Source organism: Stenotrophomonas sp. 1L-E-5-B-C3 (assembly GCF_057292075.1).
On record NZ_JBXAWS010000006.1, the window covers coordinates 225,172 to 282,842 of the forward strand.

Annotated in this window: 47 protein-coding genes and 1 tRNA gene (1 of these 48 running past the window's edge); 16 read left to right on the forward strand and 32 right to left on the reverse strand. The window is 65.6% G+C overall.

The window, feature by feature from the left end; all coding sequences use genetic code 11:
- The 8 genes from AC0Z6F_RS10450 to AC0Z6F_RS10485 all read right to left on the reverse strand — a co-directional run.
- Positions 1–616 carry the 5' end (the start) of an NADH-quinone oxidoreductase subunit D gene (locus AC0Z6F_RS10450; RefSeq protein WP_100435050.1) on the reverse strand. The gene continues 692 nt to the left of window position 1, outside the view, so the window shows 616 of its 1,308 coding nt (coding positions 1–616); it begins with the start codon at positions 614–616; its stop codon lies beyond the left edge, outside the window.
- Positions 613–1,362, reverse strand: a complete 750-nt coding sequence (locus tag AC0Z6F_RS10455; RefSeq protein ID WP_005410462.1) for an NADH-quinone oxidoreductase subunit C — start codon at positions 1,360–1,362, stop codon at positions 613–615. The genes AC0Z6F_RS10450 and AC0Z6F_RS10455 overlap by 4 nt, the downstream gene beginning before the upstream one ends.
- Before the next feature lie 33 nt (positions 1,363–1,395).
- Positions 1,396–1,950 (reverse strand): NuoB/complex I 20 kDa subunit family protein, encoded by a 555-nt coding sequence (locus tag AC0Z6F_RS10460; RefSeq protein WP_005410463.1) that lies wholly within the window; start codon positions 1,948–1,950, stop codon positions 1,396–1,398.
- A complete protein-coding gene (locus AC0Z6F_RS10465; RefSeq protein WP_008265012.1) occupies positions 1,941–2,297 on the reverse strand; it encodes an NADH-quinone oxidoreductase subunit A in 357 nt (118 codons plus the stop codon). Before AC0Z6F_RS10465 ends, AC0Z6F_RS10460 begins: the two co-directional genes overlap by 10 nt.
- A gap of 111 nt (positions 2,298–2,408) precedes the next feature.
- Positions 2,409–2,493 (reverse strand) — tRNA-Leu (locus tag AC0Z6F_RS10470).
- A 51-nt stretch (positions 2,494–2,544) separates the two neighbouring features.
- Positions 2,545–2,982 carry a preprotein translocase subunit SecG gene (gene secG / locus AC0Z6F_RS10475; protein ID WP_485617142.1) on the reverse strand — a complete coding sequence of 146 codons (438 nt, stop codon included), beginning with the start codon at positions 2,980–2,982 and terminating at the stop codon, positions 2,545–2,547.
- A gap of 31 nt (positions 2,983–3,013) precedes the next feature.
- On the reverse strand, positions 3,014–3,769 hold the full coding sequence (gene tpiA / locus AC0Z6F_RS10480) for a triose-phosphate isomerase (protein ID WP_485617141.1): 756 nt from the start codon (positions 3,767–3,769) through the stop codon (positions 3,014–3,016).
- A 712-nt stretch (positions 3,770–4,481) separates the two neighbouring features.
- Positions 4,482–5,417, reverse strand: a complete 936-nt coding sequence (locus AC0Z6F_RS10485; RefSeq protein WP_012511713.1) for an isopenicillin N synthase family dioxygenase — start codon at positions 5,415–5,417, stop codon at positions 4,482–4,484.
- Positions 5,418–5,619: 202 nt separating this feature from the next.
- On the opposite strand from AC0Z6F_RS10485, the gene AC0Z6F_RS10490 reads away from it, so the two are divergent.
- From AC0Z6F_RS10490 to galE, 4 genes are all read left to right on the forward strand, one after another.
- Positions 5,620–7,497 (forward strand): DUF3413 domain-containing protein, encoded by a 1,878-nt coding sequence (locus AC0Z6F_RS10490; RefSeq protein WP_012511714.1) that lies wholly within the window; start codon positions 5,620–5,622, stop codon positions 7,495–7,497.
- An 18-nt stretch (positions 7,498–7,515) separates the two neighbouring features.
- A complete protein-coding gene (locus AC0Z6F_RS10495) occupies positions 7,516–8,661 on the forward strand; it encodes a glycosyltransferase family 4 protein (protein WP_012511715.1) in 1,146 nt (381 codons plus the stop codon).
- Positions 8,654–9,511, forward strand: coding sequence for a polysaccharide deacetylase family protein (locus AC0Z6F_RS10500; protein ID WP_006381146.1), 858 nt, complete (start codon positions 8,654–8,656; stop codon positions 9,509–9,511). Before AC0Z6F_RS10495 ends, AC0Z6F_RS10500 begins: the two co-directional genes overlap by 8 nt.
- Positions 9,512–9,579: 68 nt before the next feature.
- On the forward strand, positions 9,580–10,602 hold the full coding sequence (gene galE / locus AC0Z6F_RS10505) for a UDP-glucose 4-epimerase GalE (RefSeq protein ID WP_485617140.1): 1,023 nt from the start codon (positions 9,580–9,582) through the stop codon (positions 10,600–10,602).
- 220 nt (positions 10,603–10,822) lie between these two features.
- Here the strand turns inward: galE and glmM are convergent, their stop codons facing one another.
- From glmM to trpB, 5 genes are all read right to left on the reverse strand, one after another.
- Positions 10,823–12,184 carry a phosphoglucosamine mutase gene (gene glmM, locus AC0Z6F_RS10510; RefSeq protein ID WP_485617139.1) on the reverse strand — a complete coding sequence of 454 codons (1,362 nt, stop codon included), beginning with the start codon at positions 12,182–12,184 and terminating at the stop codon, positions 10,823–10,825.
- On the reverse strand, positions 12,184–13,059 hold the full coding sequence (gene accD / locus AC0Z6F_RS10515; RefSeq protein ID WP_006381208.1) for an acetyl-CoA carboxylase, carboxyltransferase subunit beta: 876 nt from the start codon (positions 13,057–13,059) through the stop codon (positions 12,184–12,186). Before accD ends, glmM begins: the two co-directional genes overlap by 1 nt.
- 219 nt (positions 13,060–13,278) lie before the next feature.
- Positions 13,279–14,088: a tryptophan synthase subunit alpha gene (gene trpA, locus AC0Z6F_RS10520; protein ID WP_065724336.1), complete on the reverse strand. Its 810-nt coding sequence runs from the start codon at positions 14,086–14,088 to the stop codon at positions 13,279–13,281.
- A gap of 1 nt (position 14,089) precedes the next feature.
- On the reverse strand, positions 14,090–14,770 hold the full coding sequence (locus tag AC0Z6F_RS10525; protein WP_012511718.1) for a hypothetical protein: 681 nt from the start codon (positions 14,768–14,770) through the stop codon (positions 14,090–14,092).
- Entirely contained in the window at positions 14,767–15,984 is a 1,218-nt protein-coding gene (trpB, locus tag AC0Z6F_RS10530; protein ID WP_012511719.1) for a tryptophan synthase subunit beta, read from the reverse strand. The genes AC0Z6F_RS10525 and trpB overlap by 4 nt, the downstream gene beginning before the upstream one ends.
- A 97-nt stretch (positions 15,985–16,081) precedes the next feature.
- On the opposite strand from trpB, the gene AC0Z6F_RS10535 reads away from it, so the two are divergent.
- Positions 16,082–16,969 carry a LysR family transcriptional regulator gene (locus tag AC0Z6F_RS10535; protein WP_012511720.1) on the forward strand — a complete coding sequence of 296 codons (888 nt, stop codon included), beginning with the start codon at positions 16,082–16,084 and terminating at the stop codon, positions 16,967–16,969.
- Between the two features lie 77 nt (positions 16,970–17,046).
- Here the strand turns inward: AC0Z6F_RS10535 and AC0Z6F_RS10540 are convergent, their stop codons facing one another.
- From AC0Z6F_RS10540 to prmB, 13 genes are all read right to left on the reverse strand, one after another.
- The gene (locus tag AC0Z6F_RS10540; RefSeq protein WP_485617138.1) at positions 17,047–18,156 is read right to left on the reverse strand and encodes a toxic anion resistance protein; all 1,110 of its coding nucleotides are present in this window, start codon (positions 18,154–18,156) and stop codon (positions 17,047–17,049) included.
- A gap of 43 nt (positions 18,157–18,199) precedes the next feature.
- Entirely contained in the window at positions 18,200–18,907 is a 708-nt protein-coding gene (locus AC0Z6F_RS10545) for a hypothetical protein (protein WP_006381261.1), read from the reverse strand.
- Positions 18,904–24,276 (reverse strand): DNA repair ATPase, encoded by a 5,373-nt coding sequence (locus AC0Z6F_RS10550; RefSeq protein WP_485617137.1) that lies wholly within the window; start codon positions 24,274–24,276, stop codon positions 18,904–18,906. The genes AC0Z6F_RS10545 and AC0Z6F_RS10550 overlap by 4 nt, the downstream gene beginning before the upstream one ends.
- Positions 24,277–24,361: 85 nt before the next feature.
- On the reverse strand, positions 24,362–26,380 hold the full coding sequence (locus tag AC0Z6F_RS10555; RefSeq protein ID WP_485617136.1) for a flotillin family protein: 2,019 nt from the start codon (positions 26,378–26,380) through the stop codon (positions 24,362–24,364).
- Positions 26,377–27,051, reverse strand: a complete 675-nt coding sequence (locus tag AC0Z6F_RS10560) for a hypothetical protein (protein WP_485617135.1) — start codon at positions 27,049–27,051, stop codon at positions 26,377–26,379. Before AC0Z6F_RS10560 ends, AC0Z6F_RS10555 begins: the two co-directional genes overlap by 4 nt.
- Positions 27,052–27,218: 167 nt before the next feature.
- Positions 27,219–27,875: a phosphoribosylanthranilate isomerase gene (locus AC0Z6F_RS10565; RefSeq protein ID WP_006381350.1), complete on the reverse strand. Its 657-nt coding sequence runs from the start codon at positions 27,873–27,875 to the stop codon at positions 27,219–27,221.
- Positions 27,872–28,642, reverse strand: a complete 771-nt coding sequence (gene truA, locus AC0Z6F_RS10570; protein ID WP_006381351.1) for a tRNA pseudouridine(38-40) synthase TruA — start codon at positions 28,640–28,642, stop codon at positions 27,872–27,874. The genes AC0Z6F_RS10565 and truA overlap by 4 nt, the downstream gene beginning before the upstream one ends.
- A gap of 32 nt (positions 28,643–28,674) precedes the next feature.
- Positions 28,675–29,037 carry a VOC family protein gene (locus tag AC0Z6F_RS10575; protein WP_006381353.1) on the reverse strand — a complete coding sequence of 121 codons (363 nt, stop codon included), beginning with the start codon at positions 29,035–29,037 and terminating at the stop codon, positions 28,675–28,677.
- A 26-nt stretch (positions 29,038–29,063) separates the two neighbouring features.
- Complete coding sequence (locus AC0Z6F_RS10580; RefSeq protein WP_485617134.1) at positions 29,064–31,103, reverse strand: FimV/HubP family polar landmark protein; 2,040 nt, start codon at positions 31,101–31,103, stop codon at positions 29,064–29,066.
- A gap of 172 nt (positions 31,104–31,275) precedes the next feature.
- Positions 31,276–32,304, reverse strand: a complete 1,029-nt coding sequence (locus tag AC0Z6F_RS10585; RefSeq protein ID WP_012511725.1) for an aspartate-semialdehyde dehydrogenase — start codon at positions 32,302–32,304, stop codon at positions 31,276–31,278.
- 92 nt (positions 32,305–32,396) lie between these two features.
- Positions 32,397–33,434: a 2-hydroxyacid dehydrogenase gene (locus AC0Z6F_RS10590; RefSeq protein WP_485617133.1), complete on the reverse strand. Its 1,038-nt coding sequence runs from the start codon at positions 33,432–33,434 to the stop codon at positions 32,397–32,399.
- Complete coding sequence (gene aroC / locus AC0Z6F_RS10595; protein ID WP_485617132.1) at positions 33,427–34,530, reverse strand: chorismate synthase; 1,104 nt, start codon at positions 34,528–34,530, stop codon at positions 33,427–33,429. The genes AC0Z6F_RS10590 and aroC overlap by 8 nt, the downstream gene beginning before the upstream one ends.
- Positions 34,527–35,456: a 50S ribosomal protein L3 N(5)-glutamine methyltransferase gene (prmB, locus tag AC0Z6F_RS10600; RefSeq protein ID WP_032971849.1), complete on the reverse strand. Its 930-nt coding sequence runs from the start codon at positions 35,454–35,456 to the stop codon at positions 34,527–34,529. Before prmB ends, aroC begins: the two co-directional genes overlap by 4 nt.
- A gap of 122 nt (positions 35,457–35,578) precedes the next feature.
- Here prmB and AC0Z6F_RS10605 point away from each other — a divergent pair, with 122 nt between their 5' ends.
- Together AC0Z6F_RS10605 and asd are read left to right on the forward strand one after the other, a co-directional pair.
- On the forward strand, positions 35,579–36,229 hold the full coding sequence (locus tag AC0Z6F_RS10605) for an SCO family protein (protein ID WP_012511729.1): 651 nt from the start codon (positions 35,579–35,581) through the stop codon (positions 36,227–36,229).
- Positions 36,226–37,068 (forward strand): archaetidylserine decarboxylase, encoded by an 843-nt coding sequence (asd, locus tag AC0Z6F_RS10610; RefSeq protein WP_485617131.1) that lies wholly within the window; start codon positions 36,226–36,228, stop codon positions 37,066–37,068. Before AC0Z6F_RS10605 ends, asd begins: the two co-directional genes overlap by 4 nt.
- A 111-nt stretch (positions 37,069–37,179) precedes the next feature.
- On the opposite strand, the gene AC0Z6F_RS10615 is transcribed toward asd, so the two are convergent.
- Together AC0Z6F_RS10615 and AC0Z6F_RS10620 are read right to left on the reverse strand one after the other, a co-directional pair.
- Positions 37,180–37,527 (reverse strand): ribonuclease E inhibitor RraB, encoded by a 348-nt coding sequence (locus AC0Z6F_RS10615; protein ID WP_006381474.1) that lies wholly within the window; start codon positions 37,525–37,527, stop codon positions 37,180–37,182.
- A 24-nt stretch (positions 37,528–37,551) separates the two neighbouring features.
- On the reverse strand, positions 37,552–39,156 hold the full coding sequence (locus tag AC0Z6F_RS10620) for a transglycosylase SLT domain-containing protein (RefSeq protein WP_485617130.1): 1,605 nt from the start codon (positions 39,154–39,156) through the stop codon (positions 37,552–37,554).
- A gap of 122 nt (positions 39,157–39,278) precedes the next feature.
- On the opposite strand from AC0Z6F_RS10620, the gene AC0Z6F_RS10625 reads away from it, so the two are divergent.
- Together AC0Z6F_RS10625 and greB are read left to right on the forward strand one after the other, a co-directional pair.
- Positions 39,279–40,784, forward strand: coding sequence for a helicase HerA-like domain-containing protein (locus AC0Z6F_RS10625; RefSeq protein WP_006381478.1), 1,506 nt, complete (start codon positions 39,279–39,281; stop codon positions 40,782–40,784).
- Positions 40,785–40,875: 91 nt separating this feature from the next.
- Entirely contained in the window at positions 40,876–41,382 is a 507-nt protein-coding gene (gene greB, locus AC0Z6F_RS10630; protein WP_485617129.1) for a transcription elongation factor GreB, read from the forward strand.
- 67 nt (positions 41,383–41,449) lie between these two features.
- Here the strand turns inward: greB and AC0Z6F_RS10635 are convergent, their stop codons facing one another.
- Both AC0Z6F_RS10635 and rimO read right to left on the reverse strand, forming a co-directional pair.
- Positions 41,450–42,292 (reverse strand): DUF3025 domain-containing protein, encoded by an 843-nt coding sequence (locus AC0Z6F_RS10635; RefSeq protein WP_065724344.1) that lies wholly within the window; start codon positions 42,290–42,292, stop codon positions 41,450–41,452.
- Entirely contained in the window at positions 42,289–43,650 is a 1,362-nt protein-coding gene (rimO, locus tag AC0Z6F_RS10640; protein ID WP_012511733.1) for a 30S ribosomal protein S12 methylthiotransferase RimO, read from the reverse strand. The genes AC0Z6F_RS10635 and rimO overlap by 4 nt, the downstream gene beginning before the upstream one ends.
- A gap of 203 nt (positions 43,651–43,853) precedes the next feature.
- Here rimO and AC0Z6F_RS10645 point away from each other — a divergent pair, with 203 nt between their 5' ends.
- Genes AC0Z6F_RS10645 through AC0Z6F_RS10655 form a run of 3 tightly spaced genes read left to right on the forward strand, consistent with a single transcriptional unit; the run spans position 43,854 to position 45,126 of the window.
- Positions 43,854–44,525 (forward strand): dienelactone hydrolase family protein, encoded by a 672-nt coding sequence (locus AC0Z6F_RS10645; protein ID WP_006381640.1) that lies wholly within the window; start codon positions 43,854–43,856, stop codon positions 44,523–44,525.
- A complete protein-coding gene (locus AC0Z6F_RS10650; protein ID WP_006381641.1) occupies positions 44,522–44,944 on the forward strand; it encodes an HIT domain-containing protein in 423 nt (140 codons plus the stop codon). The genes AC0Z6F_RS10645 and AC0Z6F_RS10650 overlap by 4 nt, the downstream gene beginning before the upstream one ends.
- Before the next feature lie 14 nt (positions 44,945–44,958).
- On the forward strand, positions 44,959–45,126 hold the full coding sequence (locus AC0Z6F_RS10655) for a LiaI-LiaF-like domain-containing protein (protein ID WP_046983580.1): 168 nt from the start codon (positions 44,959–44,961) through the stop codon (positions 45,124–45,126).
- Between the two features lie 98 nt (positions 45,127–45,224).
- Here the strand turns inward: AC0Z6F_RS10655 and dcd are convergent, their stop codons facing one another.
- Both dcd and apbC read right to left on the reverse strand, forming a co-directional pair.
- A complete protein-coding gene (gene dcd / locus AC0Z6F_RS10660; RefSeq protein ID WP_012511735.1) occupies positions 45,225–45,797 on the reverse strand; it encodes a dCTP deaminase in 573 nt (190 codons plus the stop codon).
- 78 nt (positions 45,798–45,875) lie between these two features.
- The gene (gene apbC / locus AC0Z6F_RS10665) at positions 45,876–46,730 is read right to left on the reverse strand and encodes an iron-sulfur cluster carrier protein ApbC (RefSeq protein WP_485617128.1); all 855 of its coding nucleotides are present in this window, start codon (positions 46,728–46,730) and stop codon (positions 45,876–45,878) included.
- A gap of 213 nt (positions 46,731–46,943) precedes the next feature.
- Here apbC and AC0Z6F_RS10670 point away from each other — a divergent pair, with 213 nt between their 5' ends.
- From AC0Z6F_RS10670 to AC0Z6F_RS10685, 4 genes are all read left to right on the forward strand, one after another.
- Entirely contained in the window at positions 46,944–49,751 is a 2,808-nt protein-coding gene (locus AC0Z6F_RS10670) for a TonB-dependent receptor plug domain-containing protein (RefSeq protein WP_032971866.1), read from the forward strand.
- 393 nt (positions 49,752–50,144) lie between these two features.
- Positions 50,145–53,093 carry a TonB-dependent receptor plug domain-containing protein gene (locus tag AC0Z6F_RS10675; protein WP_012511737.1) on the forward strand — a complete coding sequence of 983 codons (2,949 nt, stop codon included), beginning with the start codon at positions 50,145–50,147 and terminating at the stop codon, positions 53,091–53,093.
- Between the two features lie 96 nt (positions 53,094–53,189).
- Positions 53,190–55,223, forward strand: a complete 2,034-nt coding sequence (locus AC0Z6F_RS10680; RefSeq protein WP_485617127.1) for an alpha/beta hydrolase family protein — start codon at positions 53,190–53,192, stop codon at positions 55,221–55,223.
- A gap of 170 nt (positions 55,224–55,393) precedes the next feature.
- Positions 55,394–57,496, forward strand: coding sequence for a M13 family metallopeptidase (locus AC0Z6F_RS10685; RefSeq protein ID WP_032971876.1), 2,103 nt, complete (start codon positions 55,394–55,396; stop codon positions 57,494–57,496).
- The last annotated feature ends 175 nt before the right edge of the window (positions 57,497–57,671 follow it).

Below are 57,671 nucleotides of genomic sequence, written 5' to 3' on the forward strand. Positions count from 1 at the left end.
GCGCGGCGTTGAGGTTCTTCAGGGCCTTGCCCTTGTGCCAGCGCGATTCCTTGTACTTCGGCATGTGGTCCGGCAGGTCGCGGTAGACACCGCCCGGACGGTAGTACGCCGCGTGCATGCGCGCGCCGGAGACCGCTTCATAGCAGTCCATCAGCTCTTCGCGCTCGCGGAAGGCGTACAGCATCACCGCCATCGCACCCAGATCGAGGGCGTTGGAACCCAGCCACATCAGGTGGTTGAGGATGCGGGTGATTTCATCGAACAGGGTGCGGATGTACTGCGCACGCTCCGGCGCCTCGATACCCATCAGGGTCTCGATCGAGCGCACGTAGGCGTGCTCGTTGCACATCATCGACACGTAATCCAGGCGATCCATGTAGCCGATCGACTGGTTGAAGGGCTTGGACTCGGCCAGCTTTTCGGTACCACGGTGCAGCAGACCCACGTGCGGGTCGGCGCGCATGATGGTTTCGCCGTCCATTTCCAGGATCAGGCGCAACACACCGTGAGCGGCCGGATGCTGCGGGCCGAAGTTCATGGTGTAGTTGCGGATTTCCTGCCGGCTCTCGGCCGGGCTGCTGGCGAATGCTTCGCCGGCCTGGTGTACGTGGCTCACTTCACTGCCTCCTGCGCGCGCTCACCTTCTGCGGTCTGCAGGCGGGCGTCGTCGCGGATCACGCGCGGCACGCCGACACGCGGCTCCACCGAGGTGACCGGTTCGTAGATCACGCGCTTCTTTTCTTCGTCGTAGCGGACTTCGACATTGCCGATCAGCGGGAAGTCCTTGCGGAACGGATGACCGACGAAACCGTAGTCGGTCAGGATCCGGCGCAGGTCCGGGTGGCCTTCGAAGATCACGCCGTACAGGTCGAACGCTTCGCGCTCGAACCAGTTCAGGCCCGGCCAGATGCCGGTCAGCGAGGACACCACCGGCAGCGCTTCGTCAGGGGCGAAGCAGCGCAGGTGCATCATCAGGTTGTGCTGGTACGAACGCAGCTGGGCGACCACGGCGAACCGCTGGGTCGGCATGTGCTGCGGGCGGGCGCCGTCGGCACCGTTTTCCTCGGTGGGGAACTCGCCCCACGCGAAACGGCCCTGGGCCTTGCCTTCGACACCACGGCTGAAGCCCTGCGAGGACACATCGGCGGTGTCCCACTCGTCGGAGCCATAACCGAGATAGTCGACGCCGCAGAGATCCACGGCCTGTTCGAAACCAAACTCGTCACGCAGCGCCAGGGCGGTGGCGTGCCACTCGGCGGCAGGCACTTCCAGCGTCACTTCGCCGCGGGGTTCGACCACGATGACCTTCGCACCTGCGAAACGTGCGGAGAGTCGGTCGATGAAGGATGCTTGCTCTGCCATGGGGGCTTGGCGCGCTCTTGTCAGGTGAAGGGGTCAGCGGGCGATGGTCTGTGTACGCCAGATCTTCTTCTGCAGCTGCAGGATCCCGTACACCAGCGCCTCGGCGGTCGGCGGGCAGCCTGGGACATAGACGTCCACCGGCACCACGCGATCACAGCCGCGCACCACAGAATAGGAATAGTGGTAGTAACCACCGCCGTTGGCGCAGCTGCCCATCGAGATGACCCACTTCGGGTCCGGCATCTGGTCATAGACCTTGCGCAGCGCCGGGGCCATCTTGTTGACCAGGGTACCGGCCACGATCATCACGTCGGACTGACGCGGCGACGGGCGGAACACCACGCCGTAGCGGTCAAGGTCCAGGCGCGCGGCACCGGCATGCATCATCTCGACCGCGCAGCAGGCCAGGCCGAAGGTCATCGGCCACATCGAGCCGGTACGCGCCCAGTTCAGCAGTGCGTCGACGCTGGTGGTGACGAAGCCCTTTTCCAGCAGCGGGTTGTCGCCTTCCGGCCGCAGGATGTCATCAACCCGGCCTTCCGGCGTCGGATTGTTCATGAGGCCATCGAGAGTCTGAATCACTCCCATTCCAGCGCTCCCTTCTTCCAGACGTAAATGAAACCGAGGAACAGCATGCCGACAAACAGGCCCATGGTGATGAGCGAACGCGCGCCCAGCTCCATGAAGACCTGGGTCCACGGCACGATGAAGATGATTTCCAGGTCGAAGACGATGAACTGGATCGCGATCAGGTAGTAGCGCACGTCGAACTTCATGCGCGCGTCTTCGAAGGCTTCGAAGCCGCACTCGTACGGCGACAGCTTTTCCAGATCGGGGCGGCGGGGACCGAGGAATCGGCCAACCAGCATCAGCGTAATGCCGATACCGGTGGCAACGATCAGAAACAGCAGAGACGGCAAATATTCGGCCAGCACAGCGATTCTCTCTTGCCTCTGCCGCTGCGCCTGCAGGCGCTTTGGCATGGGGGAGTGGACGGGAATCTGCCTGGCGCCTTGCGCGCCAGACGAACCCGCTTTACTTACAAATGGTGCCCAAGAGGGGACTCGAACCCCTACGACCTAAGTCGCTACCACCTCAAGGTAGTGCGTCTACCAATTCCGCCACCTGGGCAAACGATCACATCAGACTATCTTCCCGATGCGCCGCGTATTGTAACCGGCTTCAGTGTTTCTGGGAGCCTTCCGAAGGCTTTTCTTCACCAGAAACCGAAGATTCCGCCTGAGCCGGCACAGTTGCGGCCGGAACCGGGGCGACCGGGACCGCATCGGCCTTCGGAACGGCCGGCAATTCGCCCGCCGGGGCCGCCGGAGCGGTCACCGCCGGGGCGGACATCAGGCCCAGATCCTGCTCGGCCGCCGGGCGGGTGCCGTGACCGGCATACCAGGCCATGAAGAGGCTGATGCCGAAGAACACGACTGCCAGCCACTTGGTCGACTTGGACAGGAAGTTCGAAGCGCCGCGCGCACCGAACACCGTACCCGAGGCACCGGCGCCAAAGCCCGAACCCGCCGCCGCACCCGAACCACGCTGCATCAGGATCAGCGCGATCATGGCCACAGCGACCAGCACGTAGACGACATTGAGGATCAACATCAGCATTGAAAACCGCCCTCGGACAATACTTCTAGGATTAGTTCGCGGCCGCCGCCCGTGCGATGGCCAGGAAGTCCGCGGCCACCAGGGAGGCGCCACCGACCAGCCCACCATCGACATCCGGCTGCGCGAACAGTTCCCCGGCATTGTCGGGCTTCACGCTACCGCCGTAAACAATGGGCAGTGAATCAGCAATTCTAGCATCGATACGCGCGACTTCGCCACGAATGAACGCGTGCACCTGCTGTGCCTGCTCCTTGGTCGCGGTGCGGCCGGTACCGATGGCCCAGACCGGCTCGTAGGCAACCACGGCCTTGGCGAAACCGGCCGCACCGACCAGCTCCAGCACCGGCGCCAGCTGGCTGGCGATGACCACATCGGTCTGCCCGGCCTCGCGCTGCTCCAGGGTCTCGCCCACGCACAGCACCGGCACCAGGCCGGCATGCTGGGCGGCGGCGAACTTGCGGGCGACCAGCTCGCTGCTTTCATGATGGTACTGGCGGCGCTCGGAATGACCGACCAGGCCGTAGCGGGCGCCGACCTCGACCAGCATCGCCGCACAGACCTCGCCGGTATAGGCCCCCTTCTCGTTGCTGCTCACGTCCTGCGCGCCAAAAGCAAGGCCGGTCTCGCCGAAGTCCTCGACCAGCTCCCCCAGGTACGGCAGCGGCGGCAGGATCACCACGTCCACCCCCTCCAGCGGCAGCCCGGCGACCACCTGCCCCAGCAGTTCATTGGCGAATTGACGGCTGCCATGCAGCTTCCAGTTTCCGGCGACGATCTTGCGGCGCATGAGCGGGTGGCTCCTGTGTGAAATCAGCCGGTCATGATACCCGCTGCGGCAAAAATTCGTTTCTTTGTAAGCGGTTACATGGAGTTTCAGCCAACGGCGCAGCCCCTCGTGGCGGGGGTTGGGTTGGTCGCGGAGAGCCCGATTGGATTTGGGGCTTGGCCGGGCGGGTGGGACTGCGCAGGGGTCGCTGCAAGTACGTCCCTGTAAGCTCGGTCGCCGCATCCATGCGGCTCACGCCCCTGCGCAGCCCCACCCGCCCGGCCTCTGACACATTCCGGCGGTTCCGCCCGCCACGGAAAGAAGAAAGAAGAGCAAGAGCAAAAGCGGCATTCCGGGTGACTGCCGGGTTGGACCAGCCCCCCACCCCACGTCGATCTGACAGATCTCATCCACGCATGGCATGGATCTACCGTGTCGACCAAGGTCGACACCTACCAACCGTCACCGGGAAACTGTCGAAGGCGGGGAGGTGTCGGATGGCGGGGTGTCCGCGGCATGGATGCCGCGGCCAAGCCCCCAGGGATGGGTTTACGGCGTCCCCGCCATCCGACACCTCCCCACCTCCCCACGCAGAAACCCAGAGCCGCTTTTGGCTTTGGCTTTGGCCTCTGCGGGTGCAGGGCGCAGCCCTGCCGAACACCCTCCGCTGCGCTCGCCGGGCATGGCCCGGCGCTACCCGTAATGAAAAAGCCGCCTTTCGGCGGCTTCTTCATTACTTCAGCTTGATCTCGCGCAGGCGTTCTTCAAGGAAGCCGTGGGCGGTGATCGCTTCCGGGTACCGGCTCGGATTGTCCGGGGTGATGCACGACGGCAGCACGTCGATCAGGAAGTCCGGGTTCGGGTGCAGGAAGAACGGCACCGAGTAACGCGGCTGGCGCGCCAGCTCACCCGGGGGGTTGACCACGCGGTGAATGGTCGACGGATACACATGGTTGGTCAGGCGCTGCAGCATGTCGCCGATGTTGACCACGATGGTGTCCGCGTCCGAGGTGAACGGCACCCACTCGCCATCGTGCGACTGCACTTCGAGGCCGGCGGCACTGGCGCCGACCAGCAGGGTGATGAAGTTGATGTCGCCATGAGCGCCCGCACGCACGTTCGGGATATCGTCGGTGGTGATCGGCGGGTAATGGATCGGACGCAGGATCGAGTTGCCGAAGTTGGTCTTGTCGGCAAAGAAATTCTCCGGCAGGCCGATGTGCAGGGCCAGCGCCGAAAGCACGCGCGAACCCAGGTTATCCAGCGCCTGGTACAGGCCGTAGCCACGCTCACGGAAGCCCTCGACCTCGGTCGGCCACAGGTTCGGCGCCATCACGTCGCGGTACTTGGAGTCGTCGGCGATCTCGCGGCCGATATGCCAGAACTCCTTCAGGTCGAAGTGCTTGGAACCCTTGGCGGTTTCAACACCGAACGGGGTGTAGCCGCGGGCGCCGCCGCTGCCGGCCACGTGGTACTTGCGCTTGACCTCATCCGGCAGGGCGAAGAAGGCCTTGAAGGCACCGTAGGCCGCGTCGATGTCGGCCTGCGGGATGCCGTGGTTGCGGATGCCCGCGAATCCCCATTGGCGGTAGGCCGCGCCCAGCTCGGCCACGAAGGCTTCGCGGTCGCTGTCGAAACGGGTGATGTCGAGGGTGGGGATCTGGCTCACAGCGGTTCCTGGCTTGTCGTTGGGTCTGGAGGGGCCTGCGCATTCATGCCCCGCCTGAACATTGTGACAGATCGCCCGGCGAACGCGACTCGATACACTCGATACAAGGAAACAAACCGATACAATGCGCGGCCCGCGCGTATTTAACGATTCCGTCACGTTGGTGTCGCGCGCGGCCCGCCCACCTGAACACGTCCGCACGATGCCCACTGCTCCAGCCAAAACCACCCGCCCTGTAGACACCGCCCGCCGCTGGCGTGGGCTGGCCTGGTGGTCGCTGTTCGTCACCGGCAATGCGATCCTGGCGGCAGTCATCACGCTCGGCAACGTGCCGCTACGCGGTAATCCTGGCGGAGGCCAGGGCCTGGCCTACCTTGCGATCGCCCTGCCCGGCCATCTGCTGGCCTTCGGCGCCCTCGCCGGCCTGCTGCCACTGCTGCTGGGCCTGTGGACGCGCAGTGCACGCACGTTGAGCATCAGCGCAGTGCTGCTGCAGGGCCTGTGGCTGTGCCTGCTACTGGTCGATGCCAAGGTATTCACGCTGTATCGCTTCCACCTCAATGCCATGGTGGTGAACATGGTGTTCGGGGGAGCACTGCAGGACCAGGTCGCATTGTCCTGGAAGACCTGGCTGCAGATCGGCCTGTTGGTGTCGGCGATCTTTACCGCTGAGGGCCTGCTGGCCTGGGCGTGCTGGAAGCTGCTGCCAGCGGCGCCGCGTCGGCGCCGGGTGCTGCAGGCCTGGGCGGTGGTCGTCCTGCTGATGGCCGGCGGCCAGGTCGCCACTGCCTACTACGATGCACGTGGCGACCGTGACGTGATCGCCCAGTGGAATTACCTGCCCTGGGCCCAGCCCATCACGGCCAAGAGCTTCATGCGCAGGCTGGGCGTGGTCAGCGAACCGCAGGTTGGGCTGCCCGATCCGCGCCATGCCCAGTTGCTGTATCCGCTACAGCCGCTGCGCTGCCAGAATCCGCACCGCCCCAACGTGCTGATGGTGGTGCTGGAATCCCTGCGCCACGATGCACTGACGGCGGAGGTCATGCCGAATACCTCGGCGCTGGCTCAGTCAGCGCGCGTGTATGACCGCCACTTCAGCACCGGCAACGCCACCCGTTACGGTCTGTTCGGCCTGTTGTACGGCCTCCCTGGTGGTTACTGGCAGAGCATGCTGGACGAGCAGCGCGGCTCGCAGTTGTTCCAGGTGCTGGGGCAGCAGGGCTACGACCTGCACCTGTATGGCAGCGCGCCGCTGTACAGCCCCGAATTCGACCGCACCGCGTTCGCCGACGTACGCAACCAACTGCATCAGGGGCCCTCCGAGCTGGGTTCGGAGGGACGCGACCGTGCCATCGTCGCCTCGCTGCAGCAGGACATCCGCACCAGCCAGGCCGCGCACAAGCCGTGGTTCGGCTTCGTATTCCTCGATTCCACCCACGCGCCGTACCACATGCCCGCCGGGTACCCGGCTCTGGCCACGCCAATGGCCGGCGAAATCGACTTCCTCAAGTTCGGCCCCGAGCATGACCCGACCCCCGAGCTGAACCGCTACCGCACCGCCGTGCACTACGCCGACAGCCTGGTGGGCACGTTGCTGGACGACCTGCGCGCACAGGGCCTGGATCAGGACACCATCGTGCTGGTCACCGGCGACCACGCCGAGGAATTCAACGACCTCGCACTGAATTACTGGGGCCACAACGGCAACTTCTCGGATTACCAGTTGCAGGTGCCGTTCGTGCTGCACTGGCCGGGCCGGGGCAGCGCGCGCGAATCCCGCACCAGTTCGCATGAGGACTGGGTCCCGACGTTGATGCGCCACGCGCTGGGCTGCGAGAACGCGCTGACCGACTTCAGCACCGGCCAGGATCTGTTGGCCGAGCCCAGCGGCGAACGTGCACTGGTGGTGGAAAGCTGGTCGCAACGCGCTGTCCGCCATGGCAACGCCATCTATGTGTTCGACAAGTTCGGCAACGCAACCGCTCTGGATCTGCAGTACCGCGCGCTGCCGCAGCAGGCCCCGGATGCCACCGCCGTCCGTACCGCATGGGAAGCGCTGACCCGCTTCCGCAACCGCTGACCACAGAGGATGGTTTCCATGAAACGCCCGCTGCGCATCCTGCATACCGAAGCCGCCAAGGGCATGGGTGGGCAGGAAATCTACATCTTCCGCCACATGCAGGTGATGCGTGCGCGCGGCCATGAGGTATCTCTGCTGTGTCAGCCCGATGCACGCCTGGCCCAGCTGGCACGTGATGATGGATTCACCGTACACACCCTGCGCATGGGTGGACTGGCCCGACTGCTGCGTGGGATCTGGTCGGTATCACGACTGGTGCGCCGCGAGCGCTACGACGTGGTCAATACCACCAGCCGCCGCGATGCACTGATCGCCGCCGCCGGTGCACGCCTGGGTGGAACCCCGCTCGTGGTGCGCTCGCGCCATCTGATGAGCCCGGTCAACTCGCTGCTGACGTATACCAGGCTTCCCCACCGGATCATCACCGTCAGCGACTTCGTCAAGCGGTTGCTGGTCGACCGCGGCATCGCTGCCGGGCATATTGGCATCGTGCCGCCGATGGCGACGCCGCCACGCTGGGACGTCTCCGAGCAGAGCGATCCCTGGACGAGACTGCAGGAGACCCGCGCGCACGTGCGTGCTGAACTCGGTTTCGCCGAGCATGACATCGTGATTGGCTGCGTGGCCGTGCTGCGCGAACCCAAGGGCCATGCCGAACTGCTGCGCGCCATTGCGCCTTTGTGCAAGGCCAACCCCGATCTGCACCTGGCCGTGGTCGGAGACGGAGAGCCAGTAATGGGCCGGCTGCTGGCCCTGCGCAGCGAACTCGGCCTGGAGCAGCAGGTGCATCTGCTCGGCTTCCGCAGCGAGGCTCATCGACTGATGGCGGGCTTCGACATCTTCGCCCTGGCGACCCACAAGGAAGCTTCGGGAACAGTTTTCCTGGAAGCCGCGCAGGCGGCACTGCCAATCGTCTCGCACCGCGTTGGCGGCGTGCCTGAAATGCTGGTGGAAGGCAGCAATGCCATCCTCACCCGGCTGGGCGATGAAGCGGCCCTCACCGGCGCGTTGCGGTTGCTGGTGGAGGATCAGGAGCGTCGACGACAGATGGGCCGTGCCGGCTGGGACTGGATCCGCACCACCTCGCGCTTCAGCACGGCCGGTCATGGCGAGGCGACCGAGAATTATTACCTGCAATGGTTGAAGGAGCTGGGTCATGGCTAATGCCCGAACCGTACCGGTGCTGATGCACCACCATGTCAGCAACTCACCTGGCATGATCACCGTATCCCCGGAGAACTTCGAGAGCCAGATCGCGTGGCTTGCACGTACCGGCTGGACGTCATTGACGCTGGACCAGTACGCCGGCTTCCTCGCCGGCAAACCGGTACCGCGCAAGTCGATCGTGATCACGTTCGACGACGGCTATCTGGACAACTGGGTCTATGCCCATCCGATCCTGCAGAAGTACGGCATGCATGCGGTGGTATTCGTGGTCACCGGCTGGATGCATGAAGGTCCGGCGCGCCCGCACGCAGGCATCGAAGGCGCCCAGCTGCCGGCTACGCCGGAGCATCGTGCCTGCGAAGACCTGATCTACAAGCAGGGCCGCAGCGACGAAGTGATGATGCGCTGGAGCGAAGCACGCGCCGCGATCGAGGCCGGCACGTTCGAGGTCCACTGCCATACCCACAGCCACACCCGCTGGCTGAAGCGTGATGATCTGGACCGCGCACAACGCCGGGAAGGCATCAGTGGCGATCTGGCGATGGCCAAGCAAACGCTGCTCGAGAAGCTCGGCGAGGTCTCCGACACGCTGTGCTGGCCTTATGGCGACTTCGACGATGACTACATCGAGGTGGCGCGCGAACAGGGCTTCCGCTATCTGCACACCACCCATCCATTTGGCCGCAACGTGGTCGGTGGAGATCCAGAGCGCATCTACCGCTTTGCGATCCGCAACCGCCCGGCCAGCTGGCTGCGCAAGCGCATCGCCTGGAGTTACAACCCGCTGATTGCACCGATCTTCAACAGTTTCAAGGCGCGGCAGAAGAAGATGGTGCCGGGCCCGTAAACGGCGGTTCCATCCCGGTGTTCATCAGCACCCGATTCTCGAATGGATTCCAAGGAACAGTGAAGGCAATGAACATTCTGGTGACCGGCGGCGCTGGCTACATCGGCTCACATGCATGCGTCGAGCTGCAGCAGCAGGGGCATCGCGTGGTCATCGTGGATTCGCTGTGCAACAGCGACGCCAGCGTCGTCGAGCGTATCGGACAGATCACCGGTACGGCGCCGGTGTTCGTGCAGACGGACATCCGTGATCGACCGCGTATGGCCACCCTGATGCGGCAGCATGCGATCGATGCTGTGCTGCATTTTGCGGCGCTCAAATCCGTGGGCGAATCCCAGAAGGTGCCCCTGCAGTACTTCGACAGCAACATCAGCGGCACCATTGCCCTGCTCGGTGCAATGCAGGATGCGGGGGTGGCGTTGCTGGTCTTCAGCTCCTCCGCCACTGTGTACGGCAACCAGGAGCACTGCCCGGTGGCCGAATCCGCTTCAACCTGTGCAATGACGCCCTATGGGCGTACCAAGCTGGTGGTGGAGCAGCTGCTTGCCGACCTGATCGCCACGGGCCCGGACCTGCACGTGGCGACGCTTCGCTACTTCAACCCGGTCGGCGCCCATGACACTGCATTGATCGGCGAGCTGCCGCACGGCACGCCGAGCAACCTGATGCCCTACATCGCGCAGGTTGCCGCCGGGCTGCTGCCGGAAGTCCAGGTCTTCGGTGATGACTATCCGACCCACGACGGCACCGGTGTACGCGACTACATCCACGTCCAGGATGTAGCCAACGCCCATGTACTGGCCCTGCAGTTCCTGCGCGACGAACGGCGCAGCATCACACTCAACCTCGGTACCGGCCAGGGTCACAGCGTGCTGGAGCTGATCCAGGCCTTCGAGCACACCACCGGAATTCGGATTCCGTTCCGCATCGTTCCGCGACGCAATGGTGACATCGCCATCAGCTTCGCCGACGCCTCGCTGGCACTGCGCGAGCTGGGCTGGAAGGCCCGGCACACGTTGGCCGATATGTGTCGTGACACATGGAAGTGGCAGAGAGAAATGCCGGCCCAAGCGCCAACGACATCCCGATGAACGAACCGCTGTGCCTGCCTGCGCCGTGACGCGGGCAGGTACCACCGGTCAAAAGAGACGCCTGGGCCCGCTCTGCTCGATCTCATCGCGGGTATTGCCGCTACTCGTCACGGGAGGCCGGCCGCGCATTGCCCGGATCGCTTGGACGCTACATCCGCGGGTGATCCCAATACGCGCACTTCGGCTCCTATCGAGGTTCCAGGTTACCCCGTCACCAGACTCAGGCGGCGGCTTCGCGCACCGCGGCAGACAGGCGATCGAGCGTCTCCTGCATCAGTGTCGCGTCATCGGCCTCGACCGTGACCCGCACCACCGGTTCGGTACCGGACGGACGCAGGAACGCACGACCACGACCGGCCACCGCATGCTGCGCGTCGGCAAGCGCGGACTGCACACTTTCAGCCTGCACCGTGGCCTTGGCCGAGACATTGCCCAGCCGCACGTTGACCGTCTTCTGCGGCACCCGCACCAGCCCCTTCAGCGCCTGGCGCAGGGTCTGGCCGTTGTTGCGCAGCGCTACCAGCACCTGCAGGGCACTGACGATGCCATCGCCGGTGGTGGCCCGATCCAGGCACAGCAAGTGCCCCGACGCTTCACCGCCGAGCACGCCATCACCTTCGGTCAGCGCCTGGTGCACGTAGCGGTCACCGACGTTGCTGCGCAGGAACGGAATCTGCAGATCGGCGAAGGCCTTCTCCACACCGTAGTTGCTCATCAGCGTACCGACCACCGGACCGCGCAGGCGACCTTCGTCCTTCCACGCACGCGCCAGGATGTACAGCAGATCATCACCGTCGACCGGATTGCCCTGGTCGTCGGCCATCAACACGCGGTCGCCATCGCCATCGAAGGCGATGCCGAGATCGGCGCGGGTCTCGCGGACCTTGGCTGCCAGGTTGTCGATGTGGGTGGAACCAACGCCGGCGTTGATGTTGACGCCGTTGGGTTCGGCACCGATACCGATCACTTCCGCACCCAGCTCACGGAACAGCAGCGGTGCGATCTGGTAGGTGGCCCCATGCGCACAGTCCAGGACCAGGCGCACGCCACGCAGGTCGAATGCACGCGGCACGCTGGCCTTGCAGAATTCGATGTAGCGGCCAACCGCCTCACGTGCACGCGAGGCTTTGCCCAGCTTCTCCGATTCGGCGGTGGTGAACGGAACATCCAGAGCCGCTTCCAGCGCCAGTTCGGTGGCATCGTCGAGCTTCTCGCCCTGGGCGGAGAAGAACTTGATGCCGTTGTCGTAGTGCGGATTGTGCGAAGCACTGATGACGATGCCGGCATCCACGCCCAGCGTGCGGGTCAGGAAGGCCACGGCCGGAGTCGGCATCGGGCCCAGCAACTGCACGTCGGCGCCGGCAGCGACCAGTCCGGCCTCCAGCGCCGCTTCGAACATGTAGCCGGAAATGCGGGTGTCCTTGCCGATGATCACGATCGGCCGGCGCCCATCCTGGCCACGCTGGGCCACCAGCACCCGGCCCAGGGCGTTGCCCAGACGCAACACGAAGTCGGCCGAGATCACGCCCTGGCCGACCCGCCCACGGATGCCATCAGTACCGAAGTACTTGCGGCCTCCCATCAGGCCACCTCCGGCGCCGGCTGACGGCCCAGCATCGCCAGCAGGTCGGCGAGACGGTCACGCATTTCACGGCGGTCGCAGATCTGGTCGATGGCGCCGTGCTCGAGCAGGAACTCCGAACGCTGGAAGCCTTCCGGCAGCTTTTCACGCACGGTCTGTTCGATCACGCGCGGGCCGGCAAAACCGATCAGTGCCTGCGGCTCGGCGATGTTGATATCGCCCAGCATCGCAAACGATGCCGACACGCCACCGGTGGTCGGGTGGGTCAGCACCGAAATGAACGGCAGGCCGGCTTCACGCAGCTTGCCCAGCGCCGCCGAGGTCTTGGCCATCTGCATCAGCGAGAACAGGCCTTCCTGCATACGCGCCCCGCCACTCTGCGAGAAGCACACATAAGGAGCGCCGATCTCGACTGCGGTTTCGGCAGCCAGCGAGAAACGCTCACCCACCACCGAACCCATCGAGCCGCCCATGAAGGCGAAGTCGAACGACGAGGCCACCAGCGCACGGCCCTTGAGCAGGCCGCGCATGGCGATCAGCGCGTCGTACTCACCGGTGTTCTTCTGCGCGATCTTGATGCGCTCGCTGTACTTCTTCTGGTCCTTGAACTTGAGCAGGTCGGTCGGGCCCAGGCGCGCAGCGATCTCGGTGGTGCTGTCGGCGTCGAACAACGCCGCCAGGCGCGCACGTGCACGGATCGCCATGTGGTGGCCGCACTTCGGGCAGACCTCCAGGTTCTCTTCCAGTTCCGGCCGGTACAACGCGCTGCCGCAGTTGCTGCACTTTTCCCACAGGCCCTCGGGGACACTGCGCTTCTTGCTGGGGGTGTTGTCGGTGCGGATGCCGGACGGCATCAACTTGCTGAGCCAACTCATGCGGGAGGACACTTCCGTTCAGGGCGGCCCAAGGGCCGCAAAGGCGGACAGTCTAGCTCCGCTTTCCCTGCCCGTGCACCCCCTGTGCGACCGGCGGAAGGCCGGAAAAAACCATGCTGGGACGTACGTTTAGCGCGGCAACGCCGTGCGGGTAGCGCCGGGCCATGCCCGGCGGATCCCCTTGCGCCCCGCACCGCCGGGCATGGCCCGGCGCTACCGTTACTGGTCCAGCGCCTGCCGCAGCGGGGCCAGGAAGGCAGCGGCACGCTGCGCGGCCTGTTCTACCGAGCCCGCCTCAGCCAGGGCAGCGACCAGCGCGCTGCCGACCACCACGCCATCGGCCTGGCGGGCCATGGCCGCGGCACTGGCTGCATCCTTGATGCCGAAGCCTGCCACCACCGGCACCGTGGCGCGCGCGCGGAGGGCCTGCAGCCGAGCGCTTGCGGCATCGCTGTCCAGTCGCTCGGAGGCACCGGTGACGCCGGCGAAGCTGACGTAGTAAAGGTAACCACGCGCCAATGCCAACAGCTTGTCGGCACGTGCCTCGCTGGTGGTCGGCGAGGCCAGCAGCACCAGCGCCAGGCCGGCTGCATCGAAGGCCTGCTGCGCCTCACCGGCTTCTTCCGGCGGCAGGTCGACCAGCAGCACGCCATCGACGCCAGCGTCCACGGCGGCGCTGGCAAATGCTGCGTAGCCATGGATCTCCACCGGGTTCAGGTAGCCCATCAGTACCACCGGGGTCTGCGCGTCGCGCTCGCGGAACTGCGCCACCGCCTGCAGCACGTAACGGCTGCCAGCACCGCGTGCCAGCGCGCGCTCGGAGCTGCGCTGGATGGTTGGGCCGTCGGCCATCGGGTCGGAGAACGGCACGCCCAGCTCAATCACATCGGCACCGGCGCCGACCAGTGCATGCATCACCGGCACGGTCGCCTCCAGCGAGGGATCGCCGGCGGTGATGAAAGGGATCAGCGCCTTGCGCTGCTGCGCGCGCAGGCGCTGGAAACAGGCATCGAGTCGGGAAACAGGCATCTCAGGCACATCCTTCAATCAGTTCAATCGCATCGCTGGTCCCCCAGTACATCTGGATGACCCTCCCTTCAAACAGTTCCACGCGGATGCCAAGGGCCGAGCCCGGGTCCTGCCAGGTCAGGTATTCGCCCTGCTCGCCATCGTAGGCATGCGGGCTGGACACAGGCGGCTTCGGAAACCGGGCAACCGCCTGGGCACGGGTCATGCCGACACGCAGGCCGAACGGGCCCGGCTGCTGGGTCGGCGCCCCGCTCTCCGGATCCAGGCCGAGGTCGAAGCGGACCACACGATCTTCGTCGGTCATCATCGACACGCCGGGCGGCAGCCCCTTGCCGTCGTAGTACTCGCAGCTTCCGCCAATGGCCTCGACCGCCCCTTGTGCCGTCCACGGCCCGAATGCCTTCAGATCGGTCATGTGCTGCCCGATCAGCACCTCGCCGGCATGGTCCAGCGCCACCGAGACCACCGCCGGCGCGTCATCGCTGTTGGTCTCTTCCGTGGAGGGCGGATCGTCGATCGGCGTGCGCGCCATCGGGTCGAGGTCATCATTGGCCGCCGGTTGCTGCACCGGTTGCGTGGTGGCCTTGGCCGCCGGTGCCAGCACCGGCGGTTCCGGCGGCTGGCATGCCGCCAGGCCCAAGGCCAGCAGAAGCACACCGCTGCTTCGCAGCCGCGCGCTCACAGCACCAGGCCTTCGCGCGCGGCGATGGTATGCACGTCCTTGTCGCCACGGCCGGACAGATTGCACAGCACGATCTGGTCACGCGGTCGCTCACGCGCCAGCTTCATCGCCTGCGCCAGCGCGTGACTGGATTCCAGCGCCGGCAGGATGCCCTCGGTGTGCGCCAGCAGATGGAAGGCCTGCAGGGCCTCCTCATCGGTGATGCCGAGGTAACGCGCGCGGCCGCTGTCGGCCAGGAACGCGTGCTCCGGGCCGACGCCCGGGTAGTCCAGGCCGGCCGACACCGAATGAGTCTCGATGATCTGGCCATCGTCATCGCACAGCACGTAGGTGCGGTTGCCATGCAGTACGCCCGGGCGACCGGCAGCAATCGAGGCCGCATGGCGGCCGGTATGGATGCCATCACCGGCGGCTTCGGCACCGACGATCTCGACCTGACGATCGTTGAGGAAGGCATGGAACAGGCCGATCGCATTGCTGCCGCCGCCAACGCAGGCGGTGATCGCATCGGGCAGGCGACCGTATTCGGCCAGCATCTGCTCACGCGCTTCGCGGCCGACGATGGCGTTGAAGTCACGCACCATGCGCGGGTACGGATCCGGGCCGGCCACCGTACCGATGATGTAGAAGGTGTCCTGCACGTTGGTCACCCAGTCGCGCATCGCTTCGTTGAGCGCGTCCTTCAGGGTGGCCGAGCCGGAGGTGACCGGCACCACCGTCGCGCCCAGCAGCTTCATGCGGTAGACGTTGATCTTCTGCCGCTCGATGTCGGTGGCGCCCATGTACACCACGCATTCCAGGCCCAGGCGTGCGGCGACGGTGGCACTGGCCACGCCATGCTGGCCGGCGCCTGTCTCGGCGATGATGCGCTTCTTGCCCATCCGCGCGGCCAGCAGGGCCTGGCCGATGGTGTTGTTGATCTTGTGCGCGCCGGTGTGGTTCAGGTCCTCGCGCTTGAGCAGGATCTGCGCACCGCCGACATGATCGCTCAGGCGCTGGGCGTGATAGATCGGGCTCGGCCGGCCCACGTAATGGGCCAGGTCGCGGTCGTAGGCGGCCTGGAATGCCGGGTCCTGGCGGGCCTGGTCATAGGCCTGGGCCAGTTCCTGCAGCGGGCCGACCAGGGTTTCGGCAACGAAGCTGCCGCCGTAGCGGCCGAAGTGGCCCTGGGCATCCGGGAAGGCGTGGTAGTCGGCAATGGGGGAGGCAGACATGGAAGCGACCGCTGGTTCGAGACAGGTGGATACTCTAGCGCACGGGTCGTGACCGGAAAATGGATATTATCTGGCGCATATCGTCAGGAAATCTCACATGAGCCGTTCCCTGCTGCCGCCCCTCAATGCGCTGCGTGCGTTCGAAGCCACTGCCCGGCTTGGCGGCGTTGGGCGCGCCGCACAGGACCTGCATGTCACCCACGGCGCGGTCAGCCGCCAGCTGAAGCTGCTGGAAGACCATCTCGGCCTGGCGCTGTTCCAGCGTGCCGGCCGCGGGCTGCGCCTGACCCCTGCGGGCACTCGCCTGCAGGCTGCGTGCAGTGACGCCTTCACTGGCATCGAGGATTGCGTGCGCGAGCTGCGACGGCCGGCAGCTTCTCCGGCGCTGGTGCTGGGTTGCAGTGGCAGCGTGCTCGCGCGCTGGATGATCCCGCGCCTGCCCACGCTGCAGGCCGCCCTGCCCGGCGTGCGCCTGCAATGGTCGGCGCTGGACGGCAGCTTCACCGATGCGCAGGCGGCACTGGATGCGGTGCTGCTGCTTGCGCAGGGACCGTGGCCACGCGGTTGGCAGGTGCGCGAACTGGCACCGGAACGGGTCGGCGTGGTGGTGGCCCCCTCGCATCCTGCGGCACTGCGCCTGCGCCACGTGCCGCCGTCTGCACTACTGCAGGAGACACTGCTGCACACCAGCTCACGGCCACAAGCGTGGCCAGCCTGGGCGCAGGCGCATGGTCTGGAGACGTCCAGACTGCAGCTGGGCACCGCCTTCGAGCACCTGTACTACCTGCTTGAGGCGGCCGTAGCCGGGCTGGGCCCTGCGATCGCGCCCGAGCCGTTGGTCGCGGAGGATCTGGCGGCGGGCCGGCTGGTCGCGCCGTGGGGGTTTGCCGCCACCGGTGGCTTCTGGGTGCTGGCGCGGCCGGATGGCCCGGCCGATGCGCGCGTGGATGCGCTGGCCGACTGGCTGGGTCAGCAACTCCGTTGACAACGAGAAAGGGGACGGAGGAAATCAAGTCGTATGTGGCGTATACGACTTAATCCCCTCCGTCCCCTTTTTCCACTTCAGGGTGCGGTGGGAGCGGCCAGCCGCTGCTGCAGGTCCTCGCGCAGGCGCGACAGCTCCACTTCCGCCTGCTGCCGCTGCTGCATCCCCTCACGATGGATGCTGCGTACTTCTTCCACTGTCGCGATCAGCTGATCATGCACATGGCGCAGCGTGGCCACGTCGATCACCCCACGCTGGTTGCTGCGTGCGGTATCCACCGAGGCCTGGCGCAACAGGTCGGCATTGCGGCGCATCAGTTCGTTGGTCGCATCGTCGATGGCGTTGGCCAGCTCGGCGGCATTCTTCTGCTCGCCCAGCGACAACTGGATCGCGAACTGGCGCTTCCACGAGGGGATGGTGATGTCGCGGACGGTGTTGAATTTCTCGATCAGCTGCAGTGCGTTGGCCTGGATCAGGCGGATCATCGGCAACGACTGGTCGGCCGCGTGCTGCATCAGCTGCAGGTCGGACACGCGCTTCTCGATCAGGCGGATCGCATTGTCGATCTCACTCTGGCGAATACGTTGCTGCGGATCTTCGCTGCCCTGCCCCAGCAACTGCTCGGACTGCAGCTGGGCCAGGCGCTGCTTGCCGGCGGCGGCATACAGTCCCAGCGCATGACGTTCTTCGCGGACGATGTCGTGCATGCGGTCGAAATCAGTGACCCGCTTGCCCATCAGCGCCTGCTGCGCGCCGACGTCGCCGAGCAGCTGCTCGATCTGCGCATTGGTATCGCTGAACTTCTGCACCAGCTCGCCCTTGGACGAACGCAGGCGATCGATCAGGCCACCGATCAGCGGCACTTTCGAGCGCTGGGAGAAGCCATCAAGTTTCAGTTCACGGGCGATGCGCACTACTTCACCCAGCTTTTCGCCGTTGGCATCCAGGTCACGATTGCGCACCTGTTCCAGCAGCTGGCTGGAGAACGCCGTTGTCCGGGCAGCCGCTTCGCGCCCGAACACCTGCAGGTTGCCTGGGCGCAGGTCCTCCAGTTCGCGGCCGATCTCGGCGATGCGCGGCAGGTCGTCGCGCACCAGGCCCAGGGCCTTCAGGGTGCTGTCGTCAATCTCGGCGGCGGTCGTCGTGGCAGGCACGAGGGTTCCGGGGGTCTGGCTGTCCTGGGTCATCGGGCGGTGTCCTTGCAGTGGAAAAGCGGCAGCGGCGGCCGGCTCAGCGCAGTCTAGCCTGAGCGGCAGCCACTTCGTCATGGATCTGTACCTGCAGCGCAGCCGCCGTCGCCACCTGTGCCGACTGCGCCTGGAGCTGTCGGTTCAACGTGGCCTGTCGCCACGCCGGCAGCAGCACATCGTGGATGCGTGCGAACCGTTCCAGCAACGCCTCGTCCTGGGCCTGCAGCAACCGCCACTGCCCGGCGTCGATACGGTGCAGCGCGGCCAACCGCTGCAGGTGGTCGATGCGCGAGGCCAATGCCGCCTGTGCACCGACAGGCAGCTGTGGCAGCAGCGCGCCTGCATGTTCGCCCCAGGCCTGCAGGGCCAGCGCCGCAGCATCCGCGTCGATGATCGCTTCACGCCGCTGCTCGCCCTGCACGCGCACTGCCTGCGCCTGTTCCCGGGCCTGCAGCGCCAACACGCCCAGCTGCGCCTGCAACGCCTGCGCTTCGGCCTGGCGGACAACGTCGCGGCCCAGCAGGCGCCCCCACCAGCCTTCACGTCGGCGCAGGGCGCGCGGGTCGGTTGCCTGCAACGCCAATGCGATACGCGCCAGCGCATCGACCAGGCCCTGCCCTGCCGTCTGTGCCTCGGCGGCGTGATGCACGCCGATCGCCTGCAGCAATGGTGCACCGTAGCTCGACAGCGTTGCGATGTCCGCCGATGGCGGCAGCACGGGCGCAGGCAGGGGGCGTGACGCGGTCATGGCAGCGGAGGCGGCCGCGGCATATCGCCGTCGGTGGTTTCCGGTGGCAATGACTCACCATAGAAGTGGCGCATCAAGGCTTCATCGAGCGCACGCTCTTCCGGTGTGGCAGCACGCCGCACGCGCGGACGCGGGCGCACGTCGGCCGTGGCCACGCCGGATGCCAGCTGCTGCCGCGCCCAGCCGGCAAACGCCGCCAATGTCTGCGAAACCTGCGCCTGCTGTTCCTGCGAGGCAACCAGCAACTGCAGCAGCGGGGCCAGCCCGGCCTGCAGGTCCTCGGCCAACGGCGTTGCAACAGGCGCTGGCGTTGCCAACACCGGCTGGCGGGCCTGCTGCGCCTGCGCCAACTGCTGCAGCGCCGCCAGCAATGCCGGCCAAGGCGCCGGCTCTGGCGCTGCGACAACCTCGGGCACCGGCGGCGGCAGCTGCAGGGCACTGGCAATGTCGGCAAGCTGGGCCACGACACGGCCGCCAACATCACCGTCGCCCGCGCCCATCGCCTTGTTGCGCAGGAAATCGCGCTTGATCTGCGCCCAGCGCTGGGCCTGTTCCGCGCTCAGTACATCACGTAGTTCCGCCAGCTTGAGCAGGTTCTCTTCGGCACCGGTGGTCAGCAGCTGCGCTTCGCCCAGGTAGTGGTCGGAAATCAGCTGCTGCAGCTCGTCCTCGTTCATCACCGGCGAGATCTTCTCGGCCAGCTTGTTCATGTTGCGGTAGCTGCCCTGCAGGCGGAACGGTGGTTCGGTGCGGTAGCGGTCGTCCTGCGCGGCACTCACGATGTATTGCTGGTTGACCCGGTACACCACGTCGCGCACGCGCAGCATGCGCTGCAGGGTGGCGGTGATCTCGTTGATCTCGGCACTGCTGTAGGCGTGACTGAGGCCATTGGTGGAGACGTCCTTGCCCATCGCCCGGTCGACCAGCAGGTACAGATCGGACATCTCCCGCGTGGCCAGTGGTGCCAGCACCGGGTTGGAGGTCAGGCTGTTCTCGATGTAGCTGAGGGTAAATGCCGCTTCCATGCCGCCGAGCACATCGCCAAGGTTGTAGATGTCGGCGCGGTTGGCCAGCATGTCCGGAATCTTGAACACTTCACCGGACTCGGTGTACGGATTGCCGGCCATCACCACGCAGAATTTCTTGCCGCGCATGTCGTAGGTACGTGTCTTCCCGCGCCACACGCCTTCGATGCGACGGGTGCCATCGCACAGCGAAATGAATTTCTGCAGGAACTCTGGATGGGTGTGCTGGATGTCGTCGACATACAGCATGGTGTTGTTGCCCATCTCCAGCGCCAGGTTGATCTTCTGCAGCTCCTGCCGCGAGGTGGCATCAGGGGCCTGTTCCGGATCCAGCGAACGCACCTCATGGCCTAGCGCCGGGCCATTGATCTTCATGAAAACCAGGCCGAGGCGATGCGCGACGTACTCCATCAGCGTGGTTTTGCCGTAGCCCGGCGGCGAGATCATCATCAGCAGGCCCATCAGGTCACTGCGCTTGTTCTCGCCGACCGTGCCCATCTGCTTGGCCAGGTTGTCGCCGATCACGCCGAGATAGACTTCGTTGATCAGCTTGTTGCGCACGAACGAGGACAACGGCCGCGCCTTGAACTCGGACAGGCGCAGGGTCTCACGCTCGCGGCCGATGATGCCCTGGCGCACGGCCTGGTAGGCATGGAAGGCGGGCACGAACTTGCGCAGATGCTGCTGCAGGCGTGCCAGGAAATCATCCAGCGACAACGCAAGCGTGCCATTGCCGATGCGCGCGTGCTCGCCGAGAAGTCCGTTGACCTCCACCCGCAACGCGGCGTCGCTGGCGCGGGTGCGCAGCTGTCGCTGCACCAGCAGCAGTGCCGCCGCCTCATCGACATAGCCGGCGTGCATGGCGTACGCCGGAGTACCCGCCAGCGCACGCAGCCACTGCCCGGCCAACGCCCAGCGCGTAGCCAATGGATCCTGGCTGCGTTGCAGCGCGCGCTCGACCACCTCGCGTTGCCCGGCCTGCTCCAGCTGCTGTGCAAGCCCCTCCAGCAAAGCCAACGCGTGGCGGCTGCTGTTGAACACCGGATCGCCGCCAGCCAGCTCCTCGCCGAGGTAGGCCGCTGACGCATCGGCAGCAGCGGCATCGAACGGCAACGCGTGGGAGTGCGCGTAGGCCACAATCGCCTCGGCCATCTCTGCCCGCAATGCCTGCCGCCCTTCATCGGAACCAAACAGGCGTGCCAGCGCTTCGGCACCGGCCTGGCGCGCCGGCCACTGCGCCACGCTCTCACTGCGTTGCTCGGCCGCCCAGAACAGCAGCGCCAGCGCGCGCACCTGCGGCGCGTGTCTCAGGCTGCCCGCGGCCTGCTGCAATGGCAGCAGCGCGCGCAGGATCAGCGCGGCATCGTGATCATGGATGCCACGCTCGTAGCCTTCGCGGTAGCGCGGCGCGGCAAATCCACGCACACGCTGGTCCAGCAGTTCGGGGTTGGCAACCTCGTGCTGCAGCGTGGCCAGATCGAGGCCGTCGCGACCTTCCTGCGCGGCCAGCAACAGGCACCCGGCCAGATACTCGCCGCGATACAACGTGGCCGATTCAGAATCCAGGGTCACCGGCCAGAACGGCTTCAGTGCATCAAGCTCCGGATCGTGCAGGGTCTCCAGGAAGTCGGTACCGGTCAGGTGAATGGCCAGAGTGTCACCGCGCGGCAACAGGGTCAGATCCAGTGCCTGGGTGTTGACACTGAATCGATGCCGTGGCCCCAGCCGCACCACATTGCCACCGGCTTCATACAGATCACTGCGATCACGCAGCTGGCGCACGGCCTGGTCGCGTACGCCCTTCAGGCGCGCCTCGATATCGTCAGCCTTGACGTTGTCGTGCAGGGCACGCAGGCGCTCGGCCAGTTCACGCAGTTTGAGGATCAACGGATCGCCGGCAAAGAAGGCATTGAGCTCATCGGCGGTGGCGAAGCGCTCCGTTCGCTTGGCCAGGCCGTCAAGGATGCGGTTGGCCGCATCCAGAACCGAGCGCGCCTTGCGCTGGCGGTCATCAAGCAGCGCCTGCTTGTGCGTATCGAAGGCCTCGACCAGCTCCTCGCGCTTGCTGAGAATGTCGCCGAGGAACTGTTCGTGCTCACCGAACTGGCTTTCCAGCTCCTCCAGCTGTACCAGCAGGCGCGACAGCTGTTCGTCGGCACGCTCCGGGTCCGTGGCCAGGGCCAGCGCACTGGTGATCGACTGCGAGAACAGCGCGAACTGCGCGGCGAACTGTGCCACGGCCTCGGCTGAACCGAGCGACCTGCGGCGTTGATCAGCACGCGCGCGGGCCTGGTTGAGGCGGCCATACAGCACGGAGATCGACTCGACCACGCGGGTACGGGCGGTAGCGTCGTCCACCTTCAAGCCGGCCATCAGCTCGGACAGCATGTCCAGGTCGGTGGCCATGCCGCGCAGCCCATCCAGCTGCTCATCCAGCTGGCGCGCACTCTGTGCCTGCTGCGCCGCTTCATCCAGGACCTGCAGGCGCTCGACCAGCGGTGCCAGTGCAGCTTCGCCGGCGAGGAAGCCACCGGTGGCGGCACCCACATGGTCCTGCGCATCCACCAGCTCGGCCGTCATTGCGTCGATGCGAACGGTGTCGATGTAACGCAGCTCGCGGATGGTCAGCAACCGTCCGCGCAGTGCGGTGATCGCATTGAGGGCCTCGACGAACGCCTGCACCTCGTTCCAGTTCTGCGGCTGCAAACGGCCCAGCAGGGCCTTGTGCGCAGCCTCCGCCTCGACCATCGCCTGCGACGACTGCTGGCGGATCGACTGCACTTTCTCGTATTCGTCCAGAACCGATTCGCCGGTGGCGCTGATCTGTCGCAGCAGCGTCTCGGCACCATCGCACGCCTGGTCACCCAGCCAGTGGTGGGCATCGAACAGGCGCCGGGTATCGGCCACCAGGCGCTGGTAGCGCTGTACCGACACATCCTGGCCATCAATCTCGCGCGCGAGGTTGAACAGGTTGGAGATGCCGCGCACCAGTTCGGCGTTGCCGATGCGGCCCATGAAGGTATTGCCGGATGGGCGGCTGGCAGCGAACTCGTCGCTGCTGAACGGGGTTTGCCAGACCTGCATCGGATGGATGCGGGTCGGTTCGTTGCCTTCTGCATGGAACAGCACCATGCGCCCGTCCTGCAGGAAGGCGTAGCCATGGCCGAACACCGGATTCTGCAGCACGCGCTGGATGGTGTTGTAGACAAACAGTGCGGAGCGACCGCCTTCACGCTCGTAGAAGATGTAGAGCACATCTTCGCCATTGGGGGAGCGGATGCTGCGCTTGAACTGCATGCCGGCCATCGAGGCGTCGAACGCCTTGTGCTCGCCGCCCTGCAGGTAATACCCACCCGGGAAGATCACGCCATGGTCTTCAGGCAGCTGCACGCAGGCCTGCACGATTGCATCGTTGCGCACGATGTCGCCGGTCAGCGTGTTGTAGATCAGGCCGCGCCACTCCGTCTCGCGGTACGGCAGCACCTTCAACAGCACCAGCGAGCCGACCCGGGCGAACTCGAACTGGGCGTCATCCAGCGACTGCGTGCTGTCTTCCACCGGTTCGCTGTAGATGCCCTGCCCGGTCTCGGTGTTGTTCTCGACCTTGATCGTAAGGTCACCACCGGTGGTCTCGACGAACAGGGTGTCGAGGATGTTCAGGTGCGAATGGCGGCCACTGACCGCAAGGTCGCGGGTGGCCTTGGTCCATTCGAAATCAAATGGTGGCGGTAGCGCGATGTCACGCTCACCGCGTGCGTCCAGATAGGTCAGTTCTCCATCGCGCGACAGCGCCCAGCGGAACACGCGCACATCGCTGCTGCGCTCGCCGATCTGGAACGAAGCCAGCAGCTTGTCACCGACCACGATCAGCTGCAGCAGGCGTGCATGTTTGTAGTAGGCGTAAAGCTCGTTGAAGTCGTGCACGAAACCCGGCTGATCGAGGAAGCTGCCCTTCAGCTCCAGCGCGGCGACGTCGTAGCCGTCACTGCCCTGCACCAGGCGGTACAGGCCGAACACATCCTCGATGCGGGTCTGGGTCTTCAGCCCGATGAACACGTTGTAGCCGAACAGCAGGCGGTCCGGTCCAACCTGGACGATGTCGCGGCCGACACAGTTGTTCTCGCTGCGGATGCGGAAGCGCCCGGCCACTTCCAGGCGGCTGTCGCCGAACTCGGCCAGGCGCTGGCGGTTCAGTGTTTCAGCCAGGGTCTGCAGGCGCTGGCCCTGTTCGGCCAGGCGGCGGCGCAGGACTTCATAGGCACCGCCCTGGGCGACGGCCTGGTCGACGGTGCTGCCGCCGGCCTCCGGCGCGGTGGTTTCGGCGGACGGGTGGGTTTCAGACATCAGCAGGCTTCCAGCTCACGGGCGAACGGCCGCATGTGCGGCCGGCACGGGCGGGCGATGGCCAGACCGGCCATCGCCCGGTGCATCAACGGGCGCTGTCGAGCACGGTGGCCGACACGGTCGGCACCGCTTCGGCGTCCTCGGCGATCTGCCGCGGTGCCGGTTCGGCCACGGACACGCCCAGGTAGCGCTGCATCAGTTCCTGCACGATCGGGCTCTTGCCAGCGAAGCCTTCGATCGACTTGCCCAGCGAGACGGCCTTGACCAGGTTCTCGAACATGCCGCCATCGCCACCCACCAGATCGATGTCGGCGTTGCGCAGCGCACTGGCGATGACGTTGGCATTCTCGCGCGACACTTCCTTGCCTGCTTCGATCGAGGCCAGCGCCTGCTTCAGGCTGTTGTCCAGCATCATGCGGAACTCTTCGTGGCCGCGCGCCTGGTCGCTCAGCGAGGCGATGGCCTCGAACTTGCGCACCAGGCCTTCGGCCTCGGCCAGCAGCTTCTTCTGCACCACGCCCGCTTCGGCGTTGCCCAGCGATTCGGTGGCGGTGGCACGGGCCAGGCCCATCTTCTCTTCACCCTGGGCCTGCGCCTGCAAGGTCTCGGCCAGCACGCGGGCTTCATTGCTGCCCTGCTTCAGGCTGGCTTCGGCCTTGGCTTCGATCACGCGGGCCTCGGCAATGCCGACCTTCTCGATGGCCAGCGCCGATGCTTCACGCACCTGCGCTTCGGCCAGGCCCGGTGCGGCCTGTTCGGCACGATAGGCGTCGGCCAGCAGGCGCTTGGCTTCGGCCTGCTTGCCGGCGGCCTCGTGCTCGGCCTGGGCCAGCGTGGTGAGTTCCACCGCGCGGTGCTTGGAGGCGGTTTCACGCGCCTGTGCTTCTTTCACTTCGCGCACCAGCGATTCCTGCGCCTTGGCTTCGGCTTCGAGGATCAGCACCTGCTTCTGGCGGTCGGCCTCGGAGACCTCGCGCACTTCCTTGATGCGCTCTTCTTCCTGCGCCACGGTCTTGTCGATGGAGATGCGTTCGCGGGTGATGTTGGCCACATCCATCTTGCCCTGCTCGACCACCTTGTCGCGCTCCACGCCCTGCAGCTGCACTTCGCGGTCGGTGGTGACCTGCTCCAGCTGGCGCGCACGCTCCACACGCTCGGCCTCGATGGCCACCGCGCGCTGGCGGTTCTGCTCGGCCACTTCCACTTCGCGCAGACGGTTCTGGTCGCGGATGTCGATCAGCTGCTGGGCTTCGATGCGTGCATTCTCCGACAGCTGGCGCTGTTCTTCCTGGACCTTGGCGGTCTCGGCCTCCTCGCGCGCGCGGATCGTCTCGATCTCGCGCTTCTGGCGCGCCTCGGCTTCGGCCTGCTGGCGTTCCAGCGCCAGCAGCGCTTCGCGGGCTTCCACGTTCTTCTTGGTGATGGCGAGCCTCTCGTTCTGCTCCAGCTCGTTGGTCACCACGTTCTGTGCGGCGGTCAGCTCGGTGATCTTGCGGATGCCCTGCGCGTCGAGGATGTTGAACTGGTCCAGCAACGACTTCGGGGTCTGCTCCAGGTAATCGATCGCCACGTCTTCCAGCACGTAGCCGTTCAGATCGTTGCCGATCACCGCGATGATCTCGTCGCGGAACTCCTGGCGCTTCTCGAACAGTTCGGTGAAGTCGAACTTCTTGCCAACCGTCTTCAGCGCTTCGGAGAACTTGGCGTTGAACAGCTCATCGACGGCATGCTTGTCCGACGCACGGTCGGCACCGATGGCCTTGGCCACGCGCAGCACGTCGGCCTGGGTCTCGTTGACCCGCAGGTAGAAAGCCACGGCGATATCGGCGCGCATGTTGTCGCGGCAGATCAGGCCTTCCTTGCCACGACGGTCGATCTGCAGGGTGATCAGGCTGATCCGCATCAGCTCGGCGCGGTACAGCACCGGGATGATCAGCGCACCGGTGAAGTGCACCTTCGGCGTGGAGCTCATGTCGTTGACGATCAGGGCCACGCCCTGGTCGACCTTGCGGTAGAAGGCCTTGAACAGGCCGGCCACGCCCAGCAGCAGGACGAGCAGGCCGCCGGCGACGGCCAGGATCGGTAAGAGGGACGCCAACGTCATTGATGATTCTCCTTGTTGCCCGGAAGCAGGTTGTCCTGGAAATCGAGGGCGATCGCATCAGCGCGGACCACCCGGTAATAGTGTTGTTCGGCCATGTGCTCGACCAGCACGATGCGCTCGCCACGCTGCAGCTCGATGTCGCTGCGGATCTGCAGCACCAGCCCGGCGCCGCCATCATCGACATTGGCATGACCGCTGCGTGCGTCCGCCTTCGGCGATGCGACCACGCCGATCCGACCCAGCAGCGATGCCTGCGGCACCGGCCGCAGGCGCAGCAGGAAGCGACGGACCGGGCGCAGGATCAGCGCGGTGAGCGGTACCGCAGGCAGCGGTGCCAGCACCGCCACGAGCGTACCCAGGCCCCAGCGCAGCAGGTCCGGCAGCGGCAGCAGTACGAACAGATGGATGAAATAGGTGATGAGCCAGCCGAACAGGCCCAGCAGGGTGACCACCACCATGATCGGGACACCGCCCAGCCCCCAACGCGCCAGCACGGCCGACAGGCCACTGAGGTCGGTCCCGGCCTCGAGTGCGCCATCGGCGCCGAGATCGCCGAAACCGTCATCGACCAGGCCGAACGCCGCAACCGCCCAATACATCACCGACACCATCAGCAGAATGCTGTATGGCAGAGTCGGGTAACCGAGCACGACGGTGAGAAACTCCTGCATCGCTTGCCTTCCTGGGCTGTGGGCGGCGGCCGCCCGTTCGGGGCGCGCAGTACACGCCCCGCCGATCCCGCGCCGGCCTTCATGGCTGGCGCGCCTGGGTCCATCCTATGTGAAGAATGCGTGCAGGCTCAAATCTGCGTGCAGATCGCTGTGAATGGTGACGCCATTCACTCGAGAACCGTGCAATCCGCACGGCGCACTTCCTCGACGAAGGTGCGCATCCTGTAACCGTCCTTGATGCCCGGCTCCAGCTCGATGCCGCTGGAGACGTCCACACCCCATGGCAAGGTAGCCAGCACCGCGTCGTAGACGTTTTCCGGGTTCAGGCCGCCGGCGAGCAGGAACGGACGGTGCAGTCCGGTCGGGACGCGGCTCCAGTCGAAGGCCACGCCGGTACCGCCACCGCCGCCCGGCGCATGGCTGTCGAACAGGAAGCCAGCCGCACTGGGGTAGCGCAGCTGCAGGGTACGGGCGTTGACCTCTTCCCGCCCCCCCATCGCGATCGCCTTCAGGTACGGCATGTTGAAACTGCGGCAGAAGCTCTCGTCTTCCTCGCCATGGAACTGCAGCAGGGTCGGCCGCACCGTGCGCAGCACCTCACGCACCTCTTCCTTGCTGTTGTTGCGGAACAGCGCCACCACGTCGACCATCGGCGCGATCGCCTGGCGCATCGCGCGCGCTTCGGCCGGAGCGACCCGGCGACTGCTTTCACGGGCAAAGATGAAACCCACTGCGTCCACGCCCAGCTCACCGGCCAGGCGGACGTCGCCAGCCCGGGTCATGCCACAGAACTTGATGCGCGTGCGGTAGTAGGAGCGGCTCATAGCGTGACCTCGGCGGGCAGATGCCAGTTGTCGGGGTACAGGGGCCCAAGGAACACCAGGCCCTGCGGCGGTGCGGTGGGACCGGCTACGGTGCGGTCGCGCCCGGCCAGCAGTTCAGCGATCCATTCCACCGGTTTCTCGCCGCTGCCCACCAGGATCAACGAACCGACAATATTGCGGACCATGTGATGAAGGAATGCATTGCCCTGTACTGAGACCTCGATCACCTCGCCGTGGCGGCTGACCTGCAGCGACTGCAGTTCACGCCGTGCATGCAGCGCCTGGCACTGCACGGAGCGGAATGCATTGAAGTCGTTCTCGCCGAGCAGGGCCTGCCCGGCGATGTGCATGCGTGTTTCGTCCAGCGCACGCCGCTCCCAGCTCAGGGTCTGCCGCTCCAGCGCCGGCCGCACCTCGCGGTTGAGCAGTCGGTAGCGGTAGCGGCGCGCGCGCGCCGAGAAGCGGGCATGGAAATCGTCAGCGACCGGAACGCACCAGCGCACCGCGATCGAACGCGGCAGACGGGTGGTGGTGCCCAGCATCCAGGCGCGCGGATCGCGCACCACGTCGGTATCGAAATGCACGACCTGGCATTGGCCGTGCACACCGGCATCGGTACGACCGGCACAGACCACCTGCAGCGGCGTGTCCGCCACCGACGACAGGGCCTGTTCAAGACTGGCCTGCACGCTGGGACCACCCTCGCCCAGGTTCTGCCAGCCCCTGAAATCGCTGCCGTCGTACTCGACGCCAAGCGCGTAACGCATGTGCTACCTCGAAGTTGCGGAGGGGGTGACGCTCAGGCCGGGTCGCGCTCGGACCAGACCGCCAGTTCGTTGCCACCGGGCTCGACGAACTGGAAGCGGCTACCGCCGGGAAAAGAGAACACCGGGCGCACGATCGCGCCGCCGGCATCACGCACGGCCGCTTCGACCGGCGCCAGCTGATCGGCATACAGCACCAGCAGCGGTGCGCCACCGTCCGTGGCCCGCTGTGGCTGGCCGCGGAAGAAACCGCCCTGCAGGCGGCCGTCGTCGAAGGCGGTGTAATCGCTGCCGTAGTCGACGAATGACCAGCCAAACACTTTCTCGAAGAATGCACGGCTGGCGGCCGGATCGCTGGAAGCGAATTCAACGTAATCGATGCGGCGCTCGCGGCTCATGGCACAGTCCTTGTCGGCAGGTTCGGTCACGGCAGGCGGGCCAGCAGTTCCCGGGCCTGTGCCTGGCTGTGCAGGTCGCCGCCTTCGGCGACTTCCAGCAGCAGGGTACGCGCAGTCTGTGCGTCACCCAGGTCAAGATAGGCGATGGCCAGCTCCAGGCGCTCCTGGCCGGCACGCGGCGACCAGCCAGCATCGCCGATGGACGCAGCCTCCGTCGGCCCGACATCATCAGGGTGCGCGTTGTCGATGCGGTCATGGTGGACGGGGTCGACCACGGCCTCGACCTCATGCGACTCTGCCGGCAGGTCAAATACGCCACGGAACTGCGGCTGTTGTTCGGCGTGCAGCGCATAGTCCGGCACACCGACGTCGGCAGCGGCGTCCTGTACCACCGGTTCGTCAGGGTACTGTTCGACGACAAGCCCATCGTCACGTCCGGACATCGGCTCGTCCCAGCGCGGCTGCTCGGTCACTGCCGCAGGCAGCTCCACCACATCCTCGGCGCGCAGCGTCCCGGCCTGCCAATCGGCCTGCACTGCGTGATCGGCCGTCGGCTCGGCATGCGCCGGGTCCTGCGTTTCGGTTTCGGTGGCCCAGGCTGGCATCGCCGGCTCCTGGCGGCCGCCTTCGGCAACCACCGACGACCATGAAGACTGCTCGGCCAGGGCATCCAGCGCGGCTCCGGCCGGGACTGCCGCGGCAAGCCCGGCGGCATCGTCTTCTTCACGCAATGGAGGCAACGGCGACGGCTTGCGACGGCGCAGCAGCCAGGTCGCAGCGGCGGCCAGCAGCAACACCGGCAGCCCCAGCCAGTACCACGGTGTTGCCGCGTCGCGGGCGCCCGGGGCCTGCGCGAGGCGTTGCTGCGCGGCGGCCAGATCGTTGTCCTTCATGGCGATCAGCGACTGCTGCTGTTGCTTCAGCGCTTCCAGGTCGGCCACACGCTGCTTCAGCTCGCCGATCTCGGCATCGCGGGTGGCGATGTCCTCACGCGCCTGGCGCAGTTGTTCGTTGCCCAGCATGTCACCCTCACTGCCGGCAGCGGTGCCGGTGGTTGTGCCCGCATGCGCGGCGTCGGACGCCAGCGCCGGAGCGATCTCAAGTCGTGCCCCGTTGGCCGCAGCCGGGGAGGAATCGGTGGCCGCGTCCACCTTGGCGACCGGGGCGACCGTGCCCGCCGGTTGCGGCACGGTACGCGCCTGCCGCCATTGCGCCGCGTGCTCGCGCACCAGCGCAGCGGCCTCGGCGGCATCGACGGCTGCCAGCGCATCACTACCCGGCATGCGCAGCACCGCGCCCTGCTTGAGCAGGTTCACGTTGCCCCGGATGAAGGCTTCGGGATTGGCGCGCAGCAGGGCGATCATCGCGCGGTCGCGGCTGATCTGGTTGCCACGGGCAACCGCACCGGCGATCTGCGACAGGGTCTGTCCACGCTGCACGGTGACGCTGCCATCGGCTGACGGCACGGCAACCGGCGTGGCCGCTGTACGTGGGCGCGCCGGCACCGGCGCAGCGGTGGATGCATGCACGGGCGCTGGCACGCTTGCCGTTTCGGCTGCCGCAGGCTCAGGCGCCACGTCACGCGTGATGGTGTTGGACAGGGTGCCTGCAGGAGCAACGATCTCCGGTTCGGCCACGGCCAGCGCACTGGGGGGTGCATCGACCAGCGCCGAGTACTCGCGCACCAGCCGGCCCTGGCCCCAGTCGGCCTCGATCAGGAAGCTCAGCGACGGGGTCTCGACCGGTGCCTGCGAGGTCACCCGCACCACCGCTCTGCCCTGTGCATTGCGGGTCAGTTCGAACTGCAGCTCGCTGACCAGCCCGGTCGGCCGTTGCAGGCCTACGCGTTCGAAGGTGACCGGTGAGGCCAGCGCCACGCGCAGGTTTTCCAGCTCGGACGGGTCGGCCGAGACCACCGGGATTTCTGCCAGCAGCGGCTGGCCCGGCTTGGACAGGACACGGATGTCACCCAAGCCCAGGGCAAGCGCCGAACTGCTGGCCAGGGCCAGCAGCGCGGCGGAAAGATAGCTGAGCGGGCGCTTTGCGCCCTTGGCCCGTTTATTCATGGGCGACACTATAAAGCGTGCGGACCGGGGTCCGCACCCACCGGAAAGACCCTTGAGGTAGTGCCGGCCGCTGGCCGGCAATCCCTTCAGCCGGTGGATCAGGGCAATGCCGGCCAGCGGCCGGCACTACCGACAAGCAGTCGAGCATGGCTCGACTCTACATAACCGGAGATCAGCGCTGCTCGGCGGCGACCAGCTCGGCCAGCTGCACGGCGTTCAGTGCCGCGCCCTTGCGCACGTTGTCCGACACGATCCACAGGTTCAGGCCGCGCGGGTGCGACAGGTCCTCGCGGATGCGGCCGACGTACACCGCGTCGGTGCCCGACGCATGCGTGACCGGGGTCGGGTAGCCGCCAGCCTCATGGCGATCCACCACTTCGATGCCCGGCGACTGCTCCAGCAGCGCGCGCGCTTCGGCGACGGTCACCTTGTCGCGGGTCTCGATCGCCACCGACTCGGAGTGGCCGTAGAACACTGGCACACGCACTGCAGTCGGATTCACCAGGATGCTGTCGTCACCGAGGATCTTGCGGGTCTCCCAGATCAGCTTCATCTCTTCCTTGGTGAAGCCGTTGTCCTGGAAGTCGTCGATGTGCGGGATCAGGTTGAAGGCGATCTGCACCGGGAAGCGCTGCGGATCGATTTCCTGGAAGCTCAGCAGCTGGCCGGTCTGCTTGCCCAGTTCCTCGGTGGCCGAACGGCCACCGCCGGACACCGACTGGTAGGTGGAGACGTTGATGCGCTCGATGCCGTACTTGCGGTGCAGCGGTGCCAACGCCACCAGCATCTGCATGGTCGAGCAGTTCGGGTTGGCGATGATGCCGCGCGGACGGTTGGCGACCTGCTCCGGGTTGACCTCGGACACCACCAGCGGCACGTCATCGTCGTAGCGGAAGGCCGAGGAGTTGTCGATCACCACCGCACCGGCGGCGGCGAACTTCGGAGCGTATTCCTTGGACACGCTGCCGCCGGCCGAGAACAGCGCGATCTCGACGCCGCTCGGATCGAAGGTGGCCAGGTCCTGGACCTTGACCTTCTGGCCATTGAACTCGATCTCGCCGCCGGCCGAACGCTCGGAGGCCAGGACGCTCAGGGTGCCGACCGGGAAATCACGCTCGGCCAGGATCGACAACATGGTCTCGCCGACGGCACCGGTGGCACCGACGACGGCGACGTGAAAACTGCGCTGTGCATTGCTCATGGGGGAAACTCTCACGAAAACAGGGATGGGGGAAAATCACGCACGACAGCTGGGTTCGGGGAACCTCCTCAAGCGGCACGCACGGAGGCTCCCTATCGTTTCCCGGTTTTTTTGCCCAGGGTCACGCGCGCGGCCATTGCCGCGTCAGCGTTGATCGCGCTTGGCATGCGCGATGGGGCGCCGTCCAGGCCAAGCCCGGCAAGCAGATTATCCACCGCCAGCTGTACCATCGCCGTGCGCGTGGCCAGCGAGGCACTGCCGATATGCGGGGTCAGCACCACGTTGCTCAGCGCCAGCAGTTCCGGACGCACCGTCGGCTCGCCTTCGTACACATCCAGGCCGGCCGCGGCGAGGCGGCCGTTGGCCAGTGCGTCGACCAGTGCCAGTTCGTCGACGATGCCGCCGCGGGCGATGTTCACCAGCGTGGCCGTCGGCTTCATCTTCGCCAGTGCAGCTGCATCGATGATGTGATGCGAGGACGGCGAATACGGCAGCACCGTGATCAGGTGATCGGCCTGCGCCAGCAGCGTATCCAGATCCACATACGAAGCGCCGACAGCGGCCTCGGTGTCGGCCAGCAGGCGCGAACGGTTGTGGTAAAGCACTTTCATGCCAAAACCGTGCGCACCGCGGCGGGCGATCCCCTGGCCGATGCGGCCCATGCCCAGGATGCCCAGCGTGCTGCCATGGATGTCGGCGCCGAGCATGGTCTGGAACGACCACTGCTGCCACTGGCCCTCGCGCAGCCAGCGCTCGGACTCGGTGATCCGGCGCGCGGTGGCCATCAGCAGTGCGAAGCCGAGATCGGCGGTGGTTTCGGTCAGGACGTCTGGGGTGTTGCTGGCGAGGATGCCGGCCGCGCTGAGCGCGTCGACGTCCAGGTTGTTGTAGCCGACCCCGACATTGGCGATCACCTGCAGCTGCGCGGCATCGGCCAGCTGGGCCGCGCCGATGCGCTCGTTGAGGGTGATGATCGCGCCGTCGGCGCTGGCCAGTTGTTCGGCGATCTGGTCCGGCGACCAGGCGGTGACGGTGTCGGTGCTGCGCAGCTGCACGCGATCGCGCAGCGGCGCGATGGCCGCGTCGATCAGCGGCTCGCTCACCCACACAGTCGGCCGCGTGTCAGCCATCGAACTGACCAGGAATACGCGGGGTGATGGTGCCGACGTCGCCGCACTGCGCACGGTGGCGCAGGGCCTGGTCCATCAGCACCATCGCCACCATCGCCTCGGCGATGGGCGTGGCGCGGATGCCGACGCAGGGATCGTGGCGACCGGTGGTGACCACCTCAACCACGTTGCCGGATGTATCCAGCGACGGGCCGGGCAGACGCAGGCTGGAGGTCGGCTTGAGCACGATCGAGGCGACCACCGGCTGGCCGGTGGAAATGCCGCCGAGGATGCCGCCGGCGTGGTTGCTGGCGAAACCCTGCGGGGTCAGCAGGTCACGGTGTTCGGTGCCCTTCTGCACGGCGCTGGCGAAACCGTCGCCGATCTCCACGCCCTTGACCGCGTTGATGCTCATCAACGCAGCGGCCAGGTCGCCATCGAGCTTGCCATAGATCGGCTCGCCCCAGCCGGGCGGCACGTTGTCGGCGACCACGTCCACGCACGCGCCGACCGAATCACCGGACTTGCGCAACGCATCCATGTACGCCTCCAGCTCCGGCACCTGCGCGGCGTGCGGCCAGAAGAACGGGTTGTCTTCCACCGCCGACCAGTCGAAACCGGCCGGGGTGATCTCGCCCAGCTGCGACAGGTAGCCGCGCACGGTGACGCCGAAGCGCTCGGCCAGCCACTTCTTGGCGACCACGCCGGCGGCCACGCGCATGGTGGTCTCGCGTGCCGAAGACCGGCCGCCGCCACGCGGGTCACGGATGCCGTACTTGTGCCAGTAGCTGTAGTCGGCATGGCCCGGGCGGAACTGCTGGCCGATATTGGCGTAATCCTTGCTGCGCTGGTCGGTGTTGCGGATCAGCAGCGCGATCGGAGTGCCAGTGGTCAGGCCCTCGTACACGCCGGACAGGATCTCGACCTCATCGGCCTCGCGGCGCGCCGAGGTGTGCCGGCTCTTGCCGGTGGCGCGGCGCTGCAGGTCGTGGGCGAATTCGGCCGCGTCCAGCGCCAGCCCCGGCGGGCAGCCATCGATCACGCAGCCGATGGCCGGCCCGTGCGATTCGCCGAACGTGGTGACGGTGAACAGCTTGCCGAACGAATTGGAGCTCACGGGCGCTGCGCCGCCAGTTCGGTGATGCGCGCGCTGTGGGCGATCAGCTCACGGCATTCGACCGCGAAGATGCCCATCTGGCCGACCTTGAACTCGATCCAGGCGAAGTCGACTTCCGGCAGCAGCTTGATCAGGTGCTGCTCGGACTCGCCCACTTCACAGATCAGCAGGCCGTCTTCGCTCAGGTGCAGCGGCGCGTCGCGCAGGATCTTCAGCACCAGGTCCAGGCCGTCGTCGCCGGCACGCAGGCCCATGTCCGGCTCGTAGGAGTACTCCTGCGGCAGCGCATCGGTCTCGTCGTTGGTGACGTACGGGGGGTTGGTGACGATCAGGTCGTAGTGGCGGCCGGTCAGGCCGTTGAACAGGTCCGACTTGAGCAGGGTGACGTTGTGCGCCTGCAGGCGCTCCTTGTTCTCGGTGGCCAGCGACAGCGCGTCATCGCTGAGGTCCACGCCATCCACTTCCCAGTTCGGGTAGTAGTGACCCATGGCGATGGCAATGCAGCCCGAACCGGTGCACAGGTCCAGCGCACGGCTGACATCGCGGCCGGCCAGCCACGGCTCGAAGCCGCACTCGATCAGTTCAGCGATCGGCGAGCGCGGCACCAGGGCGCGCTTGTCGCTCTTGAAGCTCAAGCCAGCGAACCAGGCTTCACCGGTCAGATAGGCGGCCGGGATGCGCTCGTCGATACGGCGCTGGAACAGTTCCAGCACGCGCACCTTCTCTTCCTGCAGCAGGCGCGCCTGGCCGTAGGCCGGGCCCAGATCGTGCGGCAGGTGCAGGCTGTGCAGCACCAGCTGGGTGGCCTCATCCAGCGCGTTGTCGTAGCTATGCCCGAAGGTCAGTCCGGCTTCGTTGAAACGGCTGGTGCCGTAGCGGATCAGATCGATGATCGTGTGGAGTTCGGCGGCCGTTTCAGCGGTCATGGCGGTACTGCGGGCAAAGTGGCCCCCGATTATAGGGGCTGGCGCCCGCGGCGGCATCCGTTGCGGCAGAAACGATCGGGCCACAGCCGGTATGATGGAGCCCACTTCGCGCGGGGGCTCCCATGTTCAATCGCAACGCCGGCATCATCCTGCTGATCGCCCTGGCGGCGGGTCTCGGCCTGCTGGCAGCCCAGCAGGTGTTCGCGCCGAAGCCGCCGGCCAATGCCCCGGCCACCGAAGCGATCACGCTGTACCCGCAGGCGCGCGAACTGCCCGACTTCAATCTGGCCCAGTCCGACGGCACCCGCCTGATCCCGGGCGAACTGAAGGGTCACTGGACCCTGGTGTTCCTGGGCTTCACCTTCTGCCCCGACGTCTGCCCGACCACCCTGGCCGAGCTGGCCGGCGCGCAGAACCAGTGGGAAGCCCTGCCCGACAGCCTGCGCCCGCGCGTGCTGTTCATCTCGGTCGACCCGGACCGTGACAGCGCCACCCGCCTCGGCGAGTACGTGCACGGCTTCCACAAGGACACCCTGGCCGCCACCGCCGACGTTCCCTCGCTGGAGCGCTTCGCCACCTCGCTGGGCTTCGTGTTCCAGAAGGTGCCGGGCAAGCACTTCGACGAGAACCCCGAGGATTACACCGTCGAGCACTCGGCCAGTCTGGCCGTGCTCGACCCGCAGGGCCGCCTTGCCGGCCTGGTGCGGCCCCCGTTCAACGCGCCGGCCATTGCCCGCGACCTGCAGAAGCTGACCGAGAAAACCGCCCCATGAGCCTCACCACCGCCCTGACGTACGCCCTGCCCCACCGCCTGCTGTCCTCGATGGCGCGTTCGCTGGCGTACTCGGACGATCCGCGCGTGTCGCGCTGGCTGATCGACACGGTCACCCGCAAGTTCAACGTCAACCTGGACGAAGCGGCCAACCCGGACCCGCGCAGCTATGCGACCTTCAACCAGTTCTTCACCCGTGCGCTGAAGCCGGGCGTGCGCGTGGCCGATGCCGATCCGCGCAGCCTGGTGATGCCGGCCGACGGCCGCATCAGCCAGCTTGGCAGGATCGAGGCCGGCCGCATCTTCCAGGCCAAGGGCCAGTCGTTCACCGCCGCCGAACTGCTTGGCAGTGACGAGGATGCCAAGCCGTACAACGACGGCCTGTACGCCACCGTGTACCTGTCGCCGCGCGATTACCATCGCGTGCACATGCCGTGGACCGGCACCCTGCGCGAAACCGTGCACGTGCCCGGCCGCCTGTTCAGCGTCGGCCCGGCCGCCGTCAACGGCGTGCCGCGCCTGTTCGCGCGCAACGAACGCCTGGTCTGCCATTTCGACACCAGCTTCGGCCCGATGGTCAGCGTGATGGTCGGTGCGCTGCTGGTGTCCGGCGTGGAAACCGTGTGGAGCGGCGAAGAAATTCCGGCCTACGGTGACCGCATCACCCGCAAGGACTACCGCGGCCAGGGCATCCAGCTGGAGCGCTTCGCCGAGATGGCGCGCTTCAACTACGGTTCGACCGTGATCGTGCTGCTGCCGCCGGGCGTGGCCGAATTCGCCCCGCAGCTGGGTGCCGAAAGCCCGGTGCAGCTGGGCCAGGCCCTGGCGAAGCTGCGCTGACAAAAAGGGGACGGAGGGGATCAAGTCGTTTATGCATAAACGACTTGATCCCCTCCGTCCCCTTTTTCCACAACGGAATGCCGGCCAGCGGCCGGCACTACCGTACGCGCGCTACTGCAGGGCCGGGGCGGGGCCGACGTCCATGCCGTCGTAGTCTTCCACGCCCTTCTCCGCGGCCAGCGCCGCGAACGCCTGGTTGCGGCGGTCCAGTGACGCTTCGTCGTGGATCTCCACGCGCTCCACGTGCAGCACGTGGAACGGCGCACCGCCTTCTTCCGGCTCCTGCTCGAACAGTTCGACGAAGCTGTAGCCCTGCGCCTGCAGATGATCCGCCAGTGCCTGCAGCGGCTCGGCGCTGGAATGGACGAAGAAATACCCCCACAACAACGGGCCGTTGATGTCCCAGTCGGTGTTTTCGCGGAGGTTGGCGAACAGATTGCGGGTGTCTTCGAGGTCCATGCGGGTTCCAGGGGTCGTGGGGGATTACTTGTCGCAGCCCTGCAGCTTCAGCGTCTGGCCGTGGCGCAGGCTGTAGGCCGGGGCTTTCAGGCCGTTGGCGCGGGCCAGGGTCGGCACATCGCACTGGAACTTCGCGGCGATGGCACCGAGGGTTTCACCCTTGCCCACCTTGTGGCTGCGCACCGGCTTCGGCCGCGCAGCCGGACGTGGCGTGGCCACCGGCGCTACGGGCGTGGTCGGCACGCTGGTGGATGCGGCCGCATCGGCCACCGGCACCACCCCGCCCACGGCCACGCTTCCGGTGTAGCTGGCGGCGGTCGGGCGCTTGATCGCCGCGTTCAGATCGGCGGTGATCAGGGTGCGGGCGAGGTCGGCACGCGGGCCGCTGACGCAGTTGCGCTGGTACAGGCCGGCAATGCGGGTAGTGGCGTTGATCAGCGTGCCGGCCGGAATCCAGCCATCAGCCTCATAGCGCGGGTTGAGATTGCGCAGCGCGCGCATGTAGCCATCGCGGGTGCCATGGCTGCCCAGGCAGATGGTCAGTTCATAGATCGTGGTGGATCGCGCCAGGCGGATGGTGGCCGGCTGCGCGCTGATCTTCGGGAACTCCACGCCGTACTGTTGCGGGTGCAGGAAGATCCACGCCGCGGCGATCACCATCGGCACGTAGTCCTTGGTTTCGCCGGGGAACTGGTTGTAGACGCTGTCCACCCAGAAGCTCTGCCCCGGGTACTGCTTGTAGACGCGCGCTGCGCGGCCTTCGCCGCCGTTATAGCCAGCCAGCGACAGTTCAACGTTGTTGTTGAGCTCGCGCATGCGCTCGTTGAGGTAGGTGGCACTGGCTTCTGCAGCACTGCGTGCATCGAAGCGGGTGTCGAAACCGGTGCCATCCGGGCCCAGGCCGAAGCGGCGGCCAGTGGCCGGCATGAACTGCATCAGGCCGGCGGCACCGGCACGCGAAGAGGCGTGTACGCGACCATTGGATTCCTTGGCCATGATGCCGAACAGCAATGCCTCGGGCAGGCCGCGCTTTTCCCACTCCGGCCACATCACCGCGCGCAGGTTCTGGTAGTTCTCGTAGGTGGTCATCAGCGCCGGGCGCATGTCGGTCAGCCAGCGGCGGATACCGGCCTGTACCGCCGGGTTGTACTCAACCATGCTGTCGAAGGCGTGCCGCTTGTCGTTCAGCAGCGCAGCGGCGCGGGCCGCCTCGGGCACGTCGGCGGTGAGCGGGCCGATATGGTCGGGGTCGGCTTCCAGGCGGTCGCCACCTTCATCGGCCACGTCATCGCTGGCAGCCGCATCGGCATCATGCTTGAGCAGGCGCTTGTAGCTGGCCAGCAGGGTGCCCATCTGGCAGCCCTTCTGCTTCACGCAGTCGTTGAGGACATCTTCCATGTCCTCCAGCGCAGCATCGGCCTCGTTGCTGCCCTTGGGGTCGGCATTGGCGACCAGCAGCAGGGCATCGCTGTAGCGCTTCTCGGCGGCGGTCATGCGCTGCTGCAGCGCATCCACCTTCACCTTGTCCCGGGCCGAGACCCGCTGTGCATGGGCATCGGGTGCCAGGGAAACCAGGCCGGCCAAGGCCAGCAGCGGCCAACCGCGGGAAATCAGGACAGGAACGGGCATTGATGGCACTGTGTGCGAAACAGGCAGGCAGAGTAGCGGCGCCGCCAAGGTCCGGGCAAGCGGACCTTCGGACCGTCACCGCCGGCGGTTAACATTGGGCTATTCACCACAAGGGCTGGACCATGGATCCGATTCTGCTCGGCAAAGGCATCACCGACGATGTTGCCGTCACCCTGCTGCCGAAACTGGGCAACCGTCACGGCCTGGTGGCCGGCGCCACCGGTACCGGCAAGACCGTGACCCTGATGACCCTGGCCGAGGGCTTCTCGCGGCTGGGCGTGCCCGTGTTCCTGGCCGATGTGAAGGGCGATGTGTCCGGCCTGGCCGTGCCCGGCACCGGCGCCGAGAACCTGCTCGCGCGCGCCGCCGAGATCGGCGTGGCCGATTATGCGCCGGCCGCAAGCCCGGCCATTTTCTGGGACCTGTACGGCAAACTCGGCCACCCGGTGCGCACCACGGTCAGCGAAATGGGCCCGACCCTGCTGTCGCGCATCCTCGAGTTGAACGACACCCAGGCCGGCGTGCTCGACATCGTGTTCAAGCTGGCCGACGACCGTGGCCTGCTGCTGCTGGACATGGACGATCTGCGCGCCCTGCTCGGCCTGGTTGCCGAGGAACGCAAGGACATCTCCACTGAGTACGGCCTGGTCAGCGCACAGTCGATCGCTGCCATCCAGCGTTCGGTGCTGCGCCTGGCGCAGGACGGCGGCGAGAACTTCTTCGGCGAACCCGCGCTGGAACTGGCCGACATCATGCGGGTCAATCACGACGGCCGCGGTGTGATCGGCATCCTGGCCGCCGACCAGCTGGTGCTCAAGCCCAAGCTGTATTCCACTTTCCTGCTGTGGCTGCTGTCGGAGCTGTTCGAGCAGTTGCCGGAAGTGGGCGACCTGGACAAGCCGAAGCTGGTCTTCATCTTCGACGAGGCACACCTCCTGTTCGACGATGCACCCGCCTCGCTGGTGCAGCGCATCGAGCAGGTGGTGCGGTTGATCCGCTCCAAGGGCGTGGGCGTGTACTTCTGCTCGCAGTTCCCGGACGACGTGCCGGGCAACATCCTCGGCCAGCTGGGCAACCGCGTGCAGCATGCACTGCGCGCGTTCACCCCGCGCGACCAGAAGGCGGTCAAGACCGCCGCCGAAACCTTCGTGCCCAATCCGAAACTGGATGTGGTGAAGGTACTGAGCCAGCTCGGCACCGGCGAAGCGCTGGTTTCCACGCTGCAGGACAAGGGCGTGCCGATGCCGGTACAGCAGACGATGATCGCACCGCCGCGCTGCCGGATGGGGCCGATCACCGAGGCCGAGCGCGCCCAGGTGCGTGCCGGCAGCCCGGTCGGTACCCGTTACGACACGGCGATCAACCGCGAATCGGCTGCCGAACTGCTGGCACAACGTGCGCAGAAGGCGGTTGAGAAAGCAGAGGCCCCCGCTGCCCGCAGCCGTGAGCAGGACGAGGCGCAGGAAGGTGGTTTCGGCCAGTCGATCAAGGACGCGATCTTCGGCACCAAGCGCCGCCAGGGCATGATCGAGACCATGGCCAAGCAGACCACGCGCACCGTCGGCACCAAGCTGGGCAACCAGATCGTGCGCGGCATCCTGGGTGGCATTTTCGGCGGCAAACGCTAGCTGCCCCTGCTGGGGTCAGAGCCCTTTCCTGCGGAAAGGGATCCGACCCCACGCCCCCCCCCACCGCTCCCCTGAAAAGAAACCGCACCACATGTCGCGTTGGCGTCCCCCTGCAGAAAAGAGCACCGCACTGATCACCGCCTCCGGCCATGCACGGCTGAAGGCTGAACTGGATGAGCTATGGCGTGTGCGGCGCCCCGAAGTGGTGAAAGCACTGGCCGCGGCGGCTGCGGAAGGCGACCGTTCGGAAAACGCCGAGTACACCTATCGCAAGAAGCAGCTGGGCGAGATCGACCGCCGCGTTCGCTACCTGACCAAGCGGCTGGAATCGCTGCGCGTGGTCGATACCACGCCTACCGACCCGCAGACGGTGTTCTTCGGTGCCTGGGTGGAACTGGAGAACGTGGACAGCGGGCAGACCAGCCGCTACCGCATCGTCGGCCCGGACGAGACCGATGCGGGATCGGGCTGGATCAGCATCGACTCACCGCTGGCACGGGCACTGCTGAAGAAACGGCTGGATGATGAATTCTCAGTGGAGCTGCCGAGCGGGCCGCACACCTTTGCGGTGATCGGGGTGGAATACGAGCCCCTGTAGAGTCGACTGTCAGTCGACTATCGCGCGCAGCGCGGGGTTTTCGCGGTGCTGCAGGAAGAGCAGTCGACTAACAGTCGACTCTACCGCCAGGCAACGGCGGCGGGTACTGGCGGCCGGCACGCAGCGGGCGGAAGTAGCCGGTATCTGCGTAGAAGGCTGCATCCTGCACCTCGTACCAGCCCGGAATACCAGCCAGCGGCAGGGGCCGCAGTTGCAAGGGATCCGTCAGTACCCCGCCCTCGTTGATGGCCCTCGCGACGGCATCGACACACTCCGCATCGGCATCGCCGTGCACCACCACGCACTTGCCCACCAGCCGGCGCCCGGGCAGCAGCGCCTGCTCCATCAATGCATGGCCGAATACCGCAGCGATGGCGATGTCACCGCTTTGCCAGTACGCCGGTTCGAACAACGCGCGCCAGTCATGCGCATCCCACCCGGCCAGCAATGTCTCATCGCGCATACGCACGATCACGCCGGTCTCGTCGAACTGGGTCAGCGCGGCCTGCGCGCGGTTGCGCTGGCCTGGCGGCATGGACTCGATATGCAGGCACTGCCGCGCATTGAGTGCGTGTTTGAGTTGCCGATGGCGTGCCCACACCAGCGCATTGAACAGGTCGTGCCAGTTGTCGGCGCGGGTGGCGATGCGCCCCTGTGCGATGCGGGCTTCGTAGTGCAGGCCGTCGGCCAGCAGCGTGGCATCCTGCTCGACCAGGCGCAGTCCCGACAGCCCCAGCCGCGCATCCAGATCGGCAATGGCAGGCCACTCGCGGCCAGCCAGCAGGTCATGGAAGTCCTTCAACCCGGCAAACAGCGGGTGCTCGAAAACAGTAGCGTCGACCGCCGCACGCGGCGGCGGCATGAAGCGGCGCAGGCCGCCCGCTGTGGCAGCGGCCTGCGCGAAGGTCACAGCACCTTGAGGTCGAGTGCCGGGCGGGCCGCAGCCGGCAACGCATCGCCGTACAGATCGTGGTCGTCACTCTCGGTGATTTCCACGTCGACGAACTCACCGACGCGCAACGCCACCTGGTCGGCATTCTGGATGTGCACCAGGCCATCGATCTCCGGGGCATCGGCCTTGGAACGGGCCACCGCGATATCGCCTTCGATGGCGTCGACCAGGCACTGCTGCACGGTGCCAATTTTGGCTTCCAGGCGTGCGGCGGAAATCTGCGCCTGCTTCTCCATGAAACGGGCCAAGCGCTCCTGCTTCACCTCTTCCGGCACCGCATCGGGCAGGTCGTTGGCGGTGGCACCCTCGACCGGCGAATAGGCGAACGCGCCGACGCGGTCCAGCTGCGCTTCGTCGAGGAACGACAGCAGCTCCTCGAACTCGGCCTCGGTCTCGCCGGGGAAACCAACGATGAAGGTCGAACGCACGGTGATGTCCGGGGCGATACGGCGCCAGTTCTGCACGCGCTCCAAGGTTTTCTCGACCGCACCGGGGCGCTTCATCAGGCGCAGGATGCGCGGGCTGGCGTGCTGGAACGGAATGTCCAGGTACGGCAGGATGCGGTTCTCGGCCATCAGCGGTACCACCTCGTCCACGTGCGGGTACGGGTAGACGTAGTGCATGCGCACCCACGCATCCAGCTCGGACAGGCCTTCGCACAATGCCTTCAGACGGGTCTGGTAGGCCTTGTCGCGCCACATCTTCTCGGCGTATTTCACGTCCACGCCGTAGGCCGAGGTGTCCTGCGACACCACCAGCAACTCACGCACGCCGCCACGCACCAGGCGTTCGGCCTCGCGCAGCACCTCATCGACGGGGCGCGAGACCAGCTTGCCGCGCATTGATGGAATGATGCAGAAGCTACACTTGTGATTGCAGCCTTCGGAAATCTTCAGGTAGGCGTAGTGGCGCGGGGTCAGCTTGATGCCGTAGTCAGGCACCAGATCCACGAACGGGTCGTGCTTGGGCGGCAGCGCTTCGTGCACCGCCTCCATCACGCTCTGGTAGTCCTGCGGGCCGGACACCGCAAGCACGTTCGGGTAGGCCTCGCGGATCTGTTCCGGGCGCTTGCCCAGGCAGCCGGTGACGATGACCTTGCCGTTCTGGTTCATCGCCTCGCCGATCGCGTCCAGCGACTCGGTCACCGCCGAATCGATGAAGCCGCAGGTGTTGACCACCACCACGTCGGCCGAATCGTAGGACGGGACGATGTCGTATCCCTCGGACCGCAACTGGGTGAGGATGCGCTCGGAATCGACAAGGGCCTTCGGGCAGCCAAGGCTGACGAAGCCGACTTTGGGGTTCAGCTGGGACATGGAATCGCGGGACTCTGGGGGCCTGGGCCCCTGCCGGCATGGCAGGGGGACCTGGGGGCCGGGGCCTGAAAGGGCGCCAGTATACCGGGGTTGGCGGCCGCGCTCTGAACCCCCAGCCGCCTGATCGGGCACAGCCGCTGACACCGCGCTAACCCGCGCAGCATCGACAATGCAGCCCTGTTCCCCGCAACGAGGTAGAAACGATGGCCGAGTGGATCACCCTGGATACGCATCACGGCCCGGTACGCGCCTGGCAGGCCCTGCCCGAGGGCACCCCGCGCGGCGGGCTGGTGGTGGTGCAGGAAATCTTCGGCGCCAACCCGCACATCCGCGGCGTGGCCGAGCGCTTTGCCGCCGAAGGCTATGCGGTGCTGGCGCCGTCGTTCTTCGACCTGGTCGATGGCACTGATGCCGATCCGGACGCCCTGCCCTACGACGCCGACGGCGTGAAGCAGGGCCTGGAACGGGTGACCGCACTGGGCATGGAGAAGGCATTGGAGGTGGTCCGTGCCGCAGCGACCCGGTTGGCCCCCTACGGCAAAGTCGGCACGGTCGGTTACTGCTGGGGCGGCAGTGTCGCCCTGCTGTCCGCGCTGCGCCTGGGACTGCCGTCGGTCAGCTACTACGGTGCGCGCAACGTCCAGTTCCTGGATGAGACGCCAAAGGCCCCGGTGATCTTCCACTTCGGCGCCCAGGACAAGAGCATCCCGCCGGAAGCCATCCAGGCCCATCGCCAGAAGCTGCCGCAGATGGCCACCTACGTCTATCCGGCCGATCACGCCTTCAACCGGGAGGTCGGACATGCGTATGATCCAGACAGCGCCACACTGGCGCTGCAACGCACCCTGGACTTCTTCTCGGAGCATCTTGGATGAGCGATTTCGAACTCGATTCACGCCTGGCCACCGATAGCGTGCTGGTGGCGGAAGGACCGTTGTCGCAAGTGCGGCTGATGAACGACGAACGATTCCCCTGGCTGGTGCTGGTACCGCGCCTGGCCGGGGTGACCGAGTGGATCGAGCTGGACGGCGAGCAGCAGGACAAGCTGCGCACCGAGCTCAACCGCGCCTGCAAGGCCCTGCACGGTTCCGACGGGGTGGAGAAGATCAACATCGGCGCGCTGGGCAACATCGTGCGCCAGCTGCACTTCCACGTGATCGGCCGCCATGACGGCGATCCGGCCTGGCCGGGACCGGTCTGGGGCAGCGGCCCGGCGCACCGCTACGAGCCGGCCGCGCTGGACCAGCATGTCGCCTACTGGAAGGAACGGCTAGGATATCCGGCCCAGTCCTGAGCCGTTGCCGACCGATGCGATTCAACCTCGTTGCCGCCGTCCTGCTGATCCTGGTCGGGCTGTTCATGCTCGCCAGCAACCTGGGCTGGACCCACCTGAACCTGTCCAAGCTGCTGCTGACCTGGTGGCCGGTGGCGCTGGTCGGCGTCGGCATCGCGATGCTGTTCGGTCGCGGCAAGTAAGGTAGCGCCGGGCCATGCCCGGCGAGCGCAGCGCGCGGCCCCACAAACGGAAACGCCGGGCATGTCCCGGCGCTACCGATACGCGTTGACGCAGGCAGTCAGGTACGCGGCAGGGTCACGCCGGTCTGGCCCTGGTACTTGCCACCGCGATCGCGGTACGACGTCTCGCAGACGTCATCGGCTGCGGCCTGGAAGAACAGCATCTGCGCCACGCCTTCGTTGGCGTAGATGCGCGCCGGCAACGGCGTGGTGTTGCTGAATTCCAGGGTCACGTGACCTTCCCATTCCGGCTCCAGCGGCGTCACGTTGACGATGATGCCGCAGCGCGCGTAGGTGCTCTTGCCCAGGCACACCACCAGGGTGTCGCGCGGAATGCGGAAGTACTCGACGGTACGCGCCAGCGCGAAGCTGTTCGGCGGAATGATGCACTCGTCACCGACGATGTCGACGAAGCTGCCCGGATCGAAGTGCTTCGGGTCGACGATCGTCGAGTTGATGTTGGTGAACACCTTGAACTCGCGCGAGCAGCGCACGTCATAGCCATAGCTGGAGGTGCCGTAGCTGACGATGCGTTCGCCGTTGGCCTGCTTGACCTGCCCAGCCTCGAACGGCTCGATCATGCCGTGCTGCTCGGACATGCGGCGGATCCAACGGTCACTCTTGATGCTCATGCTCTGTCCTGGGGAATACGGGGGGCGCGAGGATTCTAGCAGGGGCCCGGGCATCGCCGCCGGCCCCTGCCCCAGCGCTTACAGCAGCGACGACAGGATCGGGATCGAGGCGCGCGGGCGCTTGCCCACTTCCTCGCTCAGGCGCTGCGCAGCATGGCGATAGGCCTGGGCCGGCGCCGAATCCGGCTGGGCCACGGTGATCGGGGTGCCTGCATCGCCCTGCTCACGGATGCCGATCTGCAGCGGCAGCGAGCCCAGCAGCGGCACGCCGTACTGCGCGGCCATGCGCTCGCCGCCACCCTCGCCGAACAGGTGCTCGACGTGCCCGCAGCTGCTGCAGGTATGCACCGCCATGTTCTCGACGATGCCCAGCACCGGCACCTCCACCTTCTCGAACATCTTCAGTGCCTTCTTCGCATCCAGCGTGGCGATGTCCTGCGGCGTGGTGACGATCACCGCGCCGGCCAGCGGAATTTTCTGGGTCAGGGTCAACTGGATGTCACCGGTACCCGGCGGCAGGTCGATCAGCAGGAAGTCCAGATCGTCCCACAGGGTATCGTTGAACAGCTGGGTCATCGCCGAGGTGGCCATCGGACCGCGCCAGATCATCGGCGTGTCCTCTTCGATCAGGTAGCCGATCGACATGGTGTCCACGCCGAATGCGCGCAGTGGCTCAATGCTTTTGTTGTCGGGGCTTTCCGGGCGACCGGACAGGCCCAGCATGGCCGGCACGCTCGGGCCGTAGATGTCCGCATCGAGCACGCCGACGCGCGCGCCCAGCTGCTGCAGGGCCACTGCAAGATTGACTGCAGTGGTCGACTTGCCAACCCCCCCCTTGCCCGAGCCGACCGCGATCACGTTGCGGATGCGGGCATGCGGCGTCAATCCCTTCTGGACCTGGCTGGCATGGGGACGGCGAGGAGAACTGTTCACAACGGGCACCGGCAGATCAGGAGTGAGAACCCAACATCATACAAGCTGGACCTAACCTGACTGAAATTCAGGATTGCTACAGATTCGTGCACAGATTGTTAAGTTCATGTTACGTTCGTAGAGCACTGTTTTGGGCTGCGGGGCTGGCTTTCCAGCGCGCACGATGGCGCATGCGCAGTGCCGTTTTTGTTATTTGCTCTTTATTGGAACTACATGAACTACGTAAGCAACACCGCACGTCGCAACACGCTCGCCGTCGCTCTGATTTCCGCCCTGATGGCCGCCGCCCCGGCAATGGCCCAGGACAAGGCGACCAACCTGGACAAGATCACCGTCACCGGTTCGCTGATCCCGCAGACCCAGGTTGAAACCCAGACCCCGGTGATGTCCATCACCGCCGAAGACATCCAGACCCGCGGCTTCAGCAGTGTTGCTGAAGTGCTGCAGCAGTCGTCGCTGACCACCGGCGGCCTGCAGGGCGGCCAGACCTCGGGTTCATTCACCCAGGGCGCCGAAGCCGCCGGCATGTTCGGCCTGAATCCGGGCTACACCAAGTACCTGATCAACGGCCGCCCGATGCTCTCGTATCCGGCGCTGTACAACGGCAGCGAAACCTTCAACAACATCAGCGGCATTCCGATCGACATCGTCGAGCGCATCGAAGTGCTGCCGGGCGGCCAGTCCTCGCTGTACGGCTCGGACGCGATCGCCGGCGTGGTCAACATCATCCTGAAAGAGCGCATGGACGGCGGCACGATGACCGTCCGTGGTGGCACCTACACCGAAGGTGGCGGCAGCAACATCCGCTTCAGCGCCGCCAAGGGCTTCAACGCGTTTGACGACCGCTTCCACGCGCTGGTCAACGTGCAGATCGAAAACGGCAGCCCGATCTGGGGCTACCAGCGTGACATCACCAAGCAGACCAACCCGGTCGGCTACACCGCCCAGGTGCCGTCGAACGACTTCGCCGTCATCACCAACGCTGACAACAAGCTGTTGATGATGGACCCGACCCGCTGCGCCAATGTCGCGGGCCTGTACGACGGCACCACCGTGGTCGGCCAGCGCCCGTCGGGCGAATCCTGCGGCTCGGTGTACAGCGCCGGCTACAAGACCCTGAAGAACGGCAAGAACAGCGGCCAGTTCTACTCGTCGATGACCTTCGACGTGAACGACAACTTCCAGCTGTTCGCCGACGTGCTGTACAGCAAGGAAAAGACCGAGTTCACCTCCGGCTCCAGCGCCCTGTGGTGGGGCACCAAGTCGGTCATGGGCGGTTTCTACGACCAGGGCCTGGGCAAGGTCGTGAACCTGCAGCGCGCCTTCGCGCCGGAAGAAATCGGTACGGGCGACTACAACAACATCCTGAACTCCGATGAGAGCCGCGCCTACCAGGTCACCCTGGGCGGCAAGGGCATGGTCGGCGATTGGGACTACAGCGCCAGCTTCACCCGCGGCGAGTACCGCCTGGACCAGAACCGCTTCGTGCGCTGGAAGGACAAGATCGAAGACTTCTTCGGCCAGACCGTGCTGGGCCCGCGCCTGGGCACCTACACCGACCCGAAGGATCCGACCGCCCAGTTCGGCATCTACAGCCCGAACTACGCTGCCTTCTACTCGCCGATCACCCCGGACCAGTTTGCCAGCTTCACCGGCTACGGCACCCACCGCAGCAAGACCTGGCAGAACCTGGGTCGCGTGCAGGTGACCAACGGTTCGCTGTTCAGCCTGCCGGGCGGTGACGCCGGCCTGGCCGTTGTGCTGGAAGGTGGCAGCGAAGGCTGGGACTATTCGCCGGATCAGGCGTTCGTCGACGGCAACGTGTGGGGCACCACTGCCGTCGCCGGCGCCGGTCACCGCAGCAACTATGCGGTCACCAGCGAACTGCGCATGCCGCTGCACGACAAGCTGACTGTCAGCGCGTCGGGCCGCTATGACGCCTTCAAGATCGCCGACAAGACCGTCGACAAGGCCACCTACAGCATTGGCCTGGAATTCCGTCCGATCGAGAGCCTGCTGCTTCGCGGCAAGTACGGTACCGCCTTCCGCGCACCGACCCTGTCCGATGCCTTCCAGGGCATGAGCGGCTCGTACGCCTCCAGCCAGAACGACTACTACCGCTGCAGCCAGCTGGGCTACGGCCTGCGTGACGAGGCCTGCTCCTTCTACAAGGGCACCTCGGTGTACAGCGAAAAGTCCGGCAACCCGGACCTGAAGCCGATCACCGCCGATGTGTGGAGCGCAGGCGTGGTGTGGGCCCCGGTCAGCAACTTCTCGCTGTCGGCCGACTACTACAACTGGAAGATCAAGAACGAGGTCAAGACCCTCAGCAGCGACCAGCTGCTGCTGGCCGAATACCAGTGCCGCAACGGCCTGCCGAACAACACCTCGGCCAGCTGCGGGAACGTGACCGACTGGGTGTCCCGCGATGCCGGCGGCAACCTGACCCGCGTGTACACGCCGAAGCTCAACGTTGCCAGCCAGAACCTGGAAGCGGTGACCGTGGCGGCCAAGTACCAGCAGGATATCGGCCGCTTCGGCTCGCTGATGTTCTCCGGCAACTACACCAACATGCTGAAGCGTGAAGTTCAGCCGATGCCGGGTGCCGCCAAGCTCGACCTGCTGAGCGATCCGTACAACATGTGGTACTACGACAACTTCGCCAAGGTTCGCGGCGATCTGTCGGTGGCCTGGAACATCGCCAAGTTCACCACCACTGTGTACGCCAACTACGTCGGCAGCACCCCGAACTACCTGGCCTACACCGGCCGCAGCTACGGCTATGTCCACTCTTCCGGCGCCAAGGCCGGCAAGTGGGGTTCGTACACCACGTACAACCTGAGCATGAACTACCAGGCGCAGGACGATCTGGTCCTGTCGCTGATGGTCAACAACGTGTTCAACAAGCTGCCGGAAGGCCAGCGCTACAACTACCCGGGCAACGAATCGACCCCGTTCAACGACGGCTTCTACAGCGTCTACGGCCGCCAGATCTCGGCCCAGGTCAAGTACAACTTCTGATCCCGTCGTTTTCCGGACCTTGTGTCTGGACCAGGCCCCGCTTCGGCGGGGCCTTTTTTTTGGGGCGGAGCGGTCACCGAAGTGACTACTCGTCCGAATTCAGCATTCAGACACATTGGAGCGACCACAAAAAATTCACTAGAATTCAATGACATGCAACTCAAGAACGCAACAAAAGCGGAAGCGGACAGCATTTCCGCAACAATTTGATGACTCCTCAATGAACGTTTGACAGCATCGGTTAATGTCGTGTTAATCTCGAGTTACCGGCTTGTGAAGCCGGTGCAGACCGGGGGCAGCACGCTGCCGACACCGGGTCAGGGGCACACGGAGACGCCCGCAAGGCAATGTCCCCGGTGTACGACGCAATCATTGGATTCAAGGGGATTTCAGATGATCAATCGCAAGTCGCTCGGCAGGCATCCGCTGAGCTTTGCCCTCGCTTCGGCCGTGCTGCTCGTCGCAGCCGCTCCGGCGCTCGCCCAGGACGCAGGCTCGACGCAGACGGCACAAGACACGCCGAAGGAAGCACCGAAGTCCAAGGCGACCAACCTGGACACGGTGACCGTCACCGGTTCGCGCATCAGCCGCGACGTGTTCAACTCGGTTTCGCCGGTGCAGGTCGTAACCCGTGAGGAAACCACCCTGGCGGGCTTCAACTCGACCGCCGCCGCGCTGCAGAGCAACAGCGTCACTGCGGGCAGCGCACAGATCAACAACTCCTTCGGCGGCTACGTCACCAATGGCGGCCCCGGTGCCAACACCCTGTCGCTGCGTGGCCTGGGCGCCACCCGTACTCTGATCCTGCTCAATGGCCGCCGCGTTGCACCGGCAGGCTCGCGCGGCTCGGTCGGCTCGGCCGACCTGAACGTGCTGCCCAGCGCGATGGTCGACCGCGTGGAAATTCTGAAGGACGGTGCTTCGTCCATCTACGGTTCGGACGCTGTGGCCGGCGTTGTCAACATCATCACCCGCAAGAACGTCGACGGTGTTGAGGCCGAGTTCCAGCACAACGCCACCGAAAGCGGTGGCGGCGACGAAACCCGATACTCGATCGTGTTCGGCAGCACCGGCGAGCGTTCGCACTTCTCCGGCTCATACGAGCACTACCGCCGCAATGAAATGACCGTGGGTGATCGCAGCTGGGCCAGCTGTCCGACCGACAACCTGCGCGACATGACTGTAGGCAACTACTTCGGTAGCGGCGACTACATCGATCCGACCACCGGCAAGTCGAAGTGCTTCACGCTCGATTCCGGCGGCGTGACCATCAATACTCTGGGAACTGCCACCTTTGGTGGATTCAACCGCTGGCGTCCGAATCCCGCCGTCACCACCGGCCGCCTGCCGGGTTATGAGTCTGTCGGCTACTACGACCGCGACACCTTCGATCCGGGCCTGCTGAGGGAATCGCTGGTGTCCCCGGCCACCACTCACACCCTGTTCTTCCAGGGTGGCGTGGATCTGGGCGTGATGGGAGATGCCGAGTTCTACTACGAGTTCCTCGGCAACAAGCGCGACTCCACCCAGACCGGCTACCGACAGCTGTCCTATGACTACTCGGTCGGTAATCCGCTGCTCGGCGACCTGTCCAACCTGCCGGCCTTCGCCCTGCCAACGGAAACGTCCAATGGCAAGAACGTATCGGCCCGCACCTTCATCGGCTTCGGCAACGACCGCAGCAAGCAGTCGGTGGACTTCTTCCGTGCCACTGCCGGCGTGCGCGGCAGGCTCGGTTCGGAATGGAACTATGACTTCATGGTCAGCCACGCCGACTCCGACGCGGACTACACCTTCAACACGTTCCTGACTGATCGCCTGGCACAGAGCCTGAACGTGGTGTCCGACGGCGCCGGTGGCTTCAAGTGCGTGAACCCGGCCAACGGCTGCGTTGCTGCACCGATGCTCAACGCACAGACGCTGGCCGGCAAGCTGCCGTACGAGTGGAAGAACTTCGTCTATACCCCGGTCACCGGCAACACCAGCTACAAGGAATCGACCGCGAACCTGAACGTCAATGGTCCGCTGTTCGACCTGCCGGGCGGTACCGCCGCGGGCGCCTTCGGTGTCGAATACCGCAAGGCCAAGATCGACGATACCCCGAGCATCCACTCGATCAACCGCAACCTGTACAACCTGACCAGCTCCGACCCGACCCGCGGCAGCGATTCGGTGTGGGAAGCCTACGGTGAAATCGAGCTGCCGCTACTGTCAGGCGTCACCGCTGCCGAGGAACTGACCTTCAACGCCTCGGCCCGATACACCGACTACCAGTCGTACGGTTCGGACACCACCTGGAAGTTGGGTGGCCTGTGGACACCAGTCAAGTGGCTGTCGCTGCGTGCGTCCTACGGCACCTCCTACCGTGCCCCGGCACTGTTCGAACAGTTCCTGGGTGCCACCAGCGGCTTCCTGAACGCTTCCAGCGATCCCTGCAATAACTACGGGTCGCGCAATCCGACCAGCCCGCGCTATATCAACTGCGCCTCCCAGGGCCTGCCCACCAGCTTCACCGCGACCAACTCGGTACGCGTGGACTCCATCGGTGGTGGCCTGGTCGGTGCCAACCTGAAGGCCGAAACATCTGACGCGTTCACCGTCGGCCTGGTGTTGCAGCCGGAGTTTGGCAGCGGCTTCGGTGATCTGTCCTTCGCCGTCGATTACTACGATATCGAAGTGGAGAACGGCGTTGCCCAGATGGGTGCCACCTACATCCTGAGCACCTGCTACAACGGCACCACCGGCGACTTCGCCGCCAACAATGGTCTGTGCCGCCTGATCAGCCGTTCGCCCAACAACACCCTGACGGTCCAGAACGGCTATGCCAACCTGGCCACCGACAAGGTGCGCGGCCTGGACTTCACCACCCGCTACGTTCGCGACATCGGTCCGGGCGAGTTCCGCGCCAACGTGCAGGTCTCGCGGTTCCTGGAACAGTCCGGCAAGGTGTTCGAGGACGATCCGCTGGTTGATGCCAACGGCCGGATCAATAATCCGAAGTTCACCGGCCAGCTGGACCTGACGTACAAGTTCAAGGAATGGCGTGTGCGCTATGGCCTGAACTGGGTGGACAACATGTCCAGCTATGCGTACTACGAGGAAGATCCCGCAACCTCGGCGTACAAGCTGGCCGTGCCGAACTACATCACCCAGGACTTCTCGGTTCAGTACACCGCCGACAAGTGGCAGGCCACCGCCGGCGTGCGCAACTTCGCTGACAAGGAACCGCCGACCATCAGCCCGGGTGCCGGCATCTACAACACCATCGGCAACGCCCCGTTGTACAGTGGCTACGACTACTTCGGCCGTACGTTCTTCGTGAACCTCAGCAAGAAGTTCTAAGCCTGCACCACCAGCCGCCGCCCTTACGGGCGGCGGCTGCATATGGGGTGGGTGCAACGCCCACTCTCCCATTGCTCGGATACAGTGAGACGTAGCATGAAGCACTATCTGCTGCTGGCCGCGCTGGCCGTCGCCGCGCCGCTGCACCTCCATGCCAAGCCGGCGGTCCCAACGATCGAACAGCTGGCCGCCTTCCCGGACATATCAAGTCTCTCCGTGTCTCCGGACGGCACTCAGATCGCCGGGCTTCAAGCCCGCGGCGAAGATCGTGTGATCCTGGTCTGGAAGACCGACAACCTCAGCGCAGCGCCCACCACGATCGGCGCAGGCCGCATGAAGTTCCAGAGCGTGAGCTTCATCAAAGACGGACTGCTGGCGGTCACCCTGTGGCAGCCATTCGACCTGCGTACCGACCGCGTCAACAAGACATTCATCAGCAAGTTCTTCATCACCGATACCGAAGGCAAGCAGTGGAAGGAGCCAATCAGCGTTCCACGTGCCACCAGCCGCAATGAAGAACTGGAGCAGGCACTGTCCAATGCCACGGTCCTGGACACGCTGCCCAACGACCCGGATCACATCCTGGTGGTCAACGGTTCGGGCAGCAACTCGGGAGACGTCTACAAAGTCAACCTGCGCAGCTTCACATCCCAGCGCATCCAGAAGACTGAAGAACGCGTCGCCGGTTACCTCACCGATCTGAACAGCGAACTGCGCGCACGCCTGCGCCAGGACGTGGATGGTACCGGTGCCTACGTCGCCACCGAATTCCGCAACCCGGCCACCAACGCGTGGGAAGAACATTTCCGCTCGCATGTGAAGGACCGCGACATCACCCAGGTCGTCGGTTTCGCCGATGACCCGAACATCGCCTTCATCCAGAGCAACGTCGGCCGCGACAAGACCATCATCTACGAGTACGACATCACTGCACGCAAACAGAGGGAAGTGCTGTTCGAGCACAAATTCTTCAATGCAGGTTCAGTTCATGTGAACCGCTACAAGGATGTGGAGGGCGTGCCGTTCGGCGCACTGCTCGGCGTGACCTACAGTGGCCCTCGCGAGAACGAAGTTGAATGGACCCATCCGGTGTTCAAGGGCCTCAACCAAGGCGTACGCCAGGCCCTGGGCATCCAGTCCAGCGAAGTCACCTTGGTCGATCCCGCGACGGGTCAGCGCGCGACCACCCAGGCCGATACCGGCCGTGCGGTGCGCGTCGTCGACTACAGCAAGAACCTGAAGACCTTCGTGCTGGCCGTCTCTGGACCGGCCAATCCGCCTGAATATCACCTGCTGCGAAACGGCAAGCTGACCCTGCTGGCCAAGTCCTATCCGAAGATCGATCCGGCTGCGCTGGGCGATACCAGGCTGGTCTATTACAAAGCCCGCGATGGGCTGGATATTCCGGCGTTCCTGACCACCCCCAACACCGAACTGTGCGGTGCCGGTCCCTGGAAGGCGGTCGTGCACCCGCATGGCGGTCCGTGGGCCCGCGATGGCATGGACTTCGATGGTTCGATGTGGGTACCGCTGATGGCATCGCGCTGCATGGCCGTACTGCGCCCGCAGTTCCGCGGCTCGGCTGACTGGGGCCGCAAACTGTGGATGGCCGGTGATGCCGAATGGGGCCAGAAGATGCAGGACGACAAGGACGATGGCGCGCAGTGGATGATCGATCGGAAGATCGCCCTGCCCGGCCACATCGCCATGTTCGGCTTCTCCTATGGCGGCTATTCGGCGTTTGCTGCCTCGGTTCGCCCGAACGGCCTGTACAAGTGCGCGATTGCCGGTGCCGGCGTCTCGGACATCAAGAAGATCTGGGCACGTTTCTATACCAACCCATTCTTCCGCCAAGCGCAGTCGAAGACCGTGGACGGCCTGAACCCGCTGGACAAGGCCGGTGAAATGAAGATCCCGTTGATGGTCTACCACGGTGACCGCGATCGCACGGTCCCCATCGAGCAATCGGAGTGGTTCGTGAACAAGGCCAAGGGCTCGGGCCAGCCGGTCGAGTTCCACGCCATCGCCGACTATGCGCATGGGCCGGCCTGGACCCGCGCGATCATGGGCGACCAGCTCAGGTTGATCGACGACTATCTTGGCAAGGGCTGCGGCGGCGGCGGTCTGTAACCAGAACAATGTCCATGCAAGGGCGCCCAACCGGGCGCCCTTGCACGTTCTGGCCCTTGCGCCCGGCCATGACCTTCGACACCCTTGCAGGACAGGCCGGCGGCGTATCGTTCGGCCCACGGCCGTCCCCGCGGCCCTTCCCTGACTCACTCGGCCTGGAGGCCATTCAAGTGACCCGTACTCCCAAGATCGTGCTGCTGACCCTGGCCGTTTCGGCCGCGCTGGTCGGCTGCGGCAAGAACGAAACCCCGGCCAAGGACGCCACCGCCTCCACGCCGGCCACCACCGAAGCCACCAACTACACGCTGGACGAAAGCAAGCTGCCGGCCTACAACGCCTTCCAGCCGAGCGATCTGGACACCACCAAGGATGCCTGCGGCGCGTTCGGCGACTACGTCAACAGCAAGTGGCTGGCCGCCAATGAAATCCCGGGCGACCGCACCAGCTGGGGCGCCTTCACCATCCTCGACGAGCGTTCGGTCGCCGTGCAGCACCAGCTGGCTGAACAGGTGGCGCAGGTCAAGAACCCGAACCATATCGAGAAGATCGTCGGCGACCTGTGGGCCACCGGCATGGACGAAGCCAAGATCAATGCGCAGGGCATCGAGCCGCTGAAGGCCGACCTGACCGCGATCGACGGCCTGCAGGACAAGGCAGCCATCGCCAACTACCTGCGCACCAGCGCCGCCAAGGGTGACAACATCCTGTTCGGCTTCGGCGCCGAAGCCGACTTCAAGAACTCGGCCGTGAACATGGCCTACGCCAGCCAGGGCGGCCTGGGCCTGCCGGACACCACCTACTACACCGATGCCAAGAACGCGGACAAGCTGAAGGCCTACCAGGCGCACGTCGCCAAGGTGCTGGAACTGTCCGGCGTCGCCACGGCCGACGCCGCCAAGCAGGCCGAAGAAGTGGTCAAGTTCGAAACCCGCCTGGCCAAGGCCTCCAAGTCGCGCGTCGAGCTGTCGCGCAACGTCGAGCTGTTCTACAACCCGGTCACCCTGGCAGACGCCGACAAGCTGACCCCGAACTTCAGCTGGACCGAGTTCTTCAAGTCGCAGGGCGTGGCTGCGCCGGAGAAGTTCTCGCTGGCCATGCCGGCCTTCCATGAAGAAGTGAGCAAGGCACTGGGCGACGCCGATCCGGCGGTGTGGCGCGCCTACCTGCGCTTCCACACCGTGGACAGCGCTTCGCCGTACCTGGCCGACGCGTTCGTGCAGGAGAACTACGAGTTCTACGGCAAGACCCTCAATGGCCAGAAAGAACAGAAGCCGCGCTGGAAGCGCGTGCTGGGCACCATCGAAAACGATGCCGGCGAAGCCTTCGGCCAGCTGTACGTGAAGGTGGCCTTCTCGCCGGAAGCCAAGGCGAAGATGGAAGAGCTGGTGAAGAACCTGGCGGCTTCGCTGAAGGAACGCATCCAGGGCCTGAGCTGGATGAGCGAGGAAACCAAGACCAAGGCCATCGCCAAGTGGGAAACCTTCACCCCGAAGATCGGCTACCCGGACAAGTGGCGTGACTGGTCGGGCCTGCAGACCCAGCGCGACAGCTTCCTGGGCAATGTGCGCGCCGCCAGCGAGTTCAACTACAAGTTCAACCTGTCCAAGATCGGCAAGCCGGTGGACAAGACCGAGTGGGGCATGACCCCGCAGACGGTCAATGCCTACTACAACCCGCTGCAGAACGAGATCGTGTTCCCGGCCGCCATCCTGCAGCCGCCGTTCTTCGACCCGAAGGCCGACGACGCGCTGAACTACGGCGGCATCGGTGCGGTGATCGGCCATGAAATGACCCACGGCTACGACGACCAGGGTGCGCGCTTCGGGCCGACCGGCAACATGGAAGACTGGTGGACCCCGGCCGACAAGAAGAACTTCGAAGGCCTGACCGGCAAGCTGGTCAAGCAGTTCGACCAGTACAAGGTCGACGGCCAGGCCGTGAACGGCCACCTGACCCTGGGTGAGAACATCGCCGATCTGGGCGGCCTTGCCACCGCCTACGACGCCCTGCAGAAGGCCACCGCCGGCAAGGAAGATGCGAAGGTCGACGGTTTCACCCGCGACCAGCGCTTCTTCTTCAACTGGGCCACCGTGTGGCGCACCAAGTACACCCCGGAAAACGCCAAGGTCCGCCTGGCCACCGATCCGCACGCCCCGGCGCAGTTCCGCGCCATGGGTGCGCCGTCGAACCTGCCGACCTTCGCCGCTGCGTTCCAGTGCAAGGCCGGTTCGCCGATGGTCCGCGCCGGCGAACAGCAGGTGGTGATCTGGTAAGCCCTGGCTGATGCCAAGGTAGACCTGCAGAGGCCCTGGAATTCCCGGGCCTTTGCTTTTGGCGGCGCATTGCATGTCATCCACGAATGGCCTGGATCTACTGATGCCGGTGCCCCGCGAACACGGCGTGACGCCTGCATGCCGCGTCGATGCACGGCTTGCTATAGTGCGCGCG

Coding starts and splice junctions, on each gene's coding strand:
- AC0Z6F_RS10645 (WP_006381640.1), top strand. CDS start 43,854: ATGGCCGAGTGGATCACCCTGGATACGCATCACGGCCCGGTACGCGCC.
- tpiA (WP_485617141.1), bottom strand. CDS start 3,769: ATGCGCCGCAAGATCGTCGCCGGAAACTGGAAGCTGCATGGCAGCCGT.
- AC0Z6F_RS10490 (WP_012511714.1), top strand. CDS start 5,620: ATGCCCACTGCTCCAGCCAAAACCACCCGCCCTGTAGACACCGCCCGC.
- AC0Z6F_RS10555 (WP_485617136.1), bottom strand. CDS start 26,380: ATGACGTTGGCGTCCCTCTTACCGATCCTGGCCGTCGCCGGCGGCCTG.
- AC0Z6F_RS10545 (WP_006381261.1), bottom strand. CDS start 18,907: ATGACCGCGTCACGCCCCCTGCCTGCGCCCGTGCTGCCGCCATCGGCG.
- AC0Z6F_RS10605 (WP_012511729.1), top strand. CDS start 35,579: ATGTTCAATCGCAACGCCGGCATCATCCTGCTGATCGCCCTGGCGGCG.
- AC0Z6F_RS10590 (WP_485617133.1), bottom strand. CDS start 33,434: ATGGCTGACACGCGGCCGACTGTGTGGGTGAGCGAGCCGCTGATCGAC.
- trpA (WP_065724336.1), bottom strand. CDS start 14,088: ATGCCTGTTTCCCGACTCGATGCCTGTTTCCAGCGCCTGCGCGCGCAG.
- AC0Z6F_RS10670 (WP_032971866.1), top strand. CDS start 46,944: ATGAACTACGTAAGCAACACCGCACGTCGCAACACGCTCGCCGTCGCT.
- AC0Z6F_RS10460 (WP_005410463.1), bottom strand. CDS start 1,950: ATGGGAGTGATTCAGACTCTCGATGGCCTCATGAACAATCCGACGCCG.
- AC0Z6F_RS10680 (WP_485617127.1), top strand. CDS start 53,190: ATGAAGCACTATCTGCTGCTGGCCGCGCTGGCCGTCGCCGCGCCGCTG.
- dcd (WP_012511735.1), bottom strand. CDS start 45,797: ATGAGCATCAAGAGTGACCGTTGGATCCGCCGCATGTCCGAGCAGCAC.
- AC0Z6F_RS10455 (WP_005410462.1), bottom strand. CDS start 1,362: ATGGCAGAGCAAGCATCCTTCATCGACCGACTCTCCGCACGTTTCGCA.
- AC0Z6F_RS10565 (WP_006381350.1), bottom strand. CDS start 27,875: ATGAGCCGCTCCTACTACCGCACGCGCATCAAGTTCTGTGGCATGACC.
- AC0Z6F_RS10650 (WP_006381641.1), top strand. CDS start 44,522: ATGAGCGATTTCGAACTCGATTCACGCCTGGCCACCGATAGCGTGCTG.
- accD (WP_006381208.1), bottom strand. CDS start 13,059: ATGAGTTGGCTCAGCAAGTTGATGCCGTCCGGCATCCGCACCGACAAC.
- AC0Z6F_RS10575 (WP_006381353.1), bottom strand. CDS start 29,037: ATGAGCCGCGAGCGCCGCATCGATTACGTTGAATTCGCTTCCAGCGAT.
- truA (WP_006381351.1), bottom strand. CDS start 28,642: ATGCGTTACGCGCTTGGCGTCGAGTACGACGGCAGCGATTTCAGGGGC.
- AC0Z6F_RS10500 (WP_006381146.1), top strand. CDS start 8,654: ATGGCTAATGCCCGAACCGTACCGGTGCTGATGCACCACCATGTCAGC.
- AC0Z6F_RS10585 (WP_012511725.1), bottom strand. CDS start 32,304: ATGAGCAATGCACAGCGCAGTTTTCACGTCGCCGTCGTCGGTGCCACC.
- AC0Z6F_RS10620 (WP_485617130.1), bottom strand. CDS start 39,156: ATGCCCGTTCCTGTCCTGATTTCCCGCGGTTGGCCGCTGCTGGCCTTG.
- AC0Z6F_RS10495 (WP_012511715.1), top strand. CDS start 7,516: ATGAAACGCCCGCTGCGCATCCTGCATACCGAAGCCGCCAAGGGCATG.
- secG (WP_485617142.1), bottom strand. CDS start 2,982: ATGCTGATGTTGATCCTCAATGTCGTCTACGTGCTGGTCGCTGTGGCC.
- AC0Z6F_RS10550 (WP_485617137.1), bottom strand. CDS start 24,276: ATGTCTGAAACCCACCCGTCCGCCGAAACCACCGCGCCGGAGGCCGGC.
- AC0Z6F_RS10675 (WP_012511737.1), top strand. CDS start 50,145: ATGATCAATCGCAAGTCGCTCGGCAGGCATCCGCTGAGCTTTGCCCTC.
- greB (WP_485617129.1), top strand. CDS start 40,876: ATGTCGCGTTGGCGTCCCCCTGCAGAAAAGAGCACCGCACTGATCACC.
- AC0Z6F_RS10655 (WP_046983580.1), top strand. CDS start 44,959: ATGCGATTCAACCTCGTTGCCGCCGTCCTGCTGATCCTGGTCGGGCTG.
- AC0Z6F_RS10560 (WP_485617135.1), bottom strand. CDS start 27,051: ATGCAGGAGTTTCTCACCGTCGTGCTCGGTTACCCGACTCTGCCATAC.
- asd (WP_485617131.1), top strand. CDS start 36,226: ATGAGCCTCACCACCGCCCTGACGTACGCCCTGCCCCACCGCCTGCTG.
- galE (WP_485617140.1), top strand. CDS start 9,580: ATGAACATTCTGGTGACCGGCGGCGCTGGCTACATCGGCTCACATGCA.
- glmM (WP_485617139.1), bottom strand. CDS start 12,184: ATGGGAGGCCGCAAGTACTTCGGTACTGATGGCATCCGTGGGCGGGTC.
- AC0Z6F_RS10615 (WP_006381474.1), bottom strand. CDS start 37,527: ATGGACCTCGAAGACACCCGCAATCTGTTCGCCAACCTCCGCGAAAAC.
- AC0Z6F_RS10535 (WP_012511720.1), top strand. CDS start 16,082: ATGAGCCGTTCCCTGCTGCCGCCCCTCAATGCGCTGCGTGCGTTCGAA.
- AC0Z6F_RS10580 (WP_485617134.1), bottom strand. CDS start 31,103: ATGAATAAACGGGCCAAGGGCGCAAAGCGCCCGCTCAGCTATCTTTCC.
- trpB (WP_012511719.1), bottom strand. CDS start 15,984: ATGTCTGCCTCCCCCATTGCCGACTACCACGCCTTCCCGGATGCCCAG.
- AC0Z6F_RS10540 (WP_485617138.1), bottom strand. CDS start 18,156: ATGACCCAGGACAGCCAGACCCCCGGAACCCTCGTGCCTGCCACGACG.
- rimO (WP_012511733.1), bottom strand. CDS start 43,650: ATGTCCCAGCTGAACCCCAAAGTCGGCTTCGTCAGCCTTGGCTGCCCG.
- AC0Z6F_RS10625 (WP_006381478.1), top strand. CDS start 39,279: ATGGATCCGATTCTGCTCGGCAAAGGCATCACCGACGATGTTGCCGTC.
- prmB (WP_032971849.1), bottom strand. CDS start 35,456: ATGACCGCTGAAACGGCCGCCGAACTCCACACGATCATCGATCTGATC.